Raw genomic sequence first — 57,671 nt, forward strand, 5'->3', positions numbered from 1 at the left:
CAGCCCGAGGCCACGCGGCGCACGCGCCGTTCGAGGTCGCCCGCGGCCTTGAGCAGGTAGCGCCCCTCCTTGAGCAGCTCGGCGCCGGCCTGCGTGAGTTCCACGCGCGGACCGAAGCGCTCGAACAGCTGCACGCCCAGGTCTTCTTCGAGCTTGGAGACCGTGTAGGAGATCGTGGAGGGCACCCGGAACAGTTCTTTCGCGGCGGCGGCGAAGGAACCGCGGCGGGCGATGGTGTCGACGGTGAGCAGGGCGTCCAGGCTGAGTTTGAGCATGCTTTCGAAGGGGGCGATTACTGATGTCGGCATGATAACCCGGCGTCTGCTTCAGTCGGCAATTGCAGTAGGCAACTACGCTGAGCAACTGCGCACAATCAATTTACCCAGCCGACAATTCGACCAAGTTTTGACCTGGCGCAAACCAACCACATCCATATCCGGCCCGGCGCGGAAAAGCCGTAGCAAAATCGGCAGCATCCGCGAATGGATGTGCCGGCTAAACCGACCGGTCCTCATAACACCAGACAGGAGACATATCATGAAGAAGGGTGGCAACGTGTCGAAGCAATCCCAGTCTGCCCCAGGGCGGAGGAAGTTCCTGAGCAGTGCCGCTGCCGGCGCCACGCTCGCTGTGCCCATGATCGCCAGCGCGCAGACGCCGACGAAAATGCGCTTCCAGAGCACCTGGCCCAGCAAGGACATTTTTCATGAGTACGCGCTCGACTTCGCCAAGAAGGTGAACGACATGACCGGCGGCGAGTTGCGCATCGAGGTGTTGCCCGCAGGCGCCGTGGTGCCGGCGTTCGGCCTGCTCGACGCCGTCTCGAAAGGCACCCTCGACGGCGGCCATGGCGTCATGGGCTACAACTACGGCAAGCAGGCGGCGATCGCCCTCTGGACCTCGGGCCCGGCCTACGGCATGGACGCCAACATGGTGCTGGCCTGGCACAAGTACGGCGGCGGCAAGGAACTCCTCGCCGAGCTGTACAACGGCATCGGCGCCAACATCGTTTCCTTCCTCACCGGGCCGATGCCGACCCAGCCGCTGGGCTGGTTCAAGAAGCCGATCAGCAAGAAGGAAGACTTGAAGGGCATGAAGTTCCGCACCAACGGGCTGGCAATCGACCTGTTCACGGCCATGGGTGCGGCGGTGAATGCGCTGCCGGGAGGCGAGATCGTGCCGGCGATGGACCGTGGCCTGCTCGACGGCGCCGAATTCAACAACGCCAGCTCGGACCGCCTGCTCGGCTTTCCCGACGTCTCGAAAGTCTGCATGCTGCAAAGCTTCCACCAGAGTTCGGAGCAGTTCGAAATCACCTTCAATAAACCGAAGTACAACGCGCTGCCGCCCAAGCTGAAGTCGATCATCGAGAACGCAATGGAGGCGTCCTCGTCCGACATGGCCTGGAAGGCGGTCGACCGCTACTCGAAGGATTACCGCGACATGCAGGCCAAGCAGGGCGTCAAGTTCTACAAGACGCCGGACGCGGTGCTGCAGGCGCAACTGGCGGTGTGGGACGAAGTGGTGGCGAAAAAGGGCGCCAACAACCCGTTGTTCAGGAAGGTGGAGGCGTCGATGCGCACCTTTGCCGAGCGCGCCATGAAGTGGGACATGGACACCAACAACCCACGGCGCATGGCCTACAACCACTACTTCGGGCGCAAGGCGGCGGCGCCGGCCAAGGCCTGAGCCACCCGACCGGAGCGGCTTCATGCAGAAAGTCTTGTTGTTCGTCGACCGCGTCAGCAGCTGGGTGGGCCAGGCCTTTTCCTGGCTGATCGTGGCGCTGACCGTGCTCATCACCTGGGAAGTGTTTGCGCGCTATGCCTTGAACACCCCCAACCCCTGGGCCTTCGACCTGATGATCATGATGTACGGCAGCGCCTTCATGATGGCCGGGGCCTACACGCTGGCCAAGAACGGCCACGTGCGCGGCGACGTGCTGTACACCTTCTTTCCGCCGCGCCTGCAGGCCGGCCTCGACCTGCTGCTGTACGTCGTCTTCTTCGTGCCCGGCGTGATCGCCCTGGTCTGGGCCGGCTATACCTACGCGGCCGAGTCGCTTGCCATCCGGGAACACTCGACGCTGACCGCCAACGGCCCGCCGCTGTATCCGTTCAAGATGGTCATACCCTTGGCCGGCATCCTGCTCCTGCTGCAGGGCGCGGTCGAGATCGTGCGCTGCGTGGTCTGCCTGCGCAATGGCGCCTGGCCCTCGCGCGAGGCCGACGTCGAGGAAGTCGACGTCGACAAGCTCAAGGCGATGGTGCACGCGGACGAGGCGGGGGCCAGATGAGAAAGGAGATCTGGTTCGGGCTGTCGATCCTGGTGGCGATCGTCGTCGCCCTGTTCGCGCTGATGCCGGCGCCGAGTGCGATGACCAACGGCCACCTGGGCTTGCTGATGCTGGCGCTGGTGGTGGTCGCCATCATGCTCGGTTTTCCGACGGCGTTCACGCTGATGGGCATGGGCGTGATCTTCGCCTGGTTCGCCTTCCACAGCCAGGACCCGGACCAGGCGGTGCAGCTGACGCTCGACCTGATGGTGCAGCGCGCCTATTCGGTGATGGCCAACGACGTGCTGATCTCGATCCCGCTGTTCATCTTCATGGGTTACCTGGTCGAGCGCGCCAACCTGATCGAACGCCTGTTCAAGAGCCTGCACATCGCCATGGCGCGCGTGCCCGGCTCACTGGCGGTGGCGACCATCGTCACCTGCGCCATTTTTGCCACCGCGACCGGCATCGTCGGCGCCGTCGTCACATTGATGGGCTTGCTGGCGCTGCCCGCCATGCTGAAAGCCGGCTACAGCACGCAATTGTCCGCCGGCTGCATCACGGCGGGCGGCTGTCTCGGCATCCTGATTCCGCCCTCGGTGCTCCTGATCGTGTATGGGGCGACGGCCGGGGTGTCGGTGGTCAAGCTGTATGCGGGCGCCTTTTTCCCGGGCATCATGCTGGCCGCGCTGTATGTCGGCTATGTGCTGCTCGTAGCCAGGCTCAAGCCGTCGGCGGCTCCGCCGCTGCCGGACGCGGAGCGCGTGGTCGAACTGCCGGCGTTTACCCGCGCGATTCCGAACGCCTACAACAAGATGGCGCTGGCGGGTCTGATCGGGGCGTTGAAGGGCGCGCGCCTGCCGCGCGGCACGTTGGCCTCGAACCTGTTCGTGGCGCTGCTGCCCGCGCTCGCCTTCGTCCTCGTGATGGGGGCGAGCTACCGGATCGTTACCGCTCCGGAAGCGGCACCGACCGAGCTGGTCGAGATGGGCGCCGCCCAGGATCTGGACGCGCCGTCCGCCGGCGAAGGCGGCCTGCAGGAGCCGCCCGTGGAAGGCGGCCTGGCCGAGCCGCCGGTCGAGGGTGGGCTGGCCGAGCCGCCGCTGGAGAGCACGGCGCCGGCCGCGCCCGCCGATTCGGCTCCCGCCGGCGGTACCGCACTGTCGGCGGCGGCCGTTGCGCCGCAGAACGCAGGCGCCCCGGCGTCGACCGTGGCCACGGCCGACCCGGTCGCCAAACCCGCCTCGCAAACCTTCTGGATCGTGCTCGCGGTTGGGGTAGCCGCGCTGGCCGTGTTCTACCTGTTCTTCAGCTTTGCGCGCCTCGAGATCTTCAAGATGCTGCTCGGCTCGCTGTTTCCGCTGGCGATCATGATCCTGGCGGTCCTCGGCAGCATCGTGTTCGGGCTGGCGACGCCGACCGAGGCGGCGGCGATGGGCGCTTTCGGCGGCCTGATCCTGGCGATCGGCTACCGCCGCTTCAATTTCAACCTTCTGCGCGAGTCGGCCCACCTCACCACCAAGACCACGGCCATGGTGTGCTGGCTGTTCGTCGGCTCGAGCATTTTCTCGGCCGCCTTTGCCCTGCTGGGCGGGCAGGAAATCATCAACGCCTGGGTGCTGGGGATGGAGCTGACGCCGGTACAGTTCATGGTGCTGGCGCAGGCGGTGATTTTCCTGCTCGGCTGGCCGCTCGAGTGGACCGAGATCATCGTCATCTTCATGCCGATCTTCGTGCCGCTGCTGGCCCACTTCAGTATCGATCCGCTGTTTTTCGGCCTGCTGGTGGCGATGAACCTGCAAACCGCCTTCCTGTCGCCGCCGGTGGCGATGTCGGCCTTTTACCTGAAGGGGGTGGCGCCGCCACACGTGACGCTGAACCAGATCTTCATGGGGATGCTGCCCTTCATGGGTCTCCAGGTGCTGGGGATCGGGCTGCTGTATGCCTTTCCGGCGATCGGGCTGTGGCTGCCGGGGGTGCTGTACAACTAGGCCGGCCCGTCAGTGCGAGCTGGCCGGCGCGCCCAGCCAGCCGCGCAACTGCGCCAGCAACTGTTCGGTATCGACCGGCTTCGACGCATAATCCGAGGCCCCGGACGCCAGGCAGCGCGCGCGGTCTTCCAGCATCGCGTTCGCGGTCAGGGCGATCACCGGCAGCCGGGTAAAGCGCGGGTCGTCGCGCTCGCGGTCGAGGGCCGCGCTCAGCGCCTGCGGCGCGATCTCGGCGCAGCGCGCAGGCGCGGGGCACGGGCACGGGCTCCTGGCGCGGTCGATAAAGGCTTGCACCTTGGCTTTCAGCACTTCCGGCGCCACCGGCATGAACACGTAATCGCTGGCGCCGAGCTCCAGGCCGCGCGTGCGGTCGAGATCGGTCGCACGGTGCGAAGTCAGGAACACGATCGCGGTGTCGAGGTCGCTCAGCACCGTGCGCAGCGCGAACAGGGCGCCCGGATCGTCGTTGACCAGCAGGATCGCGGAGACACCCTGCTGTACGGCGGCCGGGGCCGTGCGGGCTTCGGCGTGGTTCGTCATATCACTGGCGATCGCGCCGGGCGACGCATGGCTACGCCACCCGAGGGCAGGTCGGGCGCCGGGCGAGGGGACGCAATGCCGGAATACATCGGAGTCGTGTGCGGGTGCAGGTGCGCCCCTGATTGTAGTCCACCAGACGCCGGTATGCGAGCAGGCGCGGGCTTAGTTGAGACCACTATTCAGCCTTGACCGCAACGGCCTCGTGGCGTTCTTCCAGCGCGGACTCGTCACCGCCGCGCAGCCAGACGAACAGCACGGCCATGATGAACGGACCCACGAACAGGCCGATCACGCCCATCGTCGACACGCCGCCCAGTAGCCCGAACAGCACCGCCAGGAAAGGCAAATTGACCTTGTGGCCGATCAGCTTGGGCCGCACGAATTTATCGACCAGGAACAGTTCGATCGTGCCCCACATGAAGAGGCCGAGCGCCGCGCCCGAATGTCCTTGGCCCAGCAGCAGCAGCGACACCATCGTGAACGACAGCGGCGCGCCGCCGGGAATCAGCGCCAGGTAGCCGGTGATGACCCCGAGCAGGACCGGCGCCGGCGCGCCCGCCACCGCATAGGCGATGCCCAGCACGATCCCCTCCAGGATGGCGATCGAGAACAGGCCGAGCGCGGTGCCGCGCACCGACAGCGGCAGCACGCGGCGCAGCATGCCATAGTGCGTCGGCAGCAGGCGCATGCCGGTCTGGTCGACATGGCGCACCACGGTCGGGCCGTGCAGGTAGAGCACGAACAGGGTCAACAAGGTCAGGAACAGGTACAGCGCATTGGCCAGGATGGTCGAGCCCCAGGTGCGGGCCGCGCCGGTCAGGTGCGGCATGAAGTCGCCGACGGTGGTCTGGATCAGGGTGTTCAGGCCGCCAGGCACGGCGAGGTGCTTTTCCCACCACTCATGGGCGGAGGTGGCGATGATCGGCAGGTCCGCCAGCCAGGCCGGCATCGGCACGCCGGTCTCGTTAAGCTGGTTCACCAGGCGGTGCACGCTGGCCACTTCGCCGCCCAGGGTATCGAGCAGCAACAGCGCCGGTCCGACGAAGCTGACGATCAGCGCACCGAGCAGGGTGCTGGCCGAGAGCACGCGCGGCCAGCCGCGGTTGACGAGGCCCGTATGCAGCGGCCAGGTGATGATTGCCAGCAGCGCCGCCCAGGCGAGCGAGCCAAGGAAGTGCTGCAGCAGCAGCGCCAGCACGAGGGCGAAGCCGATTGGTAGGAGGAGCCTGGAATAGCGCGTGCCGGTCATGGCGAGGCTCTGTACTGCACCGTGGGCGCCGCGGCCGCACGGTCGAAAGTAAGGTTCCCGCTGGAGGGAGGCGTCGGTTGTCTCATCGGCAAGTCGCATGCGGGTGGGCCGGCGCAGGGCCGGGTCCCCGGTAGTATAGATCAGTGGGCTGCGAGAAAAGATTGGCTTAAGCGAAGCATAAGTTCGGGAAAGCGGAAGCGGACGGTTCATGCGCCAGCATTGAGCTACCTCCACTCGGCTGCTTGCGCCGCGCATAGATTAGTCAGGACATGCAATCTGCATGGTGACCGAGCGGAGGCAATCATGGCATTCGGATGGACGCGGGCTGCTGCGCAGGCCGCCGGAACCCTGGTGGCGGCAGGGACCTTGTGGAGTAGTGTGGCGGCAGAGGCCGCTCCGCATGCCCAGGCGCAGGCAAAGGTCCAGGCACCGAGGGACGTGTACGGCATCGTCAACCTGGCGCCGCCGCCGGTATATCGCGCCTTCATCAATGCGCGCAGCCAGGTCGCCTTCGAGTACACCGGACTGGACAATTCGCCGCACGTGGGCTTCTTCGACGGCCGGCGGGTCGTCGACGCCGAACCGGCCGGCGCCCTGGGTAGCCTGGTGGCCAACCTCAACGACCGCGGCGAGGTCGCCGCCCACGCGGTGCTGCCCGATGGAACGACCTTCATGCCCTACCGCTGGACGCCGGCGGGCGGGCCGACCTTGTTGCCCGATCCGCACCCGAACGCCGACACGTTTACCAGCGACATCAACAACCGCGGGCAGATCGTCGGCTTTTCCCAGCAGGTCGACCTTGCCGCGCGCTGGGACGGCGCCAACCGCCTGGTGCCGCTGCAAATGCCGGCCGGCTATGCACAATCGATTGCCTACGATATCAACGAATCGAACATCTCGGCCGGCGTGGCCGCGGCGCCGGACGGCAACAACCATTCGGTATTGTGGGATGCGGCCGGCCGCCTGGTCGACCTCGGCACGTTCGGCGCCGGATCGTCGTTCGCACTCCAGATCAACGACCGCAACGAGGTCGGCGCAACCGCGGTGACGGCCGACGCGGCCGGCAACCAGTTCTGGCGCTCGCTGCTGTGGAACCGCCGCGCCGGCGCCGCCTTCGTCTCGCCGCCCGGGTCCCAGTCGGTCATCGCCGCGCTCAACGAACGCAGCGAAGCAGTGGGGCGCCTGCTGCCGCCCGATCCGGCCCGTACCCACGCCTTTTATTTCTCGCGCCAGCGCGGCCTGGTCGACCTGCACCGGGCGCCGTTCGTCGAGTCGGCTGCCGCCGACATCAATGACGGCGGAACCATCGTCGGCTCGATGACGCGCACCAACCCCGATGGCAGCGAAACCGAACTGGCCTACCGCTGGTCGAATTTTTCTCCGGTCAACCTGAACACCCGCCTGCTCGACGCGCCCGCCGGCCTGGTGCTGACCCAGGCCTTGCACATTGCGCCGTCCGGCGACATCGTCGCCAATTCCAACGCCGGCCTGGTGCTGCTGCGCCAGGGCCGGGCGGGAACGGACGCACCGGTGCTGGGGCCGGTCACGCTGGGCGAACCGATCCGGCCGACCGTGGCGACCGCGCTCACGCAAACCTTCAGCGACCGTAATCCGCGCGATACCCATAGCGCCACGGTGAACTGGGGCGACGGCAGCGGCCCGCAGCCCGCGATCGTCGACGAGACGCGGGGCAGGGGCAGCATCAGCGCCACCCATACCTATGCGGGCGCGGGCGAGTTCACCATCGTGGTGAACGTGACCGATTCGACCGGCAGGACGACGTCGACATTCCGGCTCGTGACCGTGGAGCCGCCACGGCCGTTCGGCGTTGCTGACAGCGCAGCGACGGCCGCCCAGCCGAAGCGCACGCTGATCGGACCGGAAACGCCGGCCGCAGTGCGGGCCAAGCTGGAACGGCTGCTGAAGAGGCCTTAATCGGCCGGATCGGGTTTCACACGCGCCAGTTTGTAGTCCGCCGCGGAGCGTTCGAGCGCCAGGCCGAGCACGTCCTTCAGCTCGCCGGCACTCGCGCCTTCATCGAGCTGGCGCTTGGCGAAGGTATTGCGCAAGGTACGCCCGCCCGAGCGCGCCAGGTCCATCCCTGCGCGCTCGAAGGTGGCACGGATCTGCACGTACACCGTTTTCTTGGTCAGCTTGTCGCCGGCCACATTCGCCGGAAACACGAACTCGCCCGGAATCCCCATCTTCGCGCGTTCCTCCAGCCAGGGCCGCAACTCCTCGACGCCGCGGCGCGGCAGGGTGGTCGTGTGTTCGTGGCTGGTGTCGTGCTTTTCGTCAGGCGTGATAGTCAGCTCGATCGAGCCGTCGATCGCCACCTGCTGGCCGACTTCGTGGACCAGCAATCCGGTCGCTTCCGAAACGCGCAGGCCCGCCAGTGCAATGACGACCTGCATGGCGCGGTCGCGCCGGCGCTTCCAGCCGTCGAAGGGCGTCACGCGCCGCCGCCGCGGCGGATGCGACGGCAGGGCGTCGAAGAAGCGCTCCAGTTGCCCTTCGGACAGGGCGCGGCTGGCACCGTCCCTGGCGAGGTCGGTGTAGTTGGTAGCCAGGATCGCCTGTTCGGCCGGATTCGGCGTGAGTTCCAGGTATTCGAAACAGCGTTCCAGCAAGCGCAGGTAGCGGTAGGCGATCTTGCTGTTGAGGACACGCTTGTTGTTCTCGGTGCGGTTCACGAACGCGATCAGGTCGGCGTGCGTCACCGTGAACAGGGTCTTTCCTTGTTCGGCCAGCCAGCGCGCGAAGTTGCCGAACATGAAGATGTAGATCTTGGCCGACTCCTGCGACACCATTCGCGGCGTGCCGTCGGCACGCAAGCGGCGGCCAGTGTTCGCGAAGTCGATCGTGAATACGAATTCGGTGAACGCTTTAAGGGGAGCGGTTTCCCACGCAGTCAGATTGGGCATGCGAACCATCATATACTGTAACTAACTCACAAAAGCATACACACCAATAAAAACAACCCCAGCCATCAGCCGCCGGGGGCAGGTCGTGACGTGCAGACGACCGCGGTCACCGCCTCGGCCGGCAGGGCGCGGGCGTACAGGTAGCCCTGGTAGGCGTCGCAGCCGTGTTCGAACAGGAAGTCGCGCTGGGCAATCGTTTCGACGCCTTCGGCCAGGACCCGCAGCCCCAGGCTGCGGCCGAGCGCGATGATGGTGCGGGCGATGACCGCGTCGTTGCGGTTGGTCAGCAATTCGAGCACGAACGAGCGGTCGATCTTGAGCATGTCCAGGGGCAGCTGCTTGAGGTAGGCGAGCGAGGAATAGCCGGTGCCGAAGTCGTCCAGCGCAAAGCTCAGGCCGTGCCCTTTGAGCAGATTCATCTTGGCGATCGTGTCGTCGACGTCTTCGAGCAGCGAGGTCTCGGTCAGCTCGAGCTTGAGCCGGCGCGCATCGATCCCGGCCGCCGCTACCTGCTCGAGCACCTGGTCGACGAATTGCGGGTGGTGGAACTGGCGCGCGCTGACATTGACCGCCACCTCGATCCGCGCGGTTGCGGGATCGGCCGCCCAGGCCAGCAGCTGTGCGCAGGCTTTTTTCAGAACCCATTGCCCGAGCGGCAGTACCAATCCTGTTTCCTCGGCGAGCGGGATGAATTCGGCCGGCGACACCATGCCGCGCGCTGGATGGCGCCAGCGCACGAGGGCCTCGACGCCGGTGACCTGGCCGTGGCGGTCGACCTGCGGTTGGTAGTGCAGGTCGAATTCGTGTTCGCACCGGCCCAGCGCCTGGCGCAGGTCATTCTCGAGTGCGGTGCGCGCCGCGAGCGCGGACTGCATGCGCGGGTCGAAGACGCGCAGCATGTTGCGGCCCGAGGCCTTGGCTTCGTACATCGCCATGTCCGCGCGCTTGAGCAGCTCGCCGATGTCGTCCCCGGCATCGCCGAAGAGCACCATCCCGATGCTCGCGGTACTGTGGTGACAGTATCGGCCGAGCTCGTATGGCTGGCGCAGCGTCGCGAGCATGCGCTCGCCCAGCGCCCGCGCCTGGGCGCATGCCTGCTCGATGTCTGCGCTCATTCCCTCGCGCAGCACCACGAACTCGTCGCCGCCGAAGCGCGCGATGGTGTCGTGCTGGCCGACGCAGCCGCCCAGGCGCTGCGCCACCTGCCTGAGCATCTGGTCGCCGACCGCATGGCCGAGGGTGTCGTTGAGCGACTTGAAATCGTCGAGGTCGATGAAGAACAACGCGTTGGTGCGGGGGCCTTGCGCGCATGCCTCGAGCGCCCGCTGTAGCCGGTCCATCAGCAACTGGCGGTTCGGCAGCTGGGTCAGCACGTCGTAAAAAGCCAGGTATTCGATCCGGTGCTCGGCCTGGCGGCGCTCGGTCAGGTCGACCATGGCGCCGACCATGCGCGTGGCGCGCCCGCCGGCGTCGCGCATGATGTAGCCGCGGTCCAGCACGAAGGCAACCGAGCCATCCTTGCGCAGAAAGCGGTATTCGTCCATCCATTGCTCCGCACCGCCCGCGATCGCGGACCGGATGTGGCGCAGCACGCGCTCGCGCTCATCGGAGTGAATGTAGTCCGACCAGCCGTGAATCGGCCCGGAGATATCGGCCATCGTGTAGCCGAACACGGATTCGATGCTGTCGCTGACCCAGACCGCGCCGTCCTCGAGGTTGCGGTCCCACACCACGTCGGTGGTGGCGCGGGCGAGGGTGCGGAAACGTTCTTCGCTGATGCGCAGCGCTTCCTCGGTCTTGCGCGCCTCGGTGACGTCGCGGAAGTAGACGGTGAGGCCCTCGTCGGAAGGGTAGGCGCGCACCTCCGACAGCGTCTGGTAGGGCGCATAGTATTCCTCGAACACGACGGTGCGGTGTTCGCGCAGCGCGCAATGGAATTCGCGGTAGCCGATCTGGCCCTGGAGCGCGGCGAACTCGTCCCACAGCACCTTGCCCAGCAGCTGCGCGCGCGGGCGCTTGAACAGCCGCTCCGCTTCCCGGTTCAGGAAGGTGAAGCGCCATTCCCGGTCCAGGGTGTAGAAAGCGTCGGTGATCGACTCGAGCGTCGCCGACAGCCGCGCGGCGCTGCGGGCCGCGTCCTGTTCGGCCGTGTGCTTGCCGCCGATGTCCTCGACCGTCCCCAGGTAGCGCGCGCGCCCGTCGTCCGTCCGCAGCAACTCGGCACGGACGTGCACGTGCCGTTCCTCGCCGTCGGCCTGCACGACGCGGCAGGCGATATCGAGTGGCGCGCCGCGGCGCAGCGCCGCCCGCAGCGTTGCGCGCACCTGCCGCCGCTCGTCCGGGTGCACGCGCCGCAGGACGTCCTCGATGCGACAGGCGCCCGGCCCGAGGCCGTAGATGGCGCGCGCGCGCGCCGACAGGGTGAGCGCCAGGTCGCGCAGGTGCATTTCCCAGAAGCCGACCTGGCACGCGGACGCGTCGATACTTGGCGGATCTTCTGAAAGCTGGTCTTCAGGCATGGCAGGCATGGAATGACAGGACGTCTCCATTGTAGACGGCAGACTGCCAGCCCACGCGTCTGTTCCGCACGCGTGCGGGAAAGCGTCCCGGCGCGCCTGGGCGCGATTCTCCCGTACGGGCGGGGTCGGCTTCAGATCATTTCCAGCGCCACCTTGCGTGCGGGCGGCGGGAAGGCGCGCTCCAGCGTGGCCATGTCATGCGCCGACAGCGGCAGGTCGAGCGCACTGCGCAGCTCCCTCGCGTGAGCGGGCGTACCGGCCTTCGGCAGCGCGATCGTCCCATCCATGCGCAGTACCCAGCGCAAGGCGATCTGGGCGGGCGTAGCGCCGTGCTCTGCCGCAAGGCGCTGCAGCGCGGCATTGCCCGCCAGCCGGCCCTGTTCGAGCGGCGAATACGCCATGACCGGAAGCGTATGCCGCCGGCACCAGGGCAGGAGGTCGAACTCGATGCCGCGCCGCGTCAGGTTGTACAGCACCTGATTCGCCGCGACCCCGCTCCCTCCGCGCAGGGCCAGCAGCTCCTCCATGTCCTGTGTGTCGAAATTGCTGACGCCCCAGTGACGGATTTTTCCCGCACGCCGCAGGGACGCGAAGGCTTCCAGCGTTTCGTCGAGCGGCACCGCGCCCGGCCAGTGCAGAAGATACAGGTCGAGGTAATCGGTGCCGAGCCGGCGCAGGCTGTTCTCGCAGGCGGCAACCGTCCCGCGCCGCGTCGCATGGTGGGGAAGCACCTTGCTGACGATGAAAGCTTCGGGCCGGCGGCCGCCGAGCGCCTCGCCGATTAATTCCTCGGCGGCGCCATCGCCATACATTTCCGCGGTGTCGATGAGGGTCATGCCGTTGTCGATGGCGAAGCGGATCGCATCGCTTTCGTCCCGGCGGCGCTCCGGCCGTTCGCCCATATGCCAGGTACCGAGGCCGAGTACGGGCAGCTGCTCGCCGGAAGGAAGTTGGGTGTAGCGCATGCTGGCTCCTTTCGTGTTCGGGTCCGCCACGCGCGGGCGCGAAGCACCTGCTGGTGGCGGAAACCGGGGACAGCATAGCAAACCGCGCACGCGGCGAGGATCGCGGTGCGGGATCGGGCCCCGGGCGGCCGCCCGCGTGCGCGGACGCTAGGGCGCGAACACCGCCCGCACGCAGCCGTCTTTCTTGTGCTTGAACATGTCGTAGCCGCGCGGCCCGTCCTCGAGCGAGAAACGGTGCGTGGCCAGGTAGGCCGGATTCAGCTCGCCCTTCTGCGCGTGCGCCAGCAGGCGGTCCATGTAGGCTTGCCCGTGCTGCTGGGCGGTGCGCACCGTCATGCCCTTGTTCATGACGGCGCCCATCGGGAACTTGTCGATCAGCCCGTACACGCCGAGCACCGACAGCGTGCCGCCCTTGCGGCAGGCCATGATGGCCTCGCGCAGCGCCTGGCCGCGGTCCGTCTCCAGGCGCAGCGCCTGCTTCACGAGGTCATACGCGTATTGCGGCCCGGTGCCGTGCGCTTCCATCCCGACCGCGTCGATGCAGGAATCGGGGCCGCGCCCGCCGGTCATCTCCTTGAGCACGTCGAGCACGCTGTCGACCTGCGTGTAGTCGATCGTTTCGGAGCCGGCGTGCTCGCGCGCCATCCGCAATCGCTCGGGAAAGCGATCGATCGCGATGACCCGCTCGGCGCCCATCAGCCGCGCGCTCTGCTGCGCCATCAGGCCGACGCCCCCGCATCCCCACACTGCGACCGTGTCGCCCGGCTGGATGTTGCAGAAGTCGGCGCCCATGTAGCCGGTCGGCGCCGTATCCGACAGGAAGAGCGCCGTCTCGTCGGCCACGCCGTCGGGCACCTTGAAGCAGTCGTTGTCGGCAAACGGTACGCGCACGTATTGCGCATGGGCGCCGGCGTAGCCGCCGAAGGCATGGGTGTAGCCGTAGATGCCGGCCGTCGAATACCCGCCGAGCAGCGGCTCCTGCAGCTCGGGCTTGGGATGGGTGTTGTCGCACAGGGAGTACAGCGAATGCTGGCAATACCAGCACTGGCCGCACACGATGAACGAGGGGACGACGACCCGGTCCCCTTTGGCGACGCGCTTGACCGCAGGTCCGACTTCTTCGATCACGCCCATGAACTCGTGGCCGATCACGTCGCCGGCCTTCATGGTCGGGATGTAACCGTCGATGAAGTGCAGGTCGGAGCCGCAGGTCGTCGACAGGCTGACGCGCAGGATGGCGTCGTGCGGGTTGACGATTTCCGGGTCCTTCACCGTGCCGACCCGCAGGTCGTTCACGCCGTTCCAGTAGAGTGCTCGCATGGTGTGTCCTCCTCAGTGCGTGTCAGTGCGTGCGGCTGGCTGGCGCGCGGTGGTCGAGATCTCGCCGGATTCGACGAGGTTCTTGAAGCGCCGCAGCGCGCCCTCGGCGACCAGGTGCAGGGGCGTGCTTCCCAGCAGTTCGAGGAGCCGGCCGGCGGGCGCGCCGCCCGGCGGGTCGAAGCGCAGCCGCAGGGTCAGCACGGTGCCGCGGCCGGCCGGGGCGCCCTGGAAGCGCACCTGGCCCTCGTTCGCGATGGCGGCGCCGGGAAGCGAGCGCCAGCCGATGTCCTCGCCGGGACCGTCGAGCGTTTCGGATTCCCATTCGAAAGCGTGCCCGAGCGGTCCCTCGACCTTCCAGTGCATGCGGCTGCCGCCGGTTGTGCGCACGCTTGCGAAGCCTGCCATGACTTGCGTCAGCGTCCGCGGATCGAGCCAGACCCGGCGCAGTTCCTCCGCCGTCTTGCCGATCGTGATCGAGCGCTCGACCGTCGGCTTGCCGTGCGCGCTCCCGGACATGGACTGCGTGCTGCGCAGCGCGCCGAGCGCGCCCGCGCCGACGGCAGTGAGGGCGAGCGCCGCGGCGCCGCGCTTGCGGCCCTCGAGCCCGGCCACGATGGCGGCGGCGCCCAGGGCAATGGGTATCCAGCCAAGGTGTTGCGCCGGACTCCCGGCCGACTTGTCCCGTCGTGCAGCAAAGATGTCATGTGCCATATCGAAGCTCCCTGTGGTTGGCGACGCTGATGCGAATGCAGGCCGCGAAGCGCGCTCGGCGGTTTCAGTCCGAATGTCAGTCCCGGCGGCGGCCGAGGCGCCAGAGCTGGGTCGGCAGCGCCAATGGCGCGTCGCGGTTGAAGAAGGCCGAATCCTGGATGCGCGAGGTGGTCATGTACAGGCTGCCGTCCGGTCCCTGGCTGAAGGTGTCGGGCCAGCGCAGGCGCGGATCCTGCAGCACCGTGCGCAGCGCGCCGGCCGGACCCTGCGACAGGTTGCGCGCCTTGATGGCGTTGTCCTCGATGGACGTGACGTACAGGATGTCGCCGCCGGTATGCGCGCGGCGGTCGATCCAGAAGCCGTCCGTGGGCCCGACCTTGCCGTAGGGCTGGACCTCGGAAGAGAGATCCGCTCCGGCCAGGCCGCGGCCCCTGAGCGCCGCCGTCCGGATGCGGTACAGGGTCGTGCCGGTGAGCGCTTTCCAGTACAGCCAGGCGCCGTCGGACGACAGGGCGATGCTGTCGGCGGCGAACAGCACCGGGCGTCCGTCGGGGTAGCGCAGCGGCCGGCCGTCGGTACGCACCACCACGCCCTTTTCGAGCTGGGTCGACGGATGGCCATCCAGCACCCGCCGCGCCTTGCCGCTGGCCAGCTCGACCACGACCAGCGCGCCGCGTTGTCCGGAGTCGGTCAGGTAGGCATGTCTGCCGTCGCGCGAGAAGCGCACGTCGTTCAGGTAGGAACCGGGAATCGCGACATCCTGGCCGAAGCGGATCACCTGGGCCACGCGGTCGGTGGCGAGATCGATGCGCACCAGCTTCGGACCGCCGGGCACGATGCCGTCCACGGCGGGGGCGGCGGGATCGACCACCCAGACGCTGCCGCGGCCGTCGGCCACCACGCTCTGCACGCAGACCCAGTGCGCCGCCGGATCGAGTTCGTCGCGCCGCACGTTGCGCCAGGCGTTCCATTGTTCGTCGGGATACGGCCGCACGCTTCCGTCCGGCATGACTTCGGCCACCGAGACGGGCGCGTCTTCGGTCCAGCGCGGGAAGTTGACGAAGATACGGCCCCGTTCGCTGACGGTCACGCCGGTGACCTGGTGTTCGAACTGGGCCGCCTGCTGCAGCGCCGTATCGAGCCGGCGGTGCTCGGGGTGGACCTCAGGTGCCGCCTGTGCCGTACGGGTTTGTGCCGGCGCCATCCCGGACGACAAGCAGGCGCCAGCAAAGGCGAGTGCGACAAAGATCGGTGTGATTCGCATGGCCCTTCCTTTCTGATGGGTGACGGCGTTCCAGGGCCTTAGCCCTCGGCAACGGGCTGGCGACGGCAGGACGCTTGAAAGATGAATAGACCGCCAGCCCGCGCGCCTGTTCCCGGCTGCGGCCAAAAGGGTAAAAAAATTCCCCCGGCATTGGCAGGGAAGACAGGCAGGGTCCCGGTTGCCATTCGCAGGGGCAGCGCCTAACATGGTGAGATGGTCCTTCGGTGGACGGCAGGTTCCGCGACGGATGCATGTTCCCGCGGAGATCGCCTGCGGGTTTTACCAACAAAGCCGGGACGCGGTGCCGTGTCCTGTCATTGGGCCGCCTTTGTCCTGGCGGATCACCAGGAGCAGATCATGAAAGCTGTTGTCTATCGAGGACCAAACCAGGTGGCTGTCGAAGACTTGCCGGAGCCGAAGATCGAACGTCCGACAGACGCCATCGTCAAAATCACCAGCACCAACATCTGCGGTTCCGATCTGCACATGTACGAGGGCCGGACCGATTTCGAGCAGGGCCGGGTATTCGGCCACGAGAATCTGGGCGTGGTCGTGGAGGTCGGGCCGGCGGTCGAACGGCTCAAGCCCGGGGACTGGGTCTGCATGCCCTTCAACGTCAGCTGCGGCCACTGCAAGAACTGCGAACGCGGCCTGACCAACTACTGCCTGAAGGCGAACGAGCCGGGCATGGCCGGCGGCGCGTTTGGTTTTGCCGACATGGGCCCTGGCAGGGCGGCCAGGCCGAATTCCTGCGCGTACCCTGGGCCGACTTCATTTGCCTGAAGTTGCCGCCGGATGCCGAGGAGCGCCAGACCGACTACGTGATGTGTGCCGACATCTTCCCGACCGGCTGGCATGCGACCGAACTGGCCGGCATGAAGCCCGGGGACGCGGTGGTCATTTACGGCGCCGGGCCGGTGGGCCTGATGGCTGCGCACTCGGCGATGATCAAGGGCGCCTGCAGTGTGATGGTGGTCGACTGCCATGCCGACCGGCTCAAGCTGGCCGAGTCGATCGGCGCGACCGCGATCGATTACGCGAAAGAGGACCCGGTGCAGCGGGTCATGGACCTGACCCATGGGCTGGGCGCGGACGCGGGCTGCGAATGCGTCGGCTACCAGTGCCACGACCACAATCATCACCGGCAAGAGGTTCCCAACCTCACGATGAACAACCTGGTCAATTCCGTCAAGTTCACCGGCGGGATCGGGGTGGTCGGCGTGTTCGTCCCTGAAGACCCGAACGGCCCGGATGTGCTCGAGAAAGAAGGCAAGCTCGCGCTCGACTGGGGCATGCTCTGGTTCAAGGGCCAGCGCGTCGGCACCGGCCAGTGCCCGGTCAAGGCCTACAACCGGCAATTGCGCGACCTGATTTACGCGGGCCGCGCCAAACCCTCGTTCATCGTGTCGCATGAACTGACACTGGACGAGGCGCCGGACGCGTACCAGCACTTCGACGTGCGCGACCCCGGCTGGACCAAGGTGGTGCTGCATCCGGGCGCTTAGCGGAGCAGGGCGCTTGTCTGCCACAAGCACCGCTTCGAGGACGAACATGCCGCCAGCGCCGGTGTCCGACTTTTGCCGGCCGATGGCGGCATCCGGGCGGCCTGGGGCGCTGTGGCGACGCCGATGTCAAGCCCTTGGCCCACAGCGCTTGCTTTGCTCACATCCAGGGCGCCTGTGCCGGCACAACAACGAATACGGCATCGGGCACCCGATGCGCCTTGCGCCGTGCGTACCCAAACCGTACCCAAACGCCTGCGCGATGCCGATCCGCCAAGCCGCGCGCATCCGGGTGCCCAGACGTTGCCAGATGCCGTGCAGGCGCCGCATCCGCGACGACAGCGGTTTCCATCCGGCGCGGTCGTCACCGGCGCCGGTGTCGTTATGCTCAACCGGGAACCGGAATGAACGCTGCAAACTTGGCATGCGTTCGAGGAAAAGTCGGACCAGCCGGTGCCGCATGCAGGCGCGGAGAAACGGCAAGCGAAGTGATCGCGCCGCCATCATTCGCGCGTGCGCCAGGCGCACGACGTCAAGGTCGTGGTCCGAAACTTCATTGTTGATGTCGAGAGCTGGAAGCGGAACTGCGGCCCGCAATTCGACATCAACTGCAGCTGCAAAAAACTTCGCATAATCTATATTATGTCAAATGCGCTATTCGTTACCGGGTCCATATCCGCAGAAGCAGTCCCCCGCCTGAACTTTTCCTCTCCTGAAGCTCACCAGCCTCCCACACGGTTTACCTCGCCATGTTGCGTGTTTTACCTCCGGTTCGAAACATTGCGTGCATTTTCCCGTCGACCTCGTCGATATAATCTTTCTTATTTGCAGAGGGAGCGCACGTGCGTCCATCGCGCATCCTGCATGGTGTCCCGATTATCTGCGCGCTGGCCGCGACGCCGTGCGTCGCACAGGCTCAACCGGCTAATAAGCCGCCCGTCGCTGCAAGCGCGGCGCAGGTTCCCGCCAGGGAGACTGGCAAGGACACGAGCACGCCGGCGCCCGCTGCTGCCAGTCTGGACGACTATGCCGGCATCTACGAATTTCCGCATAGTTTGGCGCTGACGATCGTCGTGCACGACGGGCAGTTGTACGAACGGTTTCACGACGATGCGTTCTTGAAGATCGAGGTGGTCGGCCCGGACGAGTTCGTCGTGCCGGAATACCTCGTTTATTTCAGCTTCCAGCGCACAGGCGGCAAGGTCAGCGGCGTCGTTGTCAACCACGCGAACGATTCCGTTGGCGTGAAGACCACGCGGCCGGTTCCTCCAGCGGCTTTTCTGAGCGAAGTGGATCAGGAGCGCTATGGAGGTAACCATGCCTTCGCGGGCTATGTCGATGGTGACGCTTCGGACGGTCCGGGAGGTCAAACAGGCTGGTCCGAGATGAAAGTTGTCGTGAACAAAGGCCAGCTGTTCGTGGAACAGCTGGGCCGCCGCTTCAGACCAGCCAGGGTCCGTCAGATCGATGGCCGTCCCGATTGCTTTACTTATGGAGACGGCGTCTTGTGTTTCGAGAGCGGCCGTAGCGGGCAAACAGGCGGTTTCCAGATCCGGTCGCCGCATATGCGCCATGGAGGCGCGCGTTTTGTCCGGGCTGAGACTGAAACGGAAAACGATTAGATGGCGGCCGGTGGGGCGCCTCCTCCCGCGAAGCACAGGGCCAGTCAAGCATACAAATCGACAATATAATGCGTAATGTCGAGTTGATGATTGGGTGGGATTTTCGAGCTGTTCAGGTGTATCGCGTTGCAGCGCGTTAGGGAGATGCGTTGGGCCACGCAACTCCCCGGCCGCTTGCTGGACGGCGGCCTGGTCTCACCCCCACCGAGTGGCATGGAAGCATGGTCAAGTGCCCGTCCACCCTGGATTGTTTAACGACCATCGTCACCCTCTCGGCATGCATCGACTCGGGTATCGCGGAACACCTGGCCCGGCTTCGGTAACTCTTCGCTGGGTCCCTGACCCGCTCCCCTTCAGGAATTCAGGAAAGCCGCTTCCGCAGGCACTAAACGTGGCGCGGCTTGTCGAATGAACATGGCATCCATGTGATGCATGGAGGTATCAGACGACAAAGCCGGCGCTGCCTTTGTGAATAGGCATACGGACGATGGGATCATGTACGCCAATTCCCTGCCTGTGGCCCGCGCATACCCTGCCCGAGGCTGCGTACCGTACCGTGCCGCCGCATTCTTGCTGTTCCCGGGCGCGATGGCTGGCGCGAATGCGCAGACTGCAGGCCGCAGCCTGCCCTTCGCGGTCGGGATCGAAGGTGAGTTCCGCGCCCGCGACGCGGATGCCGCGCAGCGACGCCTGGCAGACGCCACCCGCGTCGCACGCACCATGGCTTCCCTTCCGGTCATTGCCGGCCTGCTCCACCAGGCGCGCGGGGTGTATATCGTTCCGGCTGATGGCCGCGCAGCGCTTGGGGTCGCCGCCGCCGGCGGCTCGGGCGTGTTGATGGTCCGGCGCGCAGACGGCTACTGGGGCAACCCCGCCTTTTTTACCATGGGCGCAATCGGCCTCGGACTGCAGGCCGGGGCTGAAGGCGGGCCAATCGCCCTGCTTCTCATGAACCAGAAAGCGGTCGACGGCTTTCGCAAGCGGAACAACATCGCCCTGGGCGCCGACGCCGGATTTGCCGTGGTCGACTACAGTGTGGCGGCGGCAGGTTCGCTTGCCGCGGACGCGGTCGCCTGGCCTGGCGGCCAGGGCCTGATCGGCAACGCGGCCACGCTCGCGGTCAGCGATATCCGCTATAACCAGGAACTGATGCAAGCCCATTATGGGAACCACGTCCCGCTGCAGCAGGCGATCGGCGGTGCCGTGCCCGACCCGGGAGCAGATGCCCTCAGGACCGCGCTCGGCGGACGCAGGCAAGCGGCCGCGCCCGGCAAGTAGCGGACTTCGTCGTACACCCCGGTGCGGACATGGCGAACGTCTCCGGCAACAGGCCGGCGCCACCGTCGCGACGACGCTGTAACCGTAGGCGACGACTGCGATCGTCCCGTGGCAGCCAGGTCGGGCTGCGGCCTGTTTTTCAGCGGTACACCAGCACCGGTATCGCGCTGTGCACGAGTACCTTCTGGGTTTCGCTGCCCAGCAGCAGTCCCTTGATGCCCTTGCGGCCGTGCGACGCCATGAGGATCAGGTCGCAGCCGGCATTGCGCGCGGTCGCGATGATCGTCTCCCAGGGACTGTCTCCGCTTGCCCGCTCGAGCCGGTACGGCACCTGCGCCTCGCGCGCCGCCTGTTCGACTCCGGCGAGGATGCTCCCGGCCTGCTCGTGGGCGTGCTGTTCGTATTCGGCGGGCGTCGACTCGAGCATCTCGGGGTTGGCGCTGAGCATGTGGAACGGCGGGACGACCGTCAGGCCAATTACCTCGGCCCCCGTCTCCCTGGCAAAGGCGACCCCGGCCAGCACCGCGCGCTGCGAAGCCGGGGATCCGTCGGTAGGCAGCAGAATGCGTTTGAACATGGCGGCTCCTCGAAATGCAATGACGTTGGTCCGGTCGCGGCCGTGATACGGGCGCGCGACATCAAGGCCGCAAGGAACACGCAGTCGAGCGGTGTCCAGTCGTGCCGGTCATGCAGGCGAATCTCGCTACCTGCCGAGGTCGCGCATCTGCCTCACCGCTTGTCCCCACCGGTACAGAGCCTGTCCTTGACGTCACTATCAAGATGAAGATTTTCACTTGCGATAGCCTTGATCTATATCAAATCTAGCCAACGAACCGGATTGCGCAGGGCCTCTGGCAAACACCAGCGACACGCGCGGTTCGCATGGTTATGACGCGCATGACGTCCCCACCCTGCTCGTTGGTTTGCCGCGCAGTTCGTGCACGGCAGCGCAACGCAACTAGGCCAGGTACTGGCCGCCGTTGACGTCGAACGTGGCCCCGGTGATGAAGCCGGCGTCGTCGTCCACCAGAAACGCAACGGTGCGTGCGATCTCGGCTGGCGTGCCGAGGCGGCCTACCGGAATCGCAGCAATGATGCTCGCCAGCACCTCGGGCCGCAGCGCCGCCAGCATTGCGGTATCGCAGTACCCGGGTGCGACCGCATTGACCGTGATGCCGTGAGCAGCGTTTTCCAGCGCCAGCGCCTTGGTGAAGCCGAGCAGGCCGGACTTGGCGGCGGCATAGTTGGATTGTCCGGCCTGCCCCTTGCGCCCGTTGACCGAACCGATACCGACAATGCGGCCGAAGCGCCGCTCGCGCATGCCGCCAATCACCTGCCGCGTCATGTTGAACATCGATCCCAGGTTGGTGTGGATGACCGAGAACCACTGGTCTTCGCGCATCTTGTGCAGCATTGCATCGGATGTAATACCGGCGTTGTTGACCAGGATATCGACCGGTCCAAGCACTTCCTCGACCTCGGCGACGCCGGCGCGGCAGGCCTCGAAATCGCTGACGTCCCAGCGAAACACCGGCACGCCGTCTTCGCGCTGCATGCGCCGCGCCGCATCCTCGTCGCCATGCCAGCTTGCTGCCACCCGACAGCCCCGGTCGCGCAGGGTCAGCGCGATTGCCTTGCCGATGCCACGGGTGCCGCCGGTTACGATCGCCGTCCTCGTCATCGCACGCCTCCTTCCGCTGGTTGTCTCGCGTTTGATCCGCCTGCGTGCTGTCGGTTCCAATGAGCCGTACGTGGCGCCGGCGGACTGGTTCGTCCAGGCGCGAGCGGCAGCCAATTCTGTCGCTCGTGCGTATTTGATTTATATCAAACAAAATTTTGATTAAATGCGCCAATCTGGCATTGCGCGTATTCGCCGCGCATGATCATTCCCACCGGGAGACGGCCATGTATCAACGGATTCTCGTGCCGACGGACGGATCCGAGCTGGCTACGGTAGCCGCCACCGCAGCGATTTCGTTTGCGCGGGCCTGTGGCGGCGAAATCGTCGCGTTATCCGTCGCCTATCCCGAGCCGGTGCTGTTGTCGGCCGAAGGCGCCGTGGCGTCCGGCACCGCGATGGGCGTCGATGTCCTGCTCGAGCAGGCGCAACACCACGTCGAACGAGTGGCCGAGGCCGCCCGGGTTGCCGGTGTCGCTTGCACCACGCTGACCGCCTATGGCTATTCGCCGGCCGACGAAATCATCGAAGTGGCCAAGCGCCGGCATTGCGACCTGATCTTCATCGCATCCCACGGACGCCGTGGCCTGAACCGGCTGATCGCCGGCAGCGTGACGCAACGTGTCCTGGCTTATGCACCGGTGCCGGTCATGGTCTACCGGCCGCACATCGCCCATGCGCGAGGACGACTCGGCCAGGATGTCCCCGAGGCCATGCGGGCGTCCGGCGGATGAAATACCGGGAGCCGGTCGCGCATGGCACCAACACGCCCGCTGGACTCGGCGCCGGCGAGGCGGCACAGCGGCTCGCGCGCGACGGCCCGAATGCGCTTTCTTCAGGCCGGGAACGCGGCTGGCGCACCATCGCGTGGCAGGCGGCGCGCGAACCGATGTTCGTGTTGCTGTTCGCGGCCGGGCTGCTCTACCTGCTGCTGGGCGAGCCGCACGAAGGCATCCTGATGTTCTCGCTCGTCGTCGCGACCCTCGGAATGACACTCTACGAGGAAGGCAAGGCCGAGCGCGCCCTCGCTGCGCTGCGCGACCTCGGCACGCCGCGCGCGCGGGTGATCCGCGACGGCCGCCAACTGAACGTCGACAGCCGGGAGGTGGTGGTGGGCGACCTGTGCGCGGTCGGCGAAGGCGACCGTGTGCCGGCCGACGGCATGCTGGTCGCCGGCCAGGACGTGCAGGCCGACGAGTCGCTGCTGACGGGCGAATCGGCGCCGGTGCCGAAGAGCCCGAAACAGTCCGGCCAGGAACAGCCGGCAAGTCCCGGCGCCGACGACCCTGCTGCCCTGTTTTCGGGGACGCTGCTGGTGCGCGGCCACGGCCTGGTCCTGGTGACCGCCACCGGCGCCGCGAGCGCGATCGGCCGCATCGGCCAGTCGCTGGCCGCCCTGGTGCCGGAACGGTCGCCCCTGCAGCGCCAGATGGCATCCGTGATCGCGCGCTTCGGGCTCGGCGGTGGCGCCCTAAGCCTGCTGCTGGTCGGTTACCACCTGGCCCAGGGCGGCGCCCTGCTGCAGGCACTGCTGGCCGGCCTGGCATTGGCGCTGGCCATGCTGCCCGAGGAATTCGCCGTCGTCCTCGCGCTGTTTCCCGCCCTCGGCGCCTCACGACTGGCCCGCGCGAATGTCCTGACGCGCGACTTGGCGGCCATTGAAACGCTCGGCGCCACGACCATTCTCTGCGTCGACAAGACCGGTACACTGACGGAAAACAGGATGAGCGTTGCGGCGCTGTACGCGGGCGGTGTCGCATGGCAGGCGGACGGGTCTCCAGTTCAGGCCTTGCCGGACGCGCTTGCCGCCCTGCTCGACGCCGGCATGCTGGCCAGCCGGGCGGACGGCTTCGAACCCATGGACCAGGCCCTGCACCGCTTCGGCGCCGCGTTCCCGGACCCGGACGGAAGCGATCGCTCTGACTGGACCCTTGCCCGCGAATACGGCATGAGCGCCGGGATGCGCGCGGTGGCGCACGGCTGGCAGGCCGGCGCCGGCAGCGACGCGATGGTGGCGGCCAAGGGCGCGCCCGAGGCGATCGCCGACCTGTGCCACCTGCCGCCCGCCATGGCCGCGCCCTTGCTGGCCGCGGCCGACGCCATGGCGGTGCGCGGGCTGCGCGTGCTGGCCGTGGCGCGCGCGGGGCACAACGCCTCCCGTTGGCCGGACGCCGTGCACGATTTCGATTTTGTGCCGCTCGGGCTGGTCGGCTTCGCCGATCCGCTGCGCGCCGGCGTGGCAGACGCGGTGGCGGAGTGCCGCGCCGCGGGCATGCGCGTCATGATGATCACGGGCGACTATCCTGCCACCGCGCTCAACATCGGGCGCCAGGCCGGCCTGGGCGGAGCCGAGCCCTTGACCGGCGCCCGCCTGGCGGCCATGGACGACGCCGCGCTGGAGCGCAGCCTTGCACAGGCCGATATCTGCGCCCGCGTCGCGCCCGAACAGAAGCTGCGGATCGTGCGCGCGTTGCAACGTGGCGGTGCGATCGTCGCCATGACCGGCGACGGCGTCAACGATGCGCCCGCACTGCAGGCTGCCCACGTCGGCATCGCCATGGGCCGGCGCGGCACCGACGTCGCGCGCGAAGCAGCCGACCTGGTGCTGACTGACGATCATTTCGCTTCGATCGTGCGTGCTGTGCGGGTGGGGCGCCACATCTACGCCAACATGCGCAAAGCGATGGTCTATATCGTCGCCGTCCACGTTCCGACGGCGGGACTGGCCCTGCTGCCGCTGATGCTGGGCTGGCCGATCGTGCTGGGCCCGGTCCACATCGTGTTCCTCGAGCTCGTGATCGACCCGGCCTGCGCGTTGGCTTTTGAGAACGAGGCCGAGGAGCCGGACCTGATGCGCCGTCCGCCACGACGGCGCGACGCGCCCCTGATCGACCGCCGGGCGCTGCTGCTGGCGCTTGGCCAGGGCCTGGCGGTCCTCGCCACCGTGATCGCCGCCTATGCCTGGGCGCTGGGCGCGCTGGCGCCGGCCGCAGCGCGCGCCTTCGCGTTCGCGGTGCTGGTGACGGCGAATGTCGGCCTGATTTTCGGCAACCGCTCGCAGACGCTGACCCTGTTCGAGGCGCTGCGGCTGCCCAACCGGATCGCCTGGCTGGTCGCAGGCGCGGCGCTGGCCGCCCTCGCGGCAGTACTTTACGTGGAACCGCTGGCCGGACTGTTCCGCTTCGCCCCGCTTTCTCCACAACAGGTGCTGGCGGCCGTCTGCCTGGGCCTGGCCGCCGCCCTGCCCTTCGACCTGCTGAAACTGGCCCGGCGCGCGAGGGCCGCGGCACCGGCGGCGACATCGTTCCCAAGGAGGCAAGAATGAACTGCAAGACCATCCTGGTCCACGTCGACCAGTCCGTCCACGCCGCCACCCGCATTGCGCTGGCGGCGCAACTGGCGCTGCGCCACGACGCCCACCTGGTCGGCATCGCCCTGACCGGGGTGTCGCGCTACTACTACCGCGAAGGCGCCGCCGACCTCGCGCGTACCGTGCTCGCGCCGCATATGGACGCCCTGTTCGAACGCGCCGAACAGGCGCTCGACGCGTTCCACCAGATTGCCGGCGCAGCAGGCGTGCGCTCGCACGAGCGGCGCCTGGTGGACGACGAGGCCGGGGCCGGCCTGGCGCTGTGCGGACGCTATGCCGACCTCCTGGTCCTTGGCCAGCGCGAACCGGATGCGCCGACGCCGCAGCCGGGCGGCGACCTGGCCGCGCATGTGCTGCTCGCCTGCCCCCGTCCGGTGCTCGTCGTGCCTTTCATCCAGCGCGAGGCCGCGACCGGCAAGCGCATCCTGGTTGCGTGGAACGGCAGCGCCGAGGCGGTCCGTGCCGTCAGCGCCGCACTGCCATTCCTGCGGCTGGCCGAGCACGTCGCGGTCGCCGCTTTCCGTCCCGCCGACGAGCCGGCGACCGACCCGGACCTGCTGTCATGGCTGAAGCGCAATGAGGTCGACGCGACGCTGGTCGCCGAATCCCCCGCCCTCGTGGGCGGCGAGCCGCTGCTGTCGCTGGCGGCCGACCAGGGTGCGGACTTGCTGGTCATGGGCGCGTATGGCCGCACCCGCCTGCGCGAACTGCTGCTCGGTGGCGTCACCCGCACGATCCTGGCGGCGATGACCGTTCCAGTGTTGATGGCCCATTGAAGGTAGTCCACTGCACGCTAAACACAGTTCATCATTCGTGCCCAGCGTCCCGCGCAGGGTTTCTTCAATCGGTGTGGCGAATTTGATCCAGATCATGGTAATCGGTGACGAGAACGGCAAACTTGGTTCGGTAGCGTCGTTCGCCGACACCTCGGTGCGATGCATCACATCAATACAGCACGTCCTCCAGGAGACGCCTATGGCCAGGCGAATACTTGTTCCGACCGACGGCACGCCTGGGGCAATAGCCGCAATCGATGCCGCAATCGGTTTCGCGCATGGCAGCGGCGCCCGGATCGTCGGCCTGCACGTGAGCTCCCTGCCATTGCTGATGAGCGAGGGCACGGGCGTCGTCACCGTTCCGGCGAGCGACGCCGAAGCCGCCGAGTGCCTCGGCTATGTCGAGCGCCGCGCCGCCCAGGCCGGGGTCGCCGCCGACGTTCTGAGAAGGCATGCCGATGCGCCCAGCGAGGCCATTCTCGCAACGGCGCGCGAACTGCATTGCGACCTCATCGTCATGGGCGCGCATGGCAGGCGCAGCGCCGGCATCCGCGCCCCCGGCAGCCAGACGACGGCCGTGCTGACGCACAGTACGATTCCCGTCCTGGTCGTCCCGTCGCAGCATACGGCGGGTTGAAGATACATGCGATTCAAGACCGTCCTCGTGCATGCCGACCTGTCGCGCCATGCGCCGGCACGCATTGCCCTGGCCGCCGCCATCTGCGCCGAACATGGCGCGCATCTCGTCGGCGCGGCGATGACGGGCGTTTCGCGCGTCGTATTCCCGGACGGCTGCGACGCCCGTCCGGGCACGCTGCTGGCCGGCTACGTCGAGCCGCTCGTACACACCGCGCGGCGCGCGCTCGCCAGCTTTACGGCGATCGCCAGCCGGCGCGGGGTCTCGCACGAAGCGCGCCTGGTGAGCGACCAGGCGCCGGAGGGGCTGGCATTGCTGGCGCGTTTCGCCGACCTGGTGGTGGTCAGCCAGGATGACCCGAACGAGAGCCTGGGCTATCTGCCGAGCGCGTCGCCCATGCCAGAGTATGTCGCCGTCAACGCGGCGCGGCCGGTGCTGGTCGTGCCGACGGTTCCGGCCGCGCCCATTTCATTCGCCTGCCCGCGGCGCGTGCTTGTCTGCTGGAACGGCAGCCGCGAAGCTGCGGTGGCGATGGCTGCGGCCATTCCGTTGCTGCAGCGCGCGACCCACGTCGGCGTGGCGGTGCTTACGCCGTCTTTTCCGAACGCATCGGTGAACGCGGACGACTTGGACGACGCGCTGGCCTTTCTCGGCCGGCATGCGGTGCGCGCCCGGCACGTGCTGCGTGACCCGGGGCATGACACCGGCCGTGCCATCCTCGCGCTGGCATCCGAAGAAGCATGCGACCTGGTCGTCATGGGCTGCTTCGGACATACGCGCTTCCAGGAACTCCTGCTCGGCGGCGCCAGCAGGACCGTACTGCGCGACGCCGCGCTTCCCGTGCTGATGGCGCGCTGACAAGGAGATCACCATGCCGAACATGAACGCAGCTGTGTTTACCGGTCCCGGGCGCATCGTACTCGGCCGTAAGCCGGTTCCGCGCGCCGGTCCCGGCGAGGCGGTCGTGAAAATCACCATGACCACCATCTGCGGTACCGACGTCCACATCCTGAAAGGCGAATACCCGGTCGCCGACGGCTTGACGGTCGGGCACGAACCGGTCGGGACGATTGCCGAACTGGGTGCCGGCGTCACCGGCTATACCGTGGGCCAGCGCGTCGTCGCCGGCGCCATCAGCCCCTGCGGCCAGTGCTTCTCCTGCCTGGACGGCCGCCAGGCCCAGTGCGGCGGCCACGCCATCGGCGGCTGGCGCTTCGGCAATACCATCGACGGCTGCCAGGCCGAGTACGTGCGGGTGCCGTTCGCGATGGCCAACCTGGCGCCCATCCCCGACGAACTGAGCGACGAGCAGGTGCTGATGTGCCCGGACATCATGAGCACCGGATTCGGCGGCGCCGAGAACGGCGGTATCCGCCTCGGCGACACCGTCGCCGTGTTCGCCCAGGGGCCGATCGGCCTGTGCGCCACCGCCGGCGCGCGCCTGCGCGGGGCCACGCGCATCATCGCGGTCGACAGGGTGCCGGAACGACTCGCCATGGCGCGCCGCCTGGGCGCCGACGAGGTCGTCGACTACAGCGCGCGCGACCCGGTCGAGGAAATCCTGCGCCTGACCGAAGGCCGTGGCGCCGATGTCGCGATCGAGGCGCTCGGCACCCAGCAGACCTTCGAGAGTTGCCTGCGCTGCCTGCGTCCCGGCGGTACGCTGTCGAGCCTCGGCGTCTATTCCGGCAAGCTGAGCCTGCCGGTCGACGCGTTTGCGGCCGGCCTGGGCGACCACCATATCGTGACCACGCTGTGTCCCGGCGGCAAGGAACGCATGCGGCGGCTGATGAACGTGGTCGCATCGAACCGGCTCGACCTGCGGCCCCTGGTGACCCACCGCTTCCGCCTGGAGCAGATCGAGGACGCCTACGAATTGTTTGCCAACCAGCGCGACGGCGTGCTCAAGGTCGCCATCGTTCCCTGAGCGTGCATGCGCGAGAAAGGACAAACCATGTACAAGACCATCGTGATCCATGTGGACGACGGCCCCGGGTTCGCCGCCCGGCTGCGCGCCGCCACCGTCCTTGCGGACGGGCACGGCGCCCACCTCGTCGGCGTCGCAGTGACCGGCATGTCGTTTGCCGGATATGCAATGCTGAGCGGCCAGATGGCACTGATGCCGCTCGACGAGTTCGCATCCCTGCGCGCAGCCGCAGGCGCGAGCCTGGCGCACTTTTCCGCGGCGGCGCAGCGGCTGGGCGCGCAATCCATCGAGGAACGCCTGATCGAGGATGACCAACGCTTCGCCCTGCTGCTGCAGTCGCGCTATGCCGACCTGCTAGTGGTCGGCCAGGACAGCAGCGCGCGTGGCTTGCCGCAATACCTGGCCCTGCACGGGCCGCGGCCGGTGCTGACGGTGCCCGAGTCCTATACGGACGCCCCGATCGGCGAGCGCGTCGTCATCGGTTGGGACGGCAGCGTGCCGGCCTTGCGGGCGATTGCCGGCGCGCTGCCCGTGCTGGCCCGTGCCGGCGACGTCTGCCTGGCGCTGGTCAATCCGGATCGGGAAGCGGGGCTGCATGGCGACGAGCCCGGGGCCGACATGGCCTTGTACCTGGCCCGCCACGGCGTGCCGGTCGAGGTCGTGGTCGAGCGGACCGAGTGGCCGGCCGGCGAGGCGCTGCTGCGCATCGCCCACGACCGCGATGCCGGCCTGCTGGTCTGCGGCGCCTTCGGCCACAGCCGCTATCGCGAGATCGTGCTGGGCGGGGTCACCCGCATCCTGCTCGAACGGGCCCGGCTGCCGGTCCTGTTCGCCCATTGAGGGCGCCATGAGTCCGCCCGACTCAGCCGGCGTCGGTGCGCGCGACGCCAGCGCCTGGCAGGGTACGCGCCATCACTACCCGGAAGAACACGTCGCCCACGCGACGCTCGACCTGGTCCTGCACGCCTGGCTCGGCCGGTTCACCTTCCATGTTTCGCCGGCGGCCCTGGCGCTGGCCTGGGCCGACTGGAGCCTGCACCTGCTGCTCTCGCCTGCCAAGCAGGCCGAACTCGCCATACATGCCGCCGCGGCAAGCGCGCGCTGGTGGCGGTATTGCGCCGGCGCCGCGCTGGCCAGCCCGGCCGCCCCGGTCGAGCCGCTGGCCCAGGACAAGCGCTTCGCCGACGCGGCCTGGCAAGGCTGGCCGTTCAACCTGCTGAGCCAGGGCTTCCTGCTGCAGCAGCAATGGTGGCACCGCGCCACCCGCAGCGTGCGCGGCGTCGCGCCGCACCATGCCGACGTCGTCACGTTCGTGGCGCGCCAGCTGCTCGATGCGGCGGCGCCGTCGAATTTCGTGCCGACCAACCCGGTCGTGCTGCAGGCCACCTGCGAGCGCGGCGGCATGAACCTGGTGTCGGGCGCCATGCGTGCGGCCGGCGATGCCTGGCGCGCGGCCGGCGGAGATACGCCGCTGCCCGGTTTGCGCCCCGGGCACGAAGTGGCGCGCACGCCGGGCCGTGTGGTCATGCGCAACCGCCTGTGCGAACTGCTGCGCTACGACGCGGTCACGCCCCAGGTGCACGCGGTGCCGCTCCTGATCGTGCCGGCCTGGATCATGAAATACTATATCCTCGACCTGTCGCCCCATAACTCGCTGGTGCGCTACCTGGTCGGGCAGGGCCACACGGTGTACGTCATTTCATGGAAAAATCCCGGCGCCGAAGATCGCAACCTCGGCCTCGACGATTACCGCCGGCTCGGCATCATGGCGGCGCTCGACGTCATCCAGGACGAAACGGGCGCCGCCCAGGTCAACGCCTGCGGCTACTGCCTGGGAGGTACCCTGCTGGCGATCGCGGCGGCCGCCATGGCGCGCGACCGCGACCGCCGCCTGGCCAGCCTGACCCTGCTGGCGGCCCAGGTCGACTTCACCGAGCCGGGCGAGCTGTCGCTGTTCGTCGACCACAGCGAAGTCAGTTTCCTCGAAGCGTCGATGTGGAGCCAGGGCTACCTCGACACGCGCCAGATGGCCGGCGCCTTCCAGCTGCTGCGCTCGAACGACCTGGTGTGGTCGCGCCAGCTGCGCCACTACCTGCTCGACGTGCCCGACCGCCAGACCGACCTGATGTCCTGGAATGCCGACGCCACGCGCATGCCCTACCGGATGCATTCGGAATACTTGCGCAGCCTGTTCCTCGACAACGACCTGGCCGGCGCGCGCTACCTGGTCGACGGCCGGCCGGTGGCACTGACCGACATCCACGCGCCGGTCTTCGCGGTCGGCACCCGCACCGACCACGTGGCGCCCTGGCGCTCGGTCTACAAGATCGGCCTGCTTGGCGACACCGAAACAACCTTCCTGCTGACCTCCGGCGGCCACAATGCCGGCGTGGTCGCTCCCCCCGGCGAGCCCGGCCGCAACTACCAGCTGGCCACCCGCGCCGCCGACGCCCCCTACGTCGATCCAGAGCGCTGGCAGCGCGACGCCCCATGTATCGAGGGCAGCTGGTGGCCGGCCTGGGCAGCATGGCTGGCGCGGCGCGCAGGCCCGCCAGTGCCGCCGCCGCGTACCGCGGCATCGCTCGGGGCAGCCCCCGGCCTCTATGTACTGGCGCCTTAACGGCTCCCGGCGCCGAGGCGGCGCAAGCGCGCGCACCAGGCTTCGGCAAGCTGCGGCGTCAGTGCTCCGGCGCCGCCGACCAGCGTGCTGCGCACCGGCCCAATCCCCGTGAACCCCAGCAGATTGCGTTGCAAGGACTTCAGGCTATGCGCCCGGTAGAACCAGCGGTACAGGGGCGCCGGCATCCCCATCGTGACGATGATGCGGGCGCTGCGCCCGCGTAGCAGGCCGGCCCTGAACGGATTGCGGTTGCCGGCCGCGATCGCGAAGCCCGGCCGTGCCACCTGCTCGAGGAATCCCTTCAGCAGCGCCGGCATGTCGCCCAGCCACAGCGGATAGACCAGCACCAGGTGCGAGGCGCGTGCCAGCGCCTGCTGGGCAGGGAGCAGTGTCTCCGGCAACGGCCCCTGCTGCCAATCCCGCGCGCTGTGCAGCAAGGGAAAATCGAGCCGCGCCGGCTCTACCGTCTCGACAGCATGCCCGGCGCCACGCGCACCGTCCACGTAGGCCTGGGCCAGGGCATGGCACAGGTGCCGCGTGCCGCAGTCGGGATGGCTTTGGACAACCAGGATATGCCTGTCCATCAAGCCGCCTCCGCGGGAGCGAGCACCAGGCGCAGGCTGACCGTGCCATCGGCATCGGGGGCGACCTCGAATCCATGGTGGCGCGCCAGCGCGTGCATGCCCAGGTTCTCGGCGAGCGCGACGCCGGTGAGCACGTGCATCCCGCGGAACCGGCAGTAGTCGAGCAGGGCCGTCATCAACAGCGTGCCGAGTCCCTGCCCCTGCAGGTCGGAACGTACCACGACCGCGAATTCGCCGCCGATGTTGTCCGGGTCGGCAACCACGCGCACCACCCCGAGCGTCTCCGAACCGCCAGTCGCAGGGCGCGTCAGGATGAACGCCATCTCGCGCGCGTAGTCGATCTGGGTGAAGCGCGCCAGCTGGGCGTCCGACAGCTCGCGCGCGCTGCCGAACATGCGCAGGTGCACGTCGTGCGGCGTGAGCGCGCGGAAGAATGCCTGGTGCGCGCGGGCATCGTCGGGCCGGATCGGCCGCAGGGTCAGCGTGCCGAGACGGGTGTCGACCTGGCGTTCGAGGTTGTCCGGATAAGGCAGGATCGCCAGGCGCGCCAGCGGGTCGGCGCCGGCGGCAGGCGCCAGGCGCATGCGCGCGTCGAGGGCCAGCACGCCGGTGCTGTCGGCCAGCAGCGGATTGATGTCGAGTTCGCACAGCTCGGGCAGGTCGGCCGCCATCTGGCCGACCCGCACCAGCACGTCGCACACGGCGTCGAGGTCGGCCGGCGGGGTGTCGCGAAAGCCCGCCAGCAGGCGCGCGACGCGGGTGCGCGAGATCATGTCGCGCGCCAGCACCCGGTTCAGCGGCGCCAGCCCGACAGCCTGGTCGGCGCGCGCTTCGACCGCGATTCCACCCTGCCCGAACAGGATGACCGGACCGAAGACCGGGTCGACCGACATGCCGACGATCAGCTCGAGGGCGTGCGGGCGGCGCGCCATGGCCTGCACCGTAAAACCGAACAGGCGCGCTTCGGGGCGCAACGTGCGCACCCGCGCGCGCATCTGCACCAGCGCCTCGCCGAGGGCCTTCGCATCGCCAAGGTCGAGCGCCACGCCGCCGACCTCGGTCTTGTGCGGGACGTCGGGCGAGACGATCTTCAGCGCCACCGGATAGCCGATGCGCTGGGCGGCCGCGAGCGCGTCCACCTCGTCGGGGACGACCTCGGTCGGCACCGAGGCAATCCCATAGCTGGCCAGCAGCGCCTTGGCGCCGGCTTCGCCCACGCCCAGGCAGCCCGCGTCCATCAGCCGCGCCACCTGGGCGCGCGCGGCGGCGCGGTCGGGCGGCGCCAGCCGCTCGGCCGCCGGCACCTGCATCAACAGCGCCTGGTTGCGCGCATAGTCCACCAGCTGCATCAGCGCACGCACCGCCTCCTCGGGCGTATCGAAGACCGGCAGCCCCGCGTCGATGCAGAGCCGGCGCGCCTCGGCCACGCTGGCGCCGCCGAGCCAGCAGCACAGCACCGGCTTGGCGGCACCGCGCAACAGCGGCAGCAACACGCGCGCGACCGCGGCAGCGGACACGATCGCGGTCGGCGCATGGATCAGCAGCACGGCGTCGGCCTCCGGCGCCGCCAGCAGCGCCTGCAGCGCATGGCGATAGCGCTCGGCCGGCGCGTCGCCGACGATGTCCACCGGATTGGCGCGCGGCCAGTTCGGCGGCAGGCCGCCGTCGAGCCGGGCCAGCGTGTCCGGAGCGAGCGACGCCAGGCTGCCATGCGCCTCGAACAGCGCATCGGTCGCCATGACGCCCGGGCCGCCGCCGTTGGTGAGGATCGCCAGCCGGCCCGCGCCCGGCCGCAAGCGGTGCGCCAGCATCGCCACGGCGTCGAACAGTTCGGCCGTGGTATGCACGCGCAGCATGCCGGCGCGGCGCAGCGCGGCATCGACCACCAGGTCGGCGCCGGCCAGGGCGCCGGTATGGCTGAAGGCGGCGCGTGCCGCCTCCGGCGCCCGGCCCGCCTTGACGATCACGGTCGGCCTGGCGCGCGCCGCCCCGCGCGCCGCCGACATGAACTTGCGCGCCTGGCGGATGCTTTCGGCATACACCAGGATGGCGTCGGTGCCGGGATCGCCGGCCAGCCAGTCGAGCAGGTCGCCGAGGTCGACGTCGGTGCCGTCGCCCAGCGACACGAACGAGGAAAAGCCGATGCCCCGTTCGCGCGCCCAGTCGAGCACGGCGGTCACCATGGCCCCGGACTGGGCCACGAAGGCCAGTCGTCCGGGCAAGGCCGCCGCCGGCGCGAAGCTGGCGTTCAGGCCGATGCCCGGCACCAGCAGGCCGACGCAATTCGGGCCAAGGATGCGCAATAGCCACGGACGCGCCGCATCCTGCATCGCCTGGCGCAGGCTGGCGCCATCGGCCCCCACGGCATCGAGCCCGGCACTGAGCACGATGACGCTGCGGCAGCCGAGCGCGCCGAGCTGGCCGACGATGCCGGGCACGGTCGCCGCCGGCGTGCACACCACGGCGAGGGCCGGTGCGCGCGGCAGGCGCGAGATGTCGGAGAAGACGGTCAGGCCCAGCAACTGGCGGTACTTCGGATTGACCGGCCAGACCGGCCCTTCAAAACCGCCGCTGACGAGGTTGGCCAGTACGGTTGCACCGACGCTGCCGGCGCGCGCCGACGCCCCGACCAAGGCGACCGAATCGGGCCGGAAGAACGTGGCGAGGTTACGGATGCTCATCTGGCGCTCTCCCTTCGACGCCGCCCGCGGCGGCCACCCGACTAGCTTACGCACACCCCCTTCGATGCACGCGCTTCGTATTTGATATGGATCAAATACCCATGCAAGGTCTGCGCGGACACTGCGCTTTTGACGACAACGCGGCCGGCGCATCGTCCGCAAGCCGGCCAGGCGCGGCCGATCCGACATGGGCCAGATGCAAGGCGGGGAGCAGCACGCGCGCACCGGCCTGGCGGCGATCGCAGCGCTGGATGCCGGTGCGGCCGTGGATGCGCTCGGTAGCTGCGCGGCCGGTCTCGCGCCGGACGATGCGGCCGCGCGCCTGCTGCGCCACGGCCGCAACGTGGTCGCCGACCAGCGAGCGCCTCGTCCGTTCAGCCTGCTGCTGGCGGGTTTCGCCCGTCCGCTCCCGCTGCTGTTGCTGGCGCTCGCCGCACTCGACCTCGGCACCGGCCAGCACATCAGCGCCGCCGTGATCGGCGCCATCGTCGTGCTGTCCTGCCTGCTCGGCTTCGTCCAGGAATACCGCGCGCAGCGCGCGGTGCAGGGCTTGCGCGCCCTGGTGCGCAGCGAGGTCCAGGTGATCCGGCGCCGGGTGGACGCGGGCGCGAACGGCGCCGCGCAGGCGATTCCCCTGGAACAACTGGTGCCGGGCGACATCGTCGTCCTGGCTGCCGGCGACCTGGTGCCGGCCGACGTGCGCTTTCTCGAGACGGTCGACCTGTTCCTCGACCAGTCGGCGCTGACCGGAGAAGCGCTGCCGGTCGAAAAGCATGCCCGGCCCGTAGCGGCCGCGGCCGCGGCGCCGGAGCTGGAGTTCGCCAACCTCGGCTTCATGGGGACCCACGTCACCAGCGGCAGCGCACGCGCGCTGGCGCTCGCGACCGGCACCCGCACGCGTTTCGGGCAACTGGCCGCGGCCCTGGCCGAGGCGCGCGAGCGCACCGACTTCGACCGCGGCATCGACCGCGTGGTCGCCCTGCTGCTGCGTTTCATGCTGGTGATGGCGCCGCTGGTGCTGCTGCTGAACTGGATCACCAAGGGCGACTTCCACCAAGCGCTGCTGTTCGCCGGCGCCGTGCCGGTGGGCCTGGCGCCTGAAATGCTGCCGATGATCGTCACCGTCAACCTGGCGCGCGGCGCGCTGGTGCTGGCGACGCACGGCATCATCGTCAAGCGCCTGGGCGCGGTGCAGACCCTGGGCGCGATCGACGTCCTGTGCGCCGACAAGACCGGCACGCTGACCCAGGACCGGGTCGTGCTCGAGCGCCACGTCGACATCGCCGGCAAGGATTCCAGCCGGGTGCTCGACCATGCATACCTGAACAGCTACTACCAGACCGGGCTGCGCAACCTGCTCGACGCCGCGGTGCTGCGCCATGGCGACGTGCATGCGCGCGTTGCGGCCGAACGCGACTGGCGCAAGGTCGGCGAGATCCCGTTCGACTTCGAACGGCGGCGCATGTCGGTGGTGCTGGAACGTCCCGACGGCGGGCGGGTGCTCGTGTGCAAGGGCGCGGTCGAGGAAGTCGCCGCCGCCTGCACCAGTGCCGAGCTCGACGGCAACCAGGTCGGCTTCGGCAGCGGCCATGCCGCCACGCTCGGTGGCGTCGTCGACCACCTGAACGCGCAGGGCTTGCGCGTGATCGCGATCGCCTGGCGCCCGCTCGCGCCGGACGAGACCGGTTTCAACGATCCGGCGTTGGAGCGCAGCCTGGTCCTGCTCGGCTATACCGCGTTCTTCGACCCGCCCAAGGAATCGGCGGCGCCCGCGATCGCCGCGCTGGCCGCGCGCGGGGTGGCCGTCAAGGTGCTCAGCGGCGACAATGCCGCCGTCTGCGCGCACGTCTGCGGCCTGGTCGGCATCGACGCGCACGCCACCATGCTCGGCGCCGACGTCGATCGGCTCGACGATACCGCGCTGGGCGCGGCGGCGGCGCGCACCACCGTCTTCGCCAAGCTGGCCCCGCAGCAGAAAACGCGCGTGATCCGGGCGCTCCAGGGCCAGGGCCGCGTCGTCGGCTTCCTCGGCGACGGCATCAACGACGGCCCGGCCCTGCGCGCAGCGGACGTCGGCATCTCGGTCGACACCGGCGCCGATATCGCCAGGGAATCGGCCGACCTGATCCTGCTGCAGAAAAGCCTGCTCGCGGTCGACGAGGGCGTGCTCGCCGGGCGCACGGTGTTCGGCAATATCGTGAAGTACATCCGCATGAGCGCGAGCTCGAACTTCGGCAACATGCTCAGCGTGCTGGGCGCGGGCGTGCTGCTGCCCTTCCTGCCGATGGCGCCGCTGCAGGTGCTGCTCAACACCCTGCTGTACGACTGCTCGCAGACCGCGCTCACCGCCGACCGGGTCGACCCCGGCTACCTGGCGCTGCCGCGCCGCTGGGAGATCGGCAGCCTGCGCCGCTACGTGCTGTGCTTCGGTCCGCTCAGTTCGCTGTTCGACTATGCGACCTTCGCCCTGCTCTGGTTCGGCCTGGGCGCATGGGCGGACGTGGCGCTGTTCCAGAGCGGCTGGTTCGTCGAGTCGCTGCTGTCGCAGACCCTGATCGTCTACGTCATCCGCACCGGCATGCTGGGCGCCGGCGCCACGCGTCCGGCGGCGCTGCTGGTGGCGGCGAGCCTGCTGGTATGCGCCGCAGGGCTGTGGCTGCCGCTGTCGCCGCTCGCGCCGCTGCTCGGCCTGGTTCCGCTGCCTGCTCCTTACTGGGGGGGCCTGGCCGCGATCCTGGCTGCGTATGGCGGGCTGACGCTGCTCGTCAAATCCTGGCTGATCCGGCGCTTTGGCATTGCCTGACACGGCGCCGGCGCCGGCCTGGCGCCCACGTCAGCCGTGGTCCTGCGCCTGGCTCCCGTAGCGACGTTCGAATTCGTCGATCGGCATCGGACGGCCGAGCAGGTAACCCTGCAGGCCGGTGCAGCCTGCTTCGATCAGGAAGCTGCGCTGCGCCTCGTTCTCCACGCCTTCCGCAATCGTTTGGAGCTTGAGCTTGCGCGCCAGGGCGATGATGGCTTCCACGATGGGGCCGGCGTCGGGATCGACATGGACATCGTGCACGAAAGAGCGGTCGATCTTGAGGGTCGACACCGGGAAGCGCCGCAGGTAGGCAAGCGAGGAGTAGCCGGTGCCGAAATCGTCCAGCGAAAAATGCAGCCCGAGCCGGCGCAACGCATGCATGTGGCCGATGATGTCGTCGACGCCGTCGGCGAACACGCTCTCGGTCAGTTCCAGGCACAGGCGGGCCGGCGGAGCCCCGGATGCGGCGAGCACCTGCGCCACCTGGGCGGTGAACGCCGGATCGCGCATCTGCCGCACACTCACGTTGACGGCCAGGTCGAGCGCGCCCAGGCTAGCGTCGGCTTGCCAGCGCGCCAGGACCCGGCAGCTTTCCTCGAGCACGTACTGCCCGAGCGGCAAGATAAAACCCGAGGCTTCGGCCAGGCCGATGAAGACGTTCGGCCCGACCAGGGCACCATCCGAGCGGCGCCAGCGCAGCAATATCTCGCCTCCAGTCAGGCGGCCCTCGCTATCGAACTGCGGCTGGCAAAACAGGACGAACTGGCGCTGCAACAATCCCTCGCGCAGGCTGCGTTCGAGTTCCGCCTGGTCTTCGGCGGCCGCCTGCATGTCAGGATCGAAAAAGCATACGCGGTTGCGCCCCTGACGCTTGGCCTGGTACATGGCGAGATCAGCGTGTTTAAGCAGGGTATCGACGTCGGCCGTGCAGCCATCGAACAGCACGACGCCCATGCTCGGCGTGCTCGTGCACGGGCGCCCGGACAGCGCATAAGGCTGGGCCAGGGCAAGTCGAAGTTTTTCCACGACGTGGCCGGCCTCGACTGCCGCTTCCGGCATGGCGCACCCGAGTTCCTCGAGAACAACCACGAACTCGTCGCCTCCCAGCCGCGCTAGTCCGTCGCTGTGGCGCGTCGCGCTGCGCAGCCGCGCGGCCACTTCGCACAGCAGACGGTCGCCGGCGTCATGTCCCAGCGTGTCGTTCAGAAGCTTGAAGTTGTCGAGGTCCATGAACACGACGGCCCCGGGACGGCCCGAACGCTTGCTGCGGGCCAGCGCAGTGCCGAGTTCGCCAGCGAGCAGGCGGCGGTTGGGCAAACCCGTCAGGAAGTCGTAATAGGCCAGTTCGTGAATGCGGCGCTCGGCGAGTTTGCGTTCCGACAGGTCAGTGTTGGTCCCGGAAACACGCAAGGCCCGTCCGTTCTCGCCGCGCAGAACGAAGCCGCGCGACAGCACGGGCACATCGTGGCCGTCGCGGTGACGCAGGCGAAATTCGATGCCGTAGCTGTCCACCTGCCCCGCGATCAGCTCGCGCATGAATTCTTCGATGCCCGGCCGGTCGTCAGCGTGCACCAGCTCCAGCCACAGACCAGGCGATACTGGCAAGCTGCCCGGCTGGTAGCCGAGCATGTGCCACCAACAATCGGAATAATAGATCTCTCCGGAAACCAGGTTCCAGTCCCACGGCGCATCGGTCGAACCGCGCAGGACCAGGCGCAGCCGCTCTTCGGAGTCCTGCAGGCGCTGCTGCGCCTCTTTGAGTGCGGTACAGTCGGTAAAGCACACGACCACCTGCAGCAGGCGGCCTGCAGCGTCGAACTCAGGATAGGCGTTGCAGATCAGCCAGCGTACGGCCGGCGCAGCGCCCGCCGGTACGCCGACGAGCACGTCAGCCACCCTGGAGCGCGTGCGCAGGACAACGTTGACCGGGAACTGTCGGGCGGGTACTGGTGCGCCATCGGAACCGACGAAGCCCCATGCGGCAGCGCTCGCTTCCATGCCTTGCAATCGTTCGGCGCTGTGTCCCAGCAGCTGGCAAGCGAGCCGGTTGGCGCTCAGGATGCGCCCGCGGGCGTCATGAACTACGACGCCGGCCGGCAGATGGTCGAGAAGATCGTCGACCCGGCGCGGGACAGTCGTGACGGGGTTCGATGTCATATGGGACGAAAGGGGATCGCTGGTTACCTTGCGTCGAATGGTAGCATGACGGCACACGCGAATCGTTTATCCCCAGGCCAAGAAACAGGGCAATGGGATCATTTCAATCGACATGATTCAATTGCGGATAGTAAGCTCCCCATCGGCCAGGACGGCTCGTGCGGCGCCAGTCCCGGTGCCGCTGTCATAGTCGGTGACTTCGGTTCCGGAGGGATCCAGGTGGCTGATGCGCACATGCAGCCAGTCATTGCTCGCCGTCGTGCCAGGAGCGCCGTCGCCACCCTCTGCCAGGAATCGATACCCGGCACGTCCGTTGAAGCGCCCGGTTCCCTCCAGGCGCACATGCCTGCCATTTTGCCGCACCGCGACCACGTCGTCGCTCACGAACTGGAAGGGGCCAGCCAGCCTGAGCAAAGGACGATTCGCCGCCGTTGCGCTTGCGGGACGCGCGCCGTCGCGCGCAAGCGGTGCCCATAGCGCGAAGCGGACCGCTTGCGTGGCACCTGCCGCCTGGCCGTCACGGCCCAGCATCCCCTGCCCGCTGATGGCCGGCAGCGCCGGGTCCTCGACGATGTACAGGGTGGCCACGCTGGTCGCCCGGCCGCCGGAATCGATTACCCGCACCCTGACGTCGAACATGCCTGGGGTGCAGAAGCGGTGCCGCGCGTTGACCTCGCCGACCCCGCGCGATTCCCGTACCAGCGGATGGGGCGAGTTGCAGCCGTCGCTCCAGCTCACGGCGGCGCTGTGGGTCTGGCCCGGTGCGCTGTCGACGAATCCCACCGTGACCAGTGCTTCCTGACCCACGTCGGCCCGGTTGGCCAGTCCCGTGATCGGCCCGAGTACCGGCGCATCCGTACCGCGGGTGCCGGGCCGCAGCATGACCAGGCCGGCGGAGGAATAGGCGAGAATGGTTCCGGCGTCATTGATCGCCCTGCCCGAGTGCAGCACCAGGCCCGCCGGTGGACGGTACAGGAGCCTGTTCAGGTCGACCGGTGCGCCCGACCAGTCCCAGCGCACCGCGCGCTCGCCGCTACCGGGCGCCCCGATCGAGCCGACCATCTGGTTCCGGTTATTCAGGTCCGTCACATCCGTAGTCATGCCGGGAGCGGGCGCCGGTGTGAGCCATTCCAGACCGCGCGCCCGCGACCACCGGAATGCGGCGCGCCGGATGGCCGGGTCGGCGCGGTCGAATACGACGCCGGCTATATTGCCGTGTTCGTTCAGGTCCGAGACGGACAGCCAGTTCGGCGCAGCCGCCGTAAGTGGAACCATGCCGGAACGGGCGCTCCAGAAGAAGGAACGCCCCGGCGCGTTTTCTTCGTCGAAGACCTGCCCCGCCGCCTCCCCGCGTTCGTTCACGAAATCGACAGAGGCATAGGTACCGCCGAGCGAGCCGAGGCCGGTCTGCCTGCCGGCCGCGTCCCACAGCACCGCCTGCACCCGGCCGTTGACGGTGACGTCGGCGAATCCGCCTGCCAGGCCGCGGTTGTTGATCGCATGGGCATTCGATTGCGAGGGCGGCGTCGGTCCCAGCGGCCGGATGCGCCCGTCGGCGTCCCATCGCACCGCCCGTCCTGTCGTGTTCACCTCCGGTCCCTGTCCGACGATCTGGTTACGGTCGTTGATGTCGGACGGGAAGGCGCCGAGGCCCGGCAACATGCGCAGGCCGCTGGCCAGCGTCCAGGAAAACGCGCGCGGGTTGCTGAACGGCAGCGCGTCGTCCTGCGTCACGCCGGTGATCGTGCCCCGGTTGTTCAATCCCCGGATCAGGATATCGTCGAGGGAACCCAGTTCATGCGCGCGTTCGCCGTCGAAAAAACTGCTGTTGTAGTAGACGAACGAGGAAAAAGCCGCCTCCCCACGCTCGTTGAGGTAGGCGCCGAGGTCATCCGGCCCGACGTTGATCACGCTGTACACCTGTACAGCGCCAGGAAGGTGGCGCTGTCGCGTTTCGTCCGGTTGCGCGTCCTGGCCGGCGGCGCCGCCCTGGCTGCTTGCCGCCATGATGAGCGGTGCCGACAGTACTGCCAGGACTTGCCTGCGCAGAACCGGGCGTTTGGTGCGGAAGTTGTTCATGGTGCCCCCTCTTTGGCTATGTTGACGTACTCGAATCGGAAAGAGACAACGAAGGGACATGTCGGTTCGGAGTCAATCTGGGTTATCTGACGTGGCGCAAACCGATGTTGCACACCTGACGATCCTCATCCGAACACGCCAGCAGCACCGTCAAGGATCCGGCGCAGGGCCGGATGGTCCTGGCGGCGCTCCACCGATACCGCGTAGTACTGCTCGACGATCGAGGGAATGCGGCCCAGCTCGGCGAGCCCGTACTCGTCGCAGACCGGCTCGGCCAGCACCGCCGGGGTCGCGATGAAACCGGCGCCGGCACGCGCAAACGATTTCAGCAGCGCCCCGTCGTCGAACTCGCCGACGACGATCGGCCGCAGCGCATGCGCATCGAACCAGGCGCGCAGCTGGCCCTGGACCGATGCCTGCGCGCCCGGCAGCAGGAACGGCGCATCCTGCAGGCGCCAGGGGAACGTTCCAGGCCAGGCACGGGCCAGGTCCGGGTGGCCGAGGACGGCCAGCTCGCTCGCCCCCAGCAGGCGGCTGTAGCCGCGCAGCGCGCCGCCCGGCGCGAGCGCACGGTCGGCAATCACGAGATCGAGCTGGTGGAGGACGAGTTCCGAAACGAGATCCTCGAAGCGTCCCTCGCGGCAGATCAGGTGCATGGCCAGGCCGGCCTCGCGCGCCGGCTGCAGCAGGCGATAGGCCATCGTTTTCGGAATGATGTCGCAGATTCCCACACGCAGCGTTTCCTGGCCGGCCAGCGCGCCGCGCCGCGCCGCCTGCTCGAGTTCGTTCCCGAGATCGAAGATGCGGTCGGCATAGTGCAGCACCGTCTTGCCGGCCTCGGTCAGCGCCAGCCGGCGGCCCTGCTTGCGAAACAGCGCTTCGCCCACCTGTTCCTCGAGCAGCTGGACCTGCATGCTGACCGCCTGCGCCGACACGTGCAGGCGTTGCGCCGCCCCTGCCACCGTGCCGTCGGTCGCCACGGCGTGGAAGTAATGCAGGTGTTTATAGTTGAGCACGTCGATACCTCAGGAAAAGTTGAGGGTTCGGTGAGTTTAATCGATTTTACTTTCGCATTTGCAGTGCCTACAGTGAGCTGGTACCGCCACTTTCGAGGAGATCCGCAATGAAAAGCCATGCCACCGACAGTCCCGACGCGCTGGCGCGCATCCTGGCCCTGTCCATGATCGTGGACGGTTACCTGAGCCCGTCCGAGCTGCGTGCGCTCGACGGCGCCCCGGTCCTGGAACAGGCCGGGGTCGACGCCGACACCTTCGAGCGCGCGGTCCACGAACTGTGCGGCGAGCTGCTGCGGGCCGCGCCGCATCCGGACGGCCATGTCGAGATCGATGGCGCCACGCTCGACCGCGTGCTGGACGAAATCGCCGATCCGCTGCTGCGGCTTTGCGTGTTCAGGGCCATGCAGGGCATCGTGCGCGCCGACGGCGTGCTCGACGAACGCGAACACCTGCTGCTCAATCGGGCCGCGCGGCGCTGGTTCCGCCGTCCCGAGGCGCCCGCCCCCCGGCGCGCCGCGCGCATTGACGGGAGGCGGCCATGAAGTGGCCCGGCATGGCCAGGACGCCTATAATCGACGGCAAAGCGACACGTAGTGGCCGTGGCGCGCGCCATTCGCCGGTGGCAGTCCGCGCCCCCCATCGGGCATTGACAAGCCCAGCGGGGAAGGAGACGCAACGATGAATGTACTCTTGTTCGTGCTTGGCCTGGTGCTCCTCGTCGTCGGAGCCGAGGCCCTGGTGCGCGGCGCTTCCCGCCTCGCCCTCTCGGTTGGCATTTCCCCGCTCGTGGTCGGCCTCACCGTGGTCGCATTCGGCACCAGTTCGCCCGAGCTGGCCGTCAGCGTCCAGTCGGCCGCCTCCGGGCGCGCCGATCTGGCCCTGGGCAATGTCGTGGGCAGCAATATCTTCAACATCCTCCTCATCCTCGGGGTATCCGCCCTGATCGTGCCCTTGCTGGTGGCGCGCCAGCTGATACGCCAGGAAGTGCCGGTCATGATCGGTGTCTCGCTGCTGCTGCTCGCACTGGCTCTGGACGGGGGCATCGGCCGCGCCGACGGCGCCTTGCTGGTGTCGGTGTTGCTCGGTTATACCGCGTTCCTGGTCTACCAGTCGCGGCGCCAGGGCCAGGGTGGCAATGCGGGCCAGCCGGACGCCGCGCCGAATGTGTCGACGGGCTGGGAGAGCCGGCTGCCGGTGCAGCTGCTCCTGATCGTGGCCGGGCTCGGCGCGCTGGTACTGGGCGCCACCTGGCTGGTGAATGCGGCGGTCGGCTTCGCGCAGTACCTTGGGGTGAGCGAGCTGGTGATTGGTTTGACCATCGTCGCCGCCGGCACCTCGCTGCCCGAGGTAGCCACCTCGATCGTCGCCGCAGTGCGGGGCCAGCGCGATATCGCCGTCGGTAACGTAGTGGGAAGCAATGTCTTCAATATCCTCGGGGTGCTGGGCCTGTCCTCGCTGGTCAGCCCCGCCGGGATACAGGTCGCGCCCGCGGTACTCGCATTCGACCTGCCCGTCATGGTCGCCGTGGCGCTCGCCTGCCTGCCCATCTTCTTTACCAGGAACCTGATCGATCGCTGGGAAGGCGTCCTGTTCCTGGCAGCGTATGCGGCCTACATGGCGTATGTGCTGCTCGCTGCCCAGCAGCACGACGCCTTGCGCCCGTACAGTGCCGTCATGATGACGGCGGTGCTGCCGCTGGTCGCCGTCACCCTGGCGGTCGTTGCGTGGCGCGAGTTCCAAAAACGGCGGCAGGAACGGCGGCACGGACGGCGCGCCGCCTGAAACGCCATCCCGGCAAGGAACCCGACAGGAAACCGACATGGCGCATGCAGTACTCCCGGAGGCATCGCAGGCGGCATGGATCCGCTGGGCCTGGCTGGCGCCGCTGGCGCTGCTGCCGGCGGTGGCCGCCCTGCCGGGCGAACCCGCGAGCTGGTCCGTGTCGTGGGTGGAGCCGCTCGGCGTCCAGCTGGGATTCGCCGCCGATGGCCTGGCACGCCTGTTCCTGCTGCTGGTCCTCGGCGTGGGCGCGGCCGTGCTCGCCTACGCCCCCGGTTACCTGCGCGGCCACGCCCGGCTCGGCCAACTGATGGGCCTGCTGATCGCCTTCAGCCTGGCCATGGCGGGGGCGATCCTGGCGGACGACCTGCTGCTGTTGCTGCTGTTCTGGGAGGCGACCAGCGTGCTGTCCTTCCTGCTGGTGGGCTTCGAGCACGGCAGCCAGGACAGCCGCGACAGCGCGCGCCAGGCGCTGCTCGTGACCGGCGCCGGCGGCCTGGCGCTGCTTGGCGGCTTCGTCCTGATCCTGCTGGCCGCGCCCGGGCTGCGCCTGACCGACCTGGCGCACCTCGACCCCGCCGTGCTGGCCGATCCCCGCTTCCAGGCCGGGGCGGCACTGGCGCTGGCCGGCGCCATGACCAAGTCGGCGCAGTTTCCCTTTCATTTCTGGCTGCCGGGCGCGATGGCCGCGCCGACGCCGGTCTCGGCCTACCTGCATTCGGCGACGATGGTGAACCTCGGTGTGTATGTCATGGCGCGTTTCGACGAGGCCATGGGCGCGGTGTTGTGGTGGGAGGCGACGCTGCTGTCGATCGGCACCCTGACGGCCGTATGGGGCGCCGTGCAGGCGCCGCGCGAGCGCGACCTGAAGCGCATCCTGGCCTGGTCCACCGTGTCCACGCTGGGCACGCTGACCGTGCTCATCGGCCTGCCCAACGAACTGGGCGCGCTGGCCTTTGCCGCCCTGCTGATGGCCCATGCGCTGTACAAGGCGCCCCTGTTCTTCGTGGCCGGCAACGTCGACCATGCCACCGGGACGCGCCTGATCGACCGCCTGCGCGGACTGCGCCACGGGATGCCGGCCAGCGCGCTGGCGGCCCTGCTGGCGGGGGTGTCGATGGCCGGGCTGCCGGCAACGGTCGGCTTCGTCGCCAAGGACAGCATCAAGGCCGCCAAGGAAGTGAGCGAGGTGCTCTGGCTGGTCGAGGGCGCCAGCCTGCTGGTGAGCACGGTCGGCGTGGCCGTCGCCAGCGTGGCCGCGGTGCGCATCTTCTTCGGCTCCCCGGCCCACCCGGCGGGCCATGCGCCGCACGAGGGCGGATGGCGGCTCGTGCTGCCGCCGCTGGTGCTGGCCGCCATCGGCATTCTGCTGGGGCTTTTCCCCGGGCTGGCCGCACCGCTGCTGTCGGACGCGGCGCGGATGATTTCCCCGGCGCTGGCGCGCGCCGACGCTTCCCTGGAAACCGACTGGCTGCTGCGCCTCGAGAGCTTCGCCGCCGTGTGGGCGGCCGGTGCGCTCGTCTACGTCGGGTGGAATCGCCTGTCCCTGATCCTCGGCCGGCTGCGCTTCCTCGACGGGCCTGCCGCCGTCTATGGCGCGGCTTTGCATGGCCTGCAGCGCGGCGCCGGCGTGCTGGCGCGCGGCCTGCAGGCGCGGCGCCTGAGCCGCTATCTCGGCGTCACCGTCGCCGCCACGGTGCTGCTGGCGGCGCCCTGGGCGGTCGGCTTGCGCTTCGCGCCGCCCGTCGCGTTTTCTGCCGACGGCGCCGGCGTGCTGGTCGGATGCGTCACCGCCATCCTCGGCGCCTGCCTCGCCGTTCGGGCGCACGACACGCTCGGGCGCCTGCTCGGCGCCGGCGCGGTCGGCGCCGGCAGCGCCATCGTGTTCGTGTTCCGCGGCGCACCCGACCTGGCCCTGACCCAGCTTGCGGTGGAGACCGTGTTCGTGGTGCTGGCCGCCGTCGCGGTGCGGCGCTATCGCCAGCGCCAGGGCACCGGCGCCGGGGCCGGGACCAGCGGCGCCTGGCGGGCCGGCGTCGCGCTGGCCTTCGGCCTGCTGCTCGGCGCCGTGCTGCTGGCGTTGTCCGGCCGGCCGCTCGACAGCGCCATGGCCGACTATTTCCTCGCGCAGAGCGTGCCGCAGGCGCATGGGCGCAACGTGGTCAACGTCATCATCGTCGACTTTCGCGCGCTCGATACGCTCGGCGAGATTGCGGTGGTCATGCTGGCGGCCCTGGCGGTGTGGCCGCTGGCGCGCCGCCTGCCTTCCGGGAGAACAGGCCGATGACTGCCGAGCGCTCGATCGTGCTGGAAACCACCGTTTCCTTCCTCTACTGGATCATGCTGGGCGCGGCCCTGTGGCTGCTGCTGCGCGGACACAATGCGCCCGGAGGCGGCTTCGTCGCCGCCCTGGTGGCGGTGGCGGCGACCGCCGCCCGCGCCCTGGTATTCGGCGCGGCGGCCGCGCGCGCCCGCTTGCCGTTCGGGCCGCTTGGCCTGAGCGCCCTCGGGCTGGCCCTGGCGGCGGCCAGCGGCCTGCCCGCCCTGGCGCTCGGGCAGGCCTTCCTCACCCACTGGTGGGGCGAGCTTGCCATGGGAGACCTGGCGCTCAAGGTCTCGACCGTGATGCTGTTCGACCTCGGCGTGGCGTTGTGCGTGTGGGGCGCGCTGGGCGGATTCTGCCTGCGCCTGCTGGAGACCGTGCGATGATCGAATGGGCACTTGCGGCAAGCGTGGTCGTGGTGGCGGCGGCCGGCGTGTACCTGGCAAGCTCGCGCGACCTGGTGTCGATCGTGGTGGGACTGGCCCTGCTCGGTTCGGCGGTCAACCTGTTCGTCTTCGCCGCCGGCCGGCTGGGTCAGGCCATGCCGCCACTCATCGTAGCCGGTGCGGGGGCGCCGGCGGCGCTGGCCAACCCGGTGCCGCAGGCGCTGGTACTGACGGCGATCGTGATCGGATTCGCCTTTGCGTGCTTCGGCATCGCCCTGGCGCTGGCGCTGGCCGCGCACGACAGCCGCGCCGATGCCGATACGCTGGAACAGGCCGAACCGCCGCCGCGTCCCGACGGCACACCCGGGGAGCTGCCATGAACGCCGCACTCGTCGCCGCGCCGGTGCTGGTGCCGCTGTGCACGGCCGCGCTGACGGTTGCGCTGGCCCGGTGGCCGCGCCGCCAGCGTGCAGCCAGCATGGCGGGCGGATTGTTGCTCCTGCTGTGCTGCGCCGTGCTGCTGCACGGCGCCAGCGGCGGCCTCGTCGCGACGGCGCGCTTCGGCGAGTGGGCAGCGCCCTTCGCGATCGCGTTCCGCATCGACCGCGCCGCCGCCCTGATGCTCACCGTGACCGCCGTGCTGGCCGTTGCCGTGCTGGTCTACCCGGGCCGCGGCGGGGCGCTGGCCACGCCGCTCGGCCTGCCGCTGGCGCACGGCCTGCTGGCCGGGGCCGGCGGGGCCTACGCCACCGCCGACCTGTTCAACCTGTACGTCTGGTTCGAAGTGATGCTGGTCGCGGCCCTCGGGCTCATCGTCGCCGGGCGCCGTCCGGCGCAGCTGGAGGCGGGTTTCAAGTACCTGGTGCTCAACCTGTTCGGCACGGTGCTGCTGCTGGCCGCGGTGGCCGGCCTGTACGGCCTGACCGGCCAGCTCAACTACGAGGCGCTGGGTGCTGCGCTGGCCGGGCGCGGCGACGATCCGCTCGCCCTGCTGCTGGGGGCGCTGCTGATCGCCGGCCTGCTCGTCAAGGCCGGCGCCTTTCCCGTCCTGTTCTGGCTGCCGGCCGCTTACCCGGTGCTGCCGCCGTCGGTGCTGGCGCTGTTCACGGCTTCGACCACCAAGGTCGGCGCCTATGCGTTGCTGCGCGTCCTCTACGAGATCTTCCCGGGCGGCGCGCCGGCCTATACCACGATCCTGGGATGGATCGCGGCGGCCACCATGGTCGCGGGCGTGATGGGCGCGGTGTACCACTACGACCTGCGCCGCATCCTGGCTTTCCACAGCGTCAGCCAGATGGGCTACATCCTGCTGGCGGCGGCGCTCGGGGGCGCCGCCGGGATCGCGGCGGCCCTGTTCTTCAGCATCCACCATATCCTGGTCAAGGCCAACCTGTACCTGATCGCCGGCATGATCGCCCGCCGCGGCGGCCACCACGACCTGCGCCGGATCGGCGCCTTGATGCGCAGCGATCCGGCGCTGGCCGTCCTGTTCGGCCTGGGCGCGGCCGCACTGGTCGGGATTCCGCCGCTGTCGGGCTTCTGGGCCAAGCTGCTCATCCTGCGCGAAGGCTTCGGCCAGGAACGCTACCTGTGGACGGCGCTGGCCCTGTGTACCGGAGGATTGACCCTGCTGTCGATGGCCAAAATCTGGATCGAGGCGTTCTGGAAGCCGCACCCGGCGCCGCTTCCTGCGTCGCCCCCCGCGCTGCCTGCCGCCCAGCGACCGGGCGCGTGGGTTGCCTGCGGCACGCTGTCGCTGCTGGCGTTGGCCATGGGCCTGATGCCGGGCCCGCTCATCGATTTCCTGTACGCGGCCGCCGGCACGATCGGCGCCTCACCCGGGGCTGCACCATGAGACGCATCGGCGCCGGCATCCTGATCCTGTGGCGCCTGTTCGCCGCCATTGCGCGTTCGGGCTGGCAGATATCCTGGCGCATCCTGCGCCCCGCGCGCGCCTTCGCACCGGGTTTCGTCGAGTACCGCTTCGAACCGATGGGGCCCGGCGCCACCACCATGCTCGCCTGCCTGATCTGCCTCACGCCCGGAAGCACGGCGGTCGATGTCGACGCCGGGGCGGGATGGATGCGCCTGCACCTGCTCGATGCCGGGAGCGCCGCCGCGCAGGCAACGCTGCAGGAAATCCGTTTGCTGTTCGAAGCTGCCGTACGCGTGCTGTTCGCGCAGGAGGAAGCGTCATGACGATACTGGCCGAAGTATTTCTCGGGGTCGCGCTGCTGCTGGTGATGGAGGCCTTGCGGCGGCTGCCGGGGACGGCGAACAAGCTGGTGGCCCTGGACCTCCTCAGCGCCTGCGCCCTTGCGGCCTGCCTGGTGGCCGCCGTGCGTACCGGGCACACGGCCTTCCTGGACGTCGCGCTCGGCTTTGCCCTGATCGCGTTCCTTGCCACTGTCTGCTGGGCCTACGCGCTGCGCGCCGGCGCGCCGGAAGAGGATGCGCCATGACCGCCCTCGGATGGACGTTGACGATTCTCGGCGCGGCATTGCTCGCGGTAGCGGCGCTCGGCCTGCTGCGGCTGCCGGATGCCCTGTCGCGGCAACATGCGGCAACCAAGGCGGCGACGCTGGCGCTCGGCGTCATGCTGGCCGGGCTGGCCGTGCTGCAGCCGGCGCCCGCGTGGTGGATCAGGATCGGCGCACTGGTGGCGCTGCTCGCCGCAACGGTGCCGATCGCGTCGCACGCGCTGGCGCGCGCCGCGGCGTCCAGGCCTGACGAGTGAGGCCGGCTCCAACGGGTACTGGCGCCCACCGTACGACTGCAGTACGCTTCAAGCATGCACATTGGCCCCCATCCCGTACGCACCCTCGAGCTGCACGTCCGCGAGATCCATCAACTCTTCAATTCGCTCGATCCCGCGCCATTCCTGAACAAGGACCTGGACCGGACCTGCGAGGCGTTCATCGAAAGCTGGGCGCTGGCCTTGCCTCACGAAAGCCGGCTGCACCTGGCCATCCGCGTGGAACAGCTCGATTCCCCGGCCGAAGCCGGCGAATTGCTCTCCGAAGCCATCCACAACTATTACGGCTACAAGACCGAACTGGCGCGCTCGGAACTGCGGCAACTGCTGCGCCAGGGCCGTACCAGCCTGGCGATCGGGCTGGCCTTCGTCTGCGCATGCCTGCTGCTCGCCGACGCCGCGAGCGTGGTCATGACCGGTCCCGCCAGGTCCATCGTGCGCGAAAGCCTGCTCATCATCGGATGGGTCGCCATGTGGCGCCCCATCCAGATATTCCTGTACGACTGGTGGCCCATCAAAGGCCGCATCAAGGTGTTCGACAACCTGCGTTTCGCACGCGTCACGGTGGTCCGGGCCTGAGGCCGCCCCCAGGCAGCCCGATGCAGGAAAAAAGTCACGATGGCGCCTCGCGCAAGCGTTCGACCGCGCGCTCGGCCGCGTCGTGGAACGGCAGAAACACGATATCGGCGCCCTGCGATCTCAGCAGTTCCCACTCTTTTTCCTGCTGCGTGGAAACGGCGATCCGGCCCGTATAGCCCTGCCGTTTCAGCGCACCGATCAGCATGAGGCGGGGATCCTCATGGGAGAGGCCAAGGTCGTGTTGCGGCATGGCGGCCACGACCCATTTCACCGACTTGAGCGGCAGCGAGCCCACCGATTCCTCGTCGCAGGCGTCGGCGTACGCCACGTCGTACCCGGCGGCGTGCCAGCGGCGCAGCTCGTCGGGGTTGAAGTCCACCGCCAGCACGCTGGCCTTGTCCTTGCGCAGCTCTTGCGCGATGGCGGAACCATAGCGTCCAAGCCCGAACAGGATGACATCGTAGGCTGCGCTCTCCGGCGCATGCGCGCCGGCCGCTTCTTCCCGGGCCGGCACCTTGCGTTCGAACACGGACAGGACCGGCTCCAGCCAGCGGTACAGCGTATGCGAATAGGTGATCATGTAGACGGAAAGCGCAATCGTGATCAGGCCAACCAGCGTCACCAGGCCCAGCGCCCGGGCATCGACATGGCCGATCGCCATTCCCATCGCCATGAAGATGAGCGAGAACTCGCTGATCTGCGCGACGGTCAGGCCCGCAAGAAACCCGGTGCGCTTGCGGTAGCCCATGTAGCCCATGATGGCCAGGACAATCAGGGGATTTCCGATCAGCACGAACAGGGAAAACACGATCGCGGGACCGACCTGCGTGCCCAGCAGCCCAAGCTCGAGCTGCGAACCGAGCGCGATGAAGAAGAACAGCAGGAGGAAGTCGCGCAACGAGGACAGCCGCGCCACGATCGCTTCCCGAAACGGGGTCGAGGCGAGCGAGATCCCGGCGAGCAAGCCGCCCAGTTCCTTGCTGAACCCGAAATGGCTGCCGAGCGCGGCCAGCAAGGCTGCCCAGGCGATGGCGAAGATGATGAGCAGCTCGGGCGAGCGTGCGATCCGGCTGACCAGCGCAGTCGCGACATACCGGATGAACATGCCGACCAGGACCAGCATGACGAGTCCGTAGACCAGTACCCGGCCCACCCGCGTCCAGGTGCCGCTGTCGCCGCCGGCCTGGGCGCCCATGCCGAAAGCGGAAAGTAGCAGCATGGCGAACACGACCACTATATCCTGCACGATCAGAAAGCCGATGGCGATTCGCCCGTGCAGGGAATCGACTTCTCTTTTGTCGGACAGGAGCTTGACGATGATGATGGTGCTCGAGAAGGTGAGCGCCACCGCAACGTAGAGCGATGTGACGCTGTCGAGCCCCAGGGCCAGTCCGATCAGGAAACCGATGGCGGAGGTGAACAATACCTGGCCCAGCCCTGTCGCCAGCGCCACGGTGCCGAGGGTTCGCACCAGCTTGAGATCGAGCTTGAGCCCGACGAGGAAGAGCAGCACCGCCACGCCCAGCTCGGCCAGCAGCGCGATATGCTCATGCGACTGCACGATCCCGAGTACGGATTGTCCAGCCAGCACGCCTACCGCGATGAAGCACACGATCATCGGCTGGCGCAGCAGCAAACCGATATAGCCGACGATTGCAGCCAGTGCGAGCAGCGCCGTCAGTTCATCAAACTGCGATGCGTGCAGGAAGCTAAGATCGGGCATCTCTGCTTCTCATCGGACCGTTGATGGCGCGCAGCCGCAGGCGGACCTGTTTTTCCGCTTCGATGATCGCAAATAGGGCCGCACCGATCCCGATGATCAATACCCCATCCAGGAAAGGAATGGAGACGGTCGCAAATATCGTTTGCAAGGACGGCATGTAGGTGATGCCGAACTGCGCAACGGTAATGATGGCGACGACCGTCCATACGACTTTCGTGCCGCGCACGGCCTTCCAGGTCAGCGAGGTCCCGTAGATATTCCGGATGAAAAACAGGTGGAAGATTTCCATGACGACCAGCGTGTTGAGCGCCATGGTGCGCGCCAGGTCCAGTCCGTAGCCGCGGTCCAGTGCATAGGAAAAGATGCCATAGACGCCGGCCAGGAACAGCAGCGCCACCAGCACGATATGCCAGACCAGCGGCGCGCCCAGCAGCGGCTCGTTGCGCGCGCGCGGCGGGCGGCGCATGGTGTTGTCCTCGGTCGGCTCGAACGCCAGGGCGATACCGAGCGTGATCGCCGTGATCAGGTTGATCCATAGTATCTGGATGGGCGTCACCGGCAAGGTCATGCCGAACAGCAAGGCCACGATGATCGTCATCGCTTCTCCCGCATTCGTCGGCAAGGTCCAGCTGATGATCTTCCTGATGTTGTCGTACACCGTGCGTCCTTCGCGCACGGCCGCGACGATGGACGCAAAATTATCGTCCGCCAGCACCAGTTCGGCCGCCTCCTTGGCGGCTTCGCTGCCCTTTTTGCCCATCGCGATACCCGCATCGGCGCGCTTGAGCGCCGGTGCGTCGTTGACGCCATCGCCGGTCATGGCGACAGTCATGCCGTGGGCTTGCAGTGCCATGACCAGACGCAATTTGTGCTCGGGACTCGTGCGCGCGAAGATATCGCAATCGAGTGCCGCCTGCCGCAAGACGCCATCGTTCATGCCGTCGAGTTCCGCGCCGGTCAGCACCGTATCCGGGTTCTGCAAGCCGATCTGCCTGGCGATCGCGGCAGCTGTTTTCGCATGGTCTCCGGTAATCATCTTGACACGGATACCTGCCCTGCGGCACTCCGCCACCGCCTCGACCGCCTCAAGACGCGGCGGATCGATCATCCCGACCAGGCCAAGCAAGGTCAGCGCGCCTTCCAGATCCGCATGTGCCAGCACGGCATGGCCGGGCTGGACGGATTTCAAGGCAAAGGCCAGCACCCGCTGGCCCATGGCGGCAATGATTTCCGACTGTGCATGCCAGTACCCGGCGTCGAGCGGCGCCGGTTTGCCGTCCGAGTCGAGCTGCTGGCGGCACAGGGCAAGAATCCGCTCCGGCGCACCTTTCACGAACACGCATGCCCGCCGCTCATGACCGTGCTCATGATAATGATTGAGCGTCGCCATGTAGCGGTGCCGGGCATCGAAGGGAATCACATCCGTGCGTGTCCATAGCGCACGCTCCGGGCGGGCGTCCATCTCCATTTTTCCTGCAAAGCTCAGCAGGGCGCCTTCCATGGGGTCGCCTTCCATCTGCCACACGCCCTCGCTCTCGCGCAGCACCGCGTCGTTGCACAGCACGGCCGCGCGGGCAAGCAGCTCCAGCACCGCATGTTCGGACGGAGCGACCTGCACCTCGCCCAGCCTGAGCAGCCCACTGGGCGCGTATCCCGTTCCTTCGAGTGCGAACATGTGCCGCTGCGTGAGCACCGTCGCCACCATCATTTCGTTAAGCGTGAGCGTCCCGGTCTTGTCGGTGCAGATGACGGAAACGGACCCCAGGGTTTCGATCGCAGGCAAACGGCGCACGATCGCATTGCGCCGCGCCATGGCCTGCACGCCCAAGGACAGCGTGATGGTGAGTACGGCAGGCAGCCCCTCGGGAATGGCGGCCACCGACAGCCCGACCACCGCCATGAACATCTCGTTGAAATCGTGGTGGCCGACGACATGGCCGTAGGCCAGCAGCACGGCCGCGACCAGCAGGATCAGGATGGTCAGCCATCTGGAAAACACGCCCATCTGCGCCACCAGCGGCGTCGTCAAGGTCTCGACCTGTGCGAGCATTCCGCTGATGCGGCCGATCTCGGTGCCGCTTCCGGTCGCCACCACGACGCCGCTGCCCTGCCCGCTCGTCACCAGGGTTCCGGAAAACCCCATGCAGTGACGGTCGCCCAGCGGCGCGTCCTGCGCGACAGGCGCCACAAGCTTCTCGACCGGGACCGATTCGCCGGTCAGAATCGCTTCCTGCACCGACAAGCCATGTGCCCCGAGCAGGCGCAGGTCGGCTGGTACCTTGTCGCCTGATTCCAGCAGGACGATGTCGCCCGGCACCAGGTCCGCGCCGTCGATGCTGGTGCGCTCGCCGTCGCGCATCACATTGGCGCGGGGAGCGAGCATGTGGCGAATGGCGTCCATCGCCTTTTCCGCCTTGCCCTCCTGGATGAAGCCGATGATGGCGTTGGCGACCACGACCGCGAGAATGACGCCGGTATCGACCAGGTGACCGAGCGCCACCGTGATGGCGGCGCTGGCAAGCAGCACATAAATGAGGATGTTATGGAATTGCAGCAGAAAGCGGATGAGCGGGCTGCGCCTGGCCGCCTCCGGGAGCCGGTTGGGACCATGGCTGGCAAGCCGCGCCTGCGCCTCGTGACGGCTCAGTCCGGATGCGGATGTACGAACCCGCATGAGGGCCTCATCCGCCGTCAGCGTGTGCCAGGCTGCCGCCGATTCTTGCGGTGTTCGGTCGTTCACGGTCAGTCTCCGCGATCAGTACGCCTTCACTGGAGAGACGAAGCCGTTCGGTTTCAAGGCCAGCAGCGTACATTCAAGGGTGCCTACCACGTTTTCCGCAGTGTTTCCAATGATAAAACCCGCGATGCCTGTGCGCGCTACCGTTCCCATCACGAGGATGTCGATATTGCTGCTCTTGACGAATTGCGGGATCATCTGGTCGGGCGCTCCGCGCGCATGGTGAATGTGGAGGTTTCCACCAATGCCGGACTTCCTGACAAGCTTGTTCAGGGCGGCGCGATGCTGATGTTGGGCGCCGACGACTGCCTGCAGCAATTCCTCATCCTGCATCTTGACCCATGGACTGTTGCGCAAATAGTCTTCGAATGGGTAATCCCAGCAGGAGACGAGGTTCAATTCGCCGTTACAGGTGTCTGCAAGCGAGCGCGATAGCTGAAGCAAACGGAGCGACAGGTCACGCCCTTCGGGTTCTATATCTTGTGGATCGATCGCAACGGCAACGTTGATGTCCTTCCAGTCCCTGGCGATCGGACGGCTCAGCCACACCGGGCAAGGGCATTTACGCAGCAATTCCATGTCCACTGCCCGGAAGCCCTTATGCGCTTCCTGGCCGGCTTCTCCCTTGCCGGCTTCCCTGTATTCCGCCTCCTTGATCAGCAGGTCATGCGCATGTTTCAGCACATGGCGAATCATGCGTTCGGATGGCGTGTTGCCGATTTCCACTTCGATCGTGACAGGGATGTCCGTTTCGCTGACCGTGGTCGTCTTGCGCGCGGTCTGGATCGATGCATTGAGCCCTTGGGCAAGCGAGGCTTCATACTTTTTCCTGTATTTCGCCAGGTCTTCAGGAAACTCGGGGCAGACGACCAGGGCTTTCAATTCTCCTTGATTGGCGTGGGCGATCCTGAGCGCCTGCGATAGTGCCTCCGAATCGTCGGTCACACCTTCGCTGACGAACAAAATAGAGCGAAATTTCTGCATGACTTCCTCTCCTTGTCGAGTGGATGCGCCTGGCCTGGGTCGGAAAAGGGATCGGGTGTACGGCCCGACGCCGCATCTGCATCCGGCGGCAGGCGGAGCCGGGCTGGCATCCGTGGGGGCGTGGCCAGCGGATCAACGAAACACAAGGACAGGAACGGGCGAGTCTGCCAGAACACGCTGGGTCTCGCTGCCCAGGAAAATCTTGCTGATGCCGCGACGCCCGTGAGACGCGATGAAAACCACGTCGCACCCGAATTGCCGGGCAGCGGCGACGATTTCGCCGGCCGCATCCCCGGAACATGGCGTGATTGTCTCGCACGGAACGCCTTGCCTGCGTGCCTCGTCGGCGAGTTTCAGCACGTGCTGCCGGGCTCGGAGCAGTGACTCCTGCTCGTATTCCTTACTGAAATCGAGTATTGCCGAACCTTCCGTCGGCCTGGCGTGCGCATAACGACGCGCGACAGAAATACCGACGATTTTCCCGCCATTCGCCCTGGCCGTCTCGATTGCCGGCCCGAAGACCTTTTCCGCCACCGGGGATCCATCGGTGGGCACCAGTATCGACTTGAACATGATTGGTCCTCCCTTCACAATAGAAAATACCAGCCCGCGTGAACCTTCACACCAGCACGGCGGCCCCGTCGATCCGGCCCGCGCGCAGGTCGGCCAGCGCTTCGTTGGCCGCCGCCAGCGCGTAGGGCACGACGGTGGTCGCCACCTCGGCGCCGGCGATGGCGCGGAACCAGGCTTCGCCGTCGGCACGCGTCAGGTTCGCCACCCAGCGCACGCTGCGCTCGCCCCACAGCAGCGCGTAGGGGAAGGACGGGATGTCGCTCATGTGGATGCCGGCGCAGACCACGGTGCCGCCACGCGCGGTGGCGGCCAGCGCCAGCGGCAGCAGCTCGCCGGCCGGGGCGAACAGGATGGCCGCGTCCAGGAGTTGCGGCGCCGCCGCGTCGGCGGAACCGGCCCAGCGCGCGCCCAGGCGCAGCGCGAACGCCTGCGCGCGGGTATCGCCCGGGCGCGTGAAGGCGAACACCTCGCGCCCCTGGCGCAGCGCCAGCTGGGTCAAGAGGTGCGCGGCGGCGCCGAAGCCGTACAGGCCGAGCCGGCGCGCATCACCGGCCATGGCGTAGGCGCGGTAGCCGATCAGGCCGGCACACAGGAGCGGTGCCGCATGGATGTCGTCGTAGGCTGGGGGGAGCGCAAAACAGTAGCGTTCGTCGGCCAGCGTGTATTCGGCGAAACCGCCATGGCGGTCATAGCCGGTGAAGCGGGCGCGCTCGCACAGGTTCTCGCGGCCACCGGTGCAGTATGGGCAAGCCCGGCACGTGCCTGCAAGCCAGGGCACGCCGACCCGGGTGCCGATGGCGAAGCGGTGCGCCCGCGGACCGCTTCCAGCCACCACGCCGACGATCTCGTGGCCCGGCACCAGCGGCAGCAGGTGCGGCGCCAGGTCGCCGTCGACGATGTGCAGGTCGGTGCGGCAGACGGCGCAGGCCGACACGCGCACGAGGATGTCGCTGCCCGACGGGCGCGGGACCGGCAGTCGCACCGGCCGCAAGGGCTGCCCCGGGGCGTCGAGCAGCATCGCCCTCATCGACGCAGCGGTCATGGCTCCCTCTCCGGGCAGCCGCCTGTCTTACTGCACGGTGATCTGCTTGTGCGCCGTGCCCGCCTTTTTCGGCAAGGTGAGGTGCAGCACGCCATCCTGGTATTTGGCCTCGGTCTTCGTGTCGTCGACGTCCTGCGGCAGGCTGAAGCTGCGGTATTGCGCGCCGCTCACGCGCTCGCTGTACAGGGTGCCGCCGGCGTTTTCTTGCTTTTCCTCCTGCATGGTCGCGTTGATCGAGACGCGATTGCCGTCAATCGAGATCTTGATGTCTTCCTTCCGGAGCCCCGGCATGTCGGCCTTGA

47 protein-coding genes and 1 pseudogene (2 of these 48 running past the window's edge) are annotated in these 57,671 nt (G+C 68.0%); 26 read left to right on the top strand and 22 right to left on the bottom strand.

Annotation, left to right across the window (positions count from 1 at the left end; translation table 11 throughout):
- Positions 1 to 275, bottom strand: the 5' portion of a protein-coding gene (locus tag AC56LG_RS17415) for a LysR substrate-binding domain-containing protein (RefSeq protein WP_497167382.1). Its footprint begins 637 nt before the window's first position; 275 of the gene's 912 nt are visible here — the first part of the coding sequence; its start codon is at positions 273 to 275; its stop codon lies beyond the left edge, outside the window.
- Between the two features lie 262 nt (positions 276 to 537).
- Between AC56LG_RS17415 and AC56LG_RS17420 the strand changes: the two genes are divergently transcribed.
- From AC56LG_RS17420 to AC56LG_RS17430, 3 genes are read left to right on the top strand one after another with little or no spacing between them, the layout of a single operon-like run.
- Complete coding sequence (locus tag AC56LG_RS17420; RefSeq protein ID WP_497167324.1) at positions 538 to 1,689, top strand: TRAP transporter substrate-binding protein; 1,152 nt, start codon at positions 538 to 540, stop codon at positions 1,687 to 1,689.
- Positions 1,690 to 1,711: 22 nt separating this feature from the next.
- The gene (locus AC56LG_RS17425; protein WP_497167325.1) at positions 1,712 to 2,296 is read left to right on the top strand and encodes a TRAP transporter small permease subunit; all 585 of its coding nucleotides are present in this window, start codon (positions 1,712 to 1,714) and stop codon (positions 2,294 to 2,296) included.
- Positions 2,293 to 4,266 (top strand): TRAP transporter large permease, encoded by a 1,974-nt coding sequence (locus AC56LG_RS17430; RefSeq protein WP_497167326.1) that lies wholly within the window; start codon positions 2,293 to 2,295, stop codon positions 4,264 to 4,266. Before AC56LG_RS17425 ends, AC56LG_RS17430 begins: the two co-directional genes overlap by 4 nt.
- A 9-nt stretch (positions 4,267 to 4,275) precedes the next feature.
- Here the strand turns inward: AC56LG_RS17430 and AC56LG_RS17435 are convergent, their stop codons facing one another.
- Together AC56LG_RS17435 and AC56LG_RS17440 are read right to left on the bottom strand one after the other, a co-directional pair.
- Entirely contained in the window at positions 4,276 to 4,806 is a 531-nt protein-coding gene (locus tag AC56LG_RS17435; RefSeq protein ID WP_497167327.1) for a hypothetical protein, read from the bottom strand.
- A 175-nt stretch (positions 4,807 to 4,981) separates the two neighbouring features.
- Positions 4,982 to 6,055 carry an AI-2E family transporter gene (locus tag AC56LG_RS17440; RefSeq protein ID WP_497167328.1) on the bottom strand — a complete coding sequence of 358 codons (1,074 nt, stop codon included), beginning with the start codon at positions 6,053 to 6,055 and terminating at the stop codon, positions 4,982 to 4,984.
- 303 nt (positions 6,056 to 6,358) lie between these two features.
- On the opposite strand from AC56LG_RS17440, the gene AC56LG_RS17445 reads away from it, so the two are divergent.
- Positions 6,359 to 7,990: a PKD domain-containing protein gene (locus AC56LG_RS17445; protein ID WP_497167329.1), complete on the top strand. Its 1,632-nt coding sequence runs from the start codon at positions 6,359 to 6,361 to the stop codon at positions 7,988 to 7,990.
- Here the strand turns inward: AC56LG_RS17445 and AC56LG_RS17450 are convergent.
- The 6 genes from AC56LG_RS17450 to AC56LG_RS17475 all read right to left on the bottom strand — a co-directional run bounded on the left by AC56LG_RS17450 (position 7,987) and on the right by AC56LG_RS17475 (position 15,758).
- A complete protein-coding gene (locus AC56LG_RS17450; RefSeq protein WP_497167330.1) occupies positions 7,987 to 8,979 on the bottom strand; it encodes a tyrosine-type recombinase/integrase in 993 nt (330 codons plus the stop codon). The genes AC56LG_RS17445 and AC56LG_RS17450 overlap by 4 nt on opposite strands.
- A 65-nt stretch (positions 8,980 to 9,044) precedes the next feature.
- A complete protein-coding gene (locus AC56LG_RS17455; protein ID WP_497167331.1) occupies positions 9,045 to 11,507 on the bottom strand; it encodes a bifunctional diguanylate cyclase/phosphodiesterase in 2,463 nt (820 codons plus the stop codon).
- A gap of 122 nt (positions 11,508 to 11,629) precedes the next feature.
- Entirely contained in the window at positions 11,630 to 12,463 is an 834-nt protein-coding gene (locus AC56LG_RS17460) for an aldo/keto reductase (RefSeq protein WP_497167332.1), read from the bottom strand.
- 147 nt (positions 12,464 to 12,610) lie between these two features.
- Entirely contained in the window at positions 12,611 to 13,783 is a 1,173-nt protein-coding gene (locus tag AC56LG_RS17465) for a zinc-dependent alcohol dehydrogenase (RefSeq protein ID WP_497167333.1), read from the bottom strand.
- Positions 13,784 to 13,795: 12 nt separating this feature from the next.
- Positions 13,796 to 14,494, bottom strand: a complete 699-nt coding sequence (locus AC56LG_RS17470; RefSeq protein ID WP_497167334.1) for an SRPBCC family protein — start codon at positions 14,492 to 14,494, stop codon at positions 13,796 to 13,798.
- Between the two features lie 76 nt (positions 14,495 to 14,570).
- Positions 14,571 to 15,758, bottom strand: a complete 1,188-nt coding sequence (locus AC56LG_RS17475; protein ID WP_497167335.1) for an L-dopachrome tautomerase-related protein — start codon at positions 15,756 to 15,758, stop codon at positions 14,571 to 14,573.
- Between the two features lie 357 nt (positions 15,759 to 16,115).
- On the opposite strand from AC56LG_RS17475, the pseudogene AC56LG_RS17480 reads away from it, so the two are divergent.
- From AC56LG_RS17480 to AC56LG_RS17490, 3 genes and pseudogenes are all read left to right on the top strand, one after another.
- Positions 16,116 to 17,263, top strand: a pseudogene (locus AC56LG_RS17480) (glutathione-independent formaldehyde dehydrogenase).
- A gap of 839 nt (positions 17,264 to 18,102) precedes the next feature.
- The gene (locus tag AC56LG_RS17485; protein WP_497167336.1) at positions 18,103 to 18,882 is read left to right on the top strand and encodes a hypothetical protein; all 780 of its coding nucleotides are present in this window, start codon (positions 18,103 to 18,105) and stop codon (positions 18,880 to 18,882) included.
- A gap of 495 nt (positions 18,883 to 19,377) precedes the next feature.
- Complete coding sequence (locus tag AC56LG_RS17490; protein WP_497167337.1) at positions 19,378 to 20,160, top strand: lipid-binding SYLF domain-containing protein; 783 nt, start codon at positions 19,378 to 19,380, stop codon at positions 20,158 to 20,160.
- Positions 20,161 to 20,299: 139 nt separating this feature from the next.
- Here the strand turns inward: AC56LG_RS17490 and AC56LG_RS17495 are convergent, their stop codons facing one another.
- Together AC56LG_RS17495 and phbB are read right to left on the bottom strand one after the other, a co-directional pair.
- A complete protein-coding gene (locus AC56LG_RS17495; protein ID WP_497167338.1) occupies positions 20,300 to 20,737 on the bottom strand; it encodes a universal stress protein in 438 nt (145 codons plus the stop codon).
- A 381-nt stretch (positions 20,738 to 21,118) separates the two neighbouring features.
- On the bottom strand, positions 21,119 to 21,841 hold the full coding sequence (phbB, locus tag AC56LG_RS17500; protein WP_497167339.1) for an acetoacetyl-CoA reductase: 723 nt from the start codon (positions 21,839 to 21,841) through the stop codon (positions 21,119 to 21,121).
- Between the two features lie 224 nt (positions 21,842 to 22,065).
- Between phbB and AC56LG_RS17505 the strand changes: the two genes are divergently transcribed.
- The 8 genes from AC56LG_RS17505 to AC56LG_RS17540 all read left to right on the top strand — a co-directional run bounded on the left by AC56LG_RS17505 (position 22,066) and on the right by AC56LG_RS17540 (position 31,168).
- Complete coding sequence (locus AC56LG_RS17505) at positions 22,066 to 22,572, top strand: universal stress protein (RefSeq protein ID WP_497167340.1); 507 nt, start codon at positions 22,066 to 22,068, stop codon at positions 22,570 to 22,572.
- A complete protein-coding gene (locus AC56LG_RS17510) occupies positions 22,569 to 25,163 on the top strand; it encodes a cation-translocating P-type ATPase (RefSeq protein ID WP_497167341.1) in 2,595 nt (864 codons plus the stop codon). The genes AC56LG_RS17505 and AC56LG_RS17510 overlap by 4 nt, the downstream gene beginning before the upstream one ends.
- A complete protein-coding gene (locus tag AC56LG_RS17515) occupies positions 25,160 to 25,984 on the top strand; it encodes a universal stress protein (RefSeq protein WP_497167342.1) in 825 nt (274 codons plus the stop codon). Before AC56LG_RS17510 ends, AC56LG_RS17515 begins: the two co-directional genes overlap by 4 nt.
- An 82-nt stretch (positions 25,985 to 26,066) precedes the next feature.
- A complete protein-coding gene (locus AC56LG_RS17520; protein ID WP_497167343.1) occupies positions 26,067 to 26,621 on the top strand; it encodes a universal stress protein in 555 nt (184 codons plus the stop codon).
- Between the two features lie 6 nt (positions 26,622 to 26,627).
- Entirely contained in the window at positions 26,628 to 27,479 is an 852-nt protein-coding gene (locus AC56LG_RS17525; protein ID WP_497167344.1) for a universal stress protein, read from the top strand.
- Positions 27,480 to 27,492: 13 nt separating this feature from the next.
- Positions 27,493 to 28,548, top strand: coding sequence for an NAD(P)-dependent alcohol dehydrogenase (locus AC56LG_RS17530; protein ID WP_497167345.1), 1,056 nt, complete (start codon positions 27,493 to 27,495; stop codon positions 28,546 to 28,548).
- 27 nt (positions 28,549 to 28,575) lie between these two features.
- Complete coding sequence (locus AC56LG_RS17535) at positions 28,576 to 29,388, top strand: universal stress protein (RefSeq protein WP_497167346.1); 813 nt, start codon at positions 28,576 to 28,578, stop codon at positions 29,386 to 29,388.
- 7 nt (positions 29,389 to 29,395) lie between these two features.
- Positions 29,396 to 31,168 carry a PHA/PHB synthase family protein gene (locus AC56LG_RS17540; protein ID WP_497167347.1) on the top strand — a complete coding sequence of 591 codons (1,773 nt, stop codon included), beginning with the start codon at positions 29,396 to 29,398 and terminating at the stop codon, positions 31,166 to 31,168.
- Here the strand turns inward: AC56LG_RS17540 and AC56LG_RS17545 are convergent.
- Both AC56LG_RS17545 and AC56LG_RS17550 read right to left on the bottom strand, forming a co-directional pair.
- Positions 31,165 to 31,752, bottom strand: coding sequence for an NAD(P)H-dependent oxidoreductase (locus AC56LG_RS17545; protein WP_497167348.1), 588 nt, complete (start codon positions 31,750 to 31,752; stop codon positions 31,165 to 31,167). The two genes, AC56LG_RS17540 and AC56LG_RS17545, sit on opposite strands and share 4 nt — an antisense overlap.
- Positions 31,752 to 34,433, bottom strand: a complete 2,682-nt coding sequence (locus AC56LG_RS17550; protein ID WP_497167349.1) for a bifunctional acetate--CoA ligase family protein/GNAT family N-acetyltransferase — start codon at positions 34,431 to 34,433, stop codon at positions 31,752 to 31,754. The genes AC56LG_RS17545 and AC56LG_RS17550 overlap by 1 nt, the downstream gene beginning before the upstream one ends.
- Positions 34,434 to 34,620: 187 nt before the next feature.
- Between AC56LG_RS17550 and mgtA the strand changes: the two genes are divergently transcribed.
- A complete protein-coding gene (gene mgtA / locus AC56LG_RS17555; protein WP_497167350.1) occupies positions 34,621 to 37,236 on the top strand; it encodes a magnesium-translocating P-type ATPase in 2,616 nt (871 codons plus the stop codon).
- Positions 37,237 to 37,266: 30 nt separating this feature from the next.
- Here the strand turns inward: mgtA and AC56LG_RS17560 are convergent, their stop codons facing one another.
- The 3 genes from AC56LG_RS17560 to AC56LG_RS17570 form a co-directional block, all read right to left on the bottom strand.
- Positions 37,267 to 39,393, bottom strand: a complete 2,127-nt coding sequence (locus AC56LG_RS17560) for a putative bifunctional diguanylate cyclase/phosphodiesterase (protein ID WP_497167351.1) — start codon at positions 39,391 to 39,393, stop codon at positions 37,267 to 37,269.
- Between the two features lie 117 nt (positions 39,394 to 39,510).
- Positions 39,511 to 41,472, bottom strand: coding sequence for a hypothetical protein (locus tag AC56LG_RS17565; RefSeq protein ID WP_497167352.1), 1,962 nt, complete (start codon positions 41,470 to 41,472; stop codon positions 39,511 to 39,513).
- Positions 41,473 to 41,597: 125 nt separating this feature from the next.
- Positions 41,598 to 42,488 (bottom strand): LysR family transcriptional regulator, encoded by an 891-nt coding sequence (locus tag AC56LG_RS17570; protein ID WP_497167353.1) that lies wholly within the window; start codon positions 42,486 to 42,488, stop codon positions 41,598 to 41,600.
- 107 nt (positions 42,489 to 42,595) lie between these two features.
- On the opposite strand from AC56LG_RS17570, the gene AC56LG_RS17575 reads away from it, so the two are divergent.
- From AC56LG_RS17575 to AC56LG_RS17620, 10 genes are all read left to right on the top strand, one after another.
- Complete coding sequence (locus AC56LG_RS17575; protein ID WP_497167354.1) at positions 42,596 to 43,030, top strand: tellurite resistance TerB family protein; 435 nt, start codon at positions 42,596 to 42,598, stop codon at positions 43,028 to 43,030.
- Between the two features lie 136 nt (positions 43,031 to 43,166).
- Entirely contained in the window at positions 43,167 to 44,270 is a 1,104-nt protein-coding gene (locus tag AC56LG_RS17580) for a calcium/sodium antiporter (protein WP_497167355.1), read from the top strand.
- Positions 44,271 to 44,307: 37 nt separating this feature from the next.
- The gene (mbhE, locus tag AC56LG_RS17585) at positions 44,308 to 46,554 is read left to right on the top strand and encodes a hydrogen gas-evolving membrane-bound hydrogenase subunit E (RefSeq protein WP_497167356.1); all 2,247 of its coding nucleotides are present in this window, start codon (positions 44,308 to 44,310) and stop codon (positions 46,552 to 46,554) included.
- Complete coding sequence (locus tag AC56LG_RS17590; RefSeq protein WP_497167357.1) at positions 46,551 to 46,976, top strand: MnhB domain-containing protein; 426 nt, start codon at positions 46,551 to 46,553, stop codon at positions 46,974 to 46,976. Before mbhE ends, AC56LG_RS17590 begins: the two co-directional genes overlap by 4 nt.
- The gene (locus AC56LG_RS17595; protein WP_497167358.1) at positions 46,973 to 47,356 is read left to right on the top strand and encodes a sodium:proton antiporter; all 384 of its coding nucleotides are present in this window, start codon (positions 46,973 to 46,975) and stop codon (positions 47,354 to 47,356) included. Before AC56LG_RS17590 ends, AC56LG_RS17595 begins: the two co-directional genes overlap by 4 nt.
- Positions 47,353 to 48,831, top strand: a complete 1,479-nt coding sequence (locus tag AC56LG_RS17600) for a complex I subunit 5 family protein (protein ID WP_497167359.1) — start codon at positions 47,353 to 47,355, stop codon at positions 48,829 to 48,831. The genes AC56LG_RS17595 and AC56LG_RS17600 overlap by 4 nt, the downstream gene beginning before the upstream one ends.
- Complete coding sequence (locus AC56LG_RS17605; RefSeq protein ID WP_497167360.1) at positions 48,828 to 49,175, top strand: Na+/H+ antiporter subunit E; 348 nt, start codon at positions 48,828 to 48,830, stop codon at positions 49,173 to 49,175. The genes AC56LG_RS17600 and AC56LG_RS17605 overlap by 4 nt, the downstream gene beginning before the upstream one ends.
- Complete coding sequence (locus AC56LG_RS17610) at positions 49,172 to 49,438, top strand: MrpF/PhaF family protein (protein ID WP_497167361.1); 267 nt, start codon at positions 49,172 to 49,174, stop codon at positions 49,436 to 49,438. Before AC56LG_RS17605 ends, AC56LG_RS17610 begins: the two co-directional genes overlap by 4 nt.
- Positions 49,435 to 49,713: a monovalent cation/H(+) antiporter subunit G gene (locus AC56LG_RS17615; protein ID WP_497167362.1), complete on the top strand. Its 279-nt coding sequence runs from the start codon at positions 49,435 to 49,437 to the stop codon at positions 49,711 to 49,713. The genes AC56LG_RS17610 and AC56LG_RS17615 overlap by 4 nt, the downstream gene beginning before the upstream one ends.
- A 54-nt stretch (positions 49,714 to 49,767) precedes the next feature.
- Positions 49,768 to 50,310 (top strand): hypothetical protein, encoded by a 543-nt coding sequence (locus AC56LG_RS17620; protein WP_497167363.1) that lies wholly within the window; start codon positions 49,768 to 49,770, stop codon positions 50,308 to 50,310.
- A 34-nt stretch (positions 50,311 to 50,344) separates the two neighbouring features.
- Here the strand turns inward: AC56LG_RS17620 and AC56LG_RS17625 are convergent, their stop codons facing one another.
- From AC56LG_RS17625 to AC56LG_RS17650, 6 genes are all read right to left on the bottom strand, one after another.
- On the bottom strand, positions 50,345 to 52,033 hold the full coding sequence (locus tag AC56LG_RS17625; RefSeq protein WP_497167364.1) for a cation:proton antiporter: 1,689 nt from the start codon (positions 52,031 to 52,033) through the stop codon (positions 50,345 to 50,347).
- A complete protein-coding gene (locus tag AC56LG_RS17630) occupies positions 52,020 to 54,773 on the bottom strand; it encodes a cation-transporting P-type ATPase (protein ID WP_497167365.1) in 2,754 nt (917 codons plus the stop codon). Before AC56LG_RS17630 ends, AC56LG_RS17625 begins: the two co-directional genes overlap by 14 nt.
- Before the next feature lie 15 nt (positions 54,774 to 54,788).
- Complete coding sequence (locus tag AC56LG_RS17635; RefSeq protein ID WP_497167366.1) at positions 54,789 to 55,754, bottom strand: universal stress protein; 966 nt, start codon at positions 55,752 to 55,754, stop codon at positions 54,789 to 54,791.
- 132 nt (positions 55,755 to 55,886) lie between these two features.
- Positions 55,887 to 56,327: a universal stress protein gene (locus AC56LG_RS17640; RefSeq protein ID WP_497167367.1), complete on the bottom strand. Its 441-nt coding sequence runs from the start codon at positions 56,325 to 56,327 to the stop codon at positions 55,887 to 55,889.
- Positions 56,328 to 56,373: 46 nt separating this feature from the next.
- A complete protein-coding gene (locus AC56LG_RS17645) occupies positions 56,374 to 57,354 on the bottom strand; it encodes a zinc-dependent alcohol dehydrogenase family protein (RefSeq protein WP_497167383.1) in 981 nt (326 codons plus the stop codon).
- A gap of 42 nt (positions 57,355 to 57,396) precedes the next feature.
- A protein-coding gene (locus AC56LG_RS17650; protein WP_497167368.1) for an Hsp20/alpha crystallin family protein crosses the window boundary here: on the bottom strand, positions 57,397 to 57,671 show its 3' portion. It continues 172 nt past the right edge of the window; 275 of the gene's 447 nt are visible here — the last part of the coding sequence; its start codon lies off the right edge, out of view; the stop codon is at positions 57,397 to 57,399.

The organism is Telluria sp. ZB2R32 (assembly GCF_059685715.1).

Coding starts and splice junctions, on each gene's coding strand:
- AC56LG_RS17420 (WP_497167324.1), top strand. CDS start 538: ATGAAGAAGGGTGGCAACGTGTCGAAGCAATCCCAGTCTGCCCCAGGG.
- AC56LG_RS17425 (WP_497167325.1), top strand. CDS start 1,712: ATGCAGAAAGTCTTGTTGTTCGTCGACCGCGTCAGCAGCTGGGTGGGC.
- AC56LG_RS17430 (WP_497167326.1), top strand. CDS start 2,293: ATGAGAAAGGAGATCTGGTTCGGGCTGTCGATCCTGGTGGCGATCGTC.
- AC56LG_RS17435 (WP_497167327.1), bottom strand. CDS start 4,806: ATGACGAACCACGCCGAAGCCCGCACGGCCCCGGCCGCCGTACAGCAG.
- AC56LG_RS17440 (WP_497167328.1), bottom strand. CDS start 6,055: ATGACCGGCACGCGCTATTCCAGGCTCCTCCTACCAATCGGCTTCGCC.
- AC56LG_RS17445 (WP_497167329.1), top strand. CDS start 6,359: ATGGCATTCGGATGGACGCGGGCTGCTGCGCAGGCCGCCGGAACCCTG.
- AC56LG_RS17450 (WP_497167330.1), bottom strand. CDS start 8,979: ATGCCCAATCTGACTGCGTGGGAAACCGCTCCCCTTAAAGCGTTCACC.
- AC56LG_RS17455 (WP_497167331.1), bottom strand. CDS start 11,507: ATGCCTGCCATGCCTGAAGACCAGCTTTCAGAAGATCCGCCAAGTATC.
- AC56LG_RS17460 (WP_497167332.1), bottom strand. CDS start 12,463: ATGCGCTACACCCAACTTCCTTCCGGCGAGCAGCTGCCCGTACTCGGC.
- AC56LG_RS17465 (WP_497167333.1), bottom strand. CDS start 13,783: ATGCGAGCACTCTACTGGAACGGCGTGAACGACCTGCGGGTCGGCACG.
- AC56LG_RS17470 (WP_497167334.1), bottom strand. CDS start 14,494: ATGGCACATGACATCTTTGCTGCACGACGGGACAAGTCGGCCGGGAGT.
- AC56LG_RS17475 (WP_497167335.1), bottom strand. CDS start 15,758: ATGCGAATCACACCGATCTTTGTCGCACTCGCCTTTGCTGGCGCCTGC.
- AC56LG_RS17490 (WP_497167337.1), top strand. CDS start 19,378: ATGTACGCCAATTCCCTGCCTGTGGCCCGCGCATACCCTGCCCGAGGC.
- AC56LG_RS17495 (WP_497167338.1), bottom strand. CDS start 20,737: ATGTTCAAACGCATTCTGCTGCCTACCGACGGATCCCCGGCTTCGCAG.
- phbB (WP_497167339.1), bottom strand. CDS start 21,841: ATGACGAGGACGGCGATCGTAACCGGCGGCACCCGTGGCATCGGCAAG.
- AC56LG_RS17505 (WP_497167340.1), top strand. CDS start 22,066: ATGTATCAACGGATTCTCGTGCCGACGGACGGATCCGAGCTGGCTACG.
- AC56LG_RS17510 (WP_497167341.1), top strand. CDS start 22,569: ATGAAATACCGGGAGCCGGTCGCGCATGGCACCAACACGCCCGCTGGA.
- AC56LG_RS17515 (WP_497167342.1), top strand. CDS start 25,160: ATGAACTGCAAGACCATCCTGGTCCACGTCGACCAGTCCGTCCACGCC.
- AC56LG_RS17525 (WP_497167344.1), top strand. CDS start 26,628: ATGCGATTCAAGACCGTCCTCGTGCATGCCGACCTGTCGCGCCATGCG.
- AC56LG_RS17530 (WP_497167345.1), top strand. CDS start 27,493: ATGCCGAACATGAACGCAGCTGTGTTTACCGGTCCCGGGCGCATCGTA.
- AC56LG_RS17535 (WP_497167346.1), top strand. CDS start 28,576: ATGTACAAGACCATCGTGATCCATGTGGACGACGGCCCCGGGTTCGCC.
- AC56LG_RS17540 (WP_497167347.1), top strand. CDS start 29,396: ATGAGTCCGCCCGACTCAGCCGGCGTCGGTGCGCGCGACGCCAGCGCC.
- AC56LG_RS17545 (WP_497167348.1), bottom strand. CDS start 31,752: ATGGACAGGCATATCCTGGTTGTCCAAAGCCATCCCGACTGCGGCACG.
- AC56LG_RS17550 (WP_497167349.1), bottom strand. CDS start 34,433: ATGAGCATCCGTAACCTCGCCACGTTCTTCCGGCCCGATTCGGTCGCC.
- mgtA (WP_497167350.1), top strand. CDS start 34,621: ATGGGCCAGATGCAAGGCGGGGAGCAGCACGCGCGCACCGGCCTGGCG.
- AC56LG_RS17560 (WP_497167351.1), bottom strand. CDS start 39,393: ATGACATCGAACCCCGTCACGACTGTCCCGCGCCGGGTCGACGATCTT.
- AC56LG_RS17565 (WP_497167352.1), bottom strand. CDS start 41,472: ATGAACAACTTCCGCACCAAACGCCCGGTTCTGCGCAGGCAAGTCCTG.
- AC56LG_RS17575 (WP_497167354.1), top strand. CDS start 42,596: ATGAAAAGCCATGCCACCGACAGTCCCGACGCGCTGGCGCGCATCCTG.
- AC56LG_RS17580 (WP_497167355.1), top strand. CDS start 43,167: ATGAATGTACTCTTGTTCGTGCTTGGCCTGGTGCTCCTCGTCGTCGGA.
- mbhE (WP_497167356.1), top strand. CDS start 44,308: ATGGCGCATGCAGTACTCCCGGAGGCATCGCAGGCGGCATGGATCCGC.
- AC56LG_RS17590 (WP_497167357.1), top strand. CDS start 46,551: ATGACTGCCGAGCGCTCGATCGTGCTGGAAACCACCGTTTCCTTCCTC.
- AC56LG_RS17595 (WP_497167358.1), top strand. CDS start 46,973: ATGATCGAATGGGCACTTGCGGCAAGCGTGGTCGTGGTGGCGGCGGCC.
- AC56LG_RS17600 (WP_497167359.1), top strand. CDS start 47,353: ATGAACGCCGCACTCGTCGCCGCGCCGGTGCTGGTGCCGCTGTGCACG.
- AC56LG_RS17605 (WP_497167360.1), top strand. CDS start 48,828: ATGAGACGCATCGGCGCCGGCATCCTGATCCTGTGGCGCCTGTTCGCC.
- AC56LG_RS17610 (WP_497167361.1), top strand. CDS start 49,172: ATGACGATACTGGCCGAAGTATTTCTCGGGGTCGCGCTGCTGCTGGTG.
- AC56LG_RS17615 (WP_497167362.1), top strand. CDS start 49,435: ATGACCGCCCTCGGATGGACGTTGACGATTCTCGGCGCGGCATTGCTC.
- AC56LG_RS17620 (WP_497167363.1), top strand. CDS start 49,768: ATGCACATTGGCCCCCATCCCGTACGCACCCTCGAGCTGCACGTCCGC.
- AC56LG_RS17625 (WP_497167364.1), bottom strand. CDS start 52,033: ATGCCCGATCTTAGCTTCCTGCACGCATCGCAGTTTGATGAACTGACG.
- AC56LG_RS17635 (WP_497167366.1), bottom strand. CDS start 55,754: ATGCAGAAATTTCGCTCTATTTTGTTCGTCAGCGAAGGTGTGACCGAC.
- AC56LG_RS17640 (WP_497167367.1), bottom strand. CDS start 56,327: ATGTTCAAGTCGATACTGGTGCCCACCGATGGATCCCCGGTGGCGGAA.
- AC56LG_RS17645 (WP_497167383.1), bottom strand. CDS start 57,354: ATGAGGGCGATGCTGCTCGACGCCCCGGGGCAGCCCTTGCGGCCGGTG.